Source organism: Comamonas sp. DB36 (assembly GCF_057914905.1).
Genome location: NZ_CP196631.1, coordinates 4,376,755 through 4,432,547 on the forward strand (window position 1 = coordinate 4,376,755; position 55,793 = coordinate 4,432,547).

General features: G+C 67.0%; 52 protein-coding genes (1 of these 52 running past the window's edge). 33 read left to right on the forward strand and 19 right to left on the reverse strand.

Annotated elements, in window-relative coordinates:
- Positions 1–164, forward strand: the final stretch of a protein-coding gene (locus tag ACSVDO_RS20470; RefSeq protein WP_332538357.1) for a response regulator transcription factor. 466 nt of this gene lie to the left of the window's left edge; only the last 164 of its 630 coding nucleotides appear in the window; its start codon lies off the left edge, out of view; its stop codon occupies positions 162–164.
- 61 nt (positions 165–225) lie between these two features.
- On the opposite strand, the gene ACSVDO_RS20475 is transcribed toward ACSVDO_RS20470, so the two are convergent.
- Both ACSVDO_RS20475 and ACSVDO_RS20480 read right to left on the reverse strand, forming a co-directional pair.
- Complete coding sequence (locus ACSVDO_RS20475) at positions 226–876, reverse strand: YiaD family glycine zipper/OmpA-like lipoprotein (RefSeq protein WP_213295191.1); 651 nt, start codon at positions 874–876, stop codon at positions 226–228.
- A 154-nt stretch (positions 877–1,030) separates the two neighbouring features.
- On the reverse strand, positions 1,031–1,180 hold the full coding sequence (locus ACSVDO_RS20480; RefSeq protein ID WP_332538358.1) for a hypothetical protein: 150 nt from the start codon (positions 1,178–1,180) through the stop codon (positions 1,031–1,033).
- On the opposite strand from ACSVDO_RS20480, the gene mltA reads away from it, so the two are divergent.
- From mltA to ACSVDO_RS20495, 3 genes are all read left to right on the forward strand, one after another.
- Positions 1,113–2,354 (forward strand): murein transglycosylase A, encoded by a 1,242-nt coding sequence (gene mltA / locus ACSVDO_RS20485; protein WP_489594329.1) that lies wholly within the window; start codon positions 1,113–1,115, stop codon positions 2,352–2,354. The two genes, ACSVDO_RS20480 and mltA, sit on opposite strands and share 68 nt — an antisense overlap.
- Before the next feature lie 182 nt (positions 2,355–2,536).
- Positions 2,537–3,526: a hypothetical protein gene (locus ACSVDO_RS20490; protein WP_332549628.1), complete on the forward strand. Its 990-nt coding sequence runs from the start codon at positions 2,537–2,539 to the stop codon at positions 3,524–3,526.
- A 192-nt stretch (positions 3,527–3,718) separates the two neighbouring features.
- Positions 3,719–4,327 (forward strand): hypothetical protein, encoded by a 609-nt coding sequence (locus tag ACSVDO_RS20495; protein ID WP_489594331.1) that lies wholly within the window; start codon positions 3,719–3,721, stop codon positions 4,325–4,327.
- A 4-nt stretch (positions 4,328–4,331) separates the two neighbouring features.
- On the opposite strand, the gene ACSVDO_RS20500 is transcribed toward ACSVDO_RS20495, so the two are convergent.
- Both ACSVDO_RS20500 and ACSVDO_RS20505 read right to left on the reverse strand, forming a co-directional pair.
- Complete coding sequence (locus ACSVDO_RS20500; RefSeq protein WP_489594333.1) at positions 4,332–6,092, reverse strand: MFS transporter; 1,761 nt, start codon at positions 6,090–6,092, stop codon at positions 4,332–4,334.
- 57 nt (positions 6,093–6,149) lie between these two features.
- Positions 6,150–6,653, reverse strand: coding sequence for an Lrp/AsnC family transcriptional regulator (locus tag ACSVDO_RS20505; protein ID WP_332538363.1), 504 nt, complete (start codon positions 6,651–6,653; stop codon positions 6,150–6,152).
- A 178-nt stretch (positions 6,654–6,831) separates the two neighbouring features.
- Between ACSVDO_RS20505 and ACSVDO_RS20510 the strand changes: the two genes are divergently transcribed.
- The 5 genes from ACSVDO_RS20510 to ACSVDO_RS20530 all read left to right on the forward strand — a co-directional run bounded on the left by ACSVDO_RS20510 (position 6,832) and on the right by ACSVDO_RS20530 (position 16,388).
- Positions 6,832–10,476, forward strand: coding sequence for an indolepyruvate ferredoxin oxidoreductase family protein (locus ACSVDO_RS20510; protein WP_489594335.1), 3,645 nt, complete (start codon positions 6,832–6,834; stop codon positions 10,474–10,476).
- 351 nt (positions 10,477–10,827) lie between these two features.
- Positions 10,828–11,160 carry a preprotein translocase subunit YajC gene (gene yajC / locus ACSVDO_RS20515; protein WP_213295176.1) on the forward strand — a complete coding sequence of 111 codons (333 nt, stop codon included), beginning with the start codon at positions 10,828–10,830 and terminating at the stop codon, positions 11,158–11,160.
- 96 nt (positions 11,161–11,256) lie between these two features.
- Positions 11,257–13,149 (forward strand): protein translocase subunit SecD, encoded by a 1,893-nt coding sequence (secD, locus tag ACSVDO_RS20520; RefSeq protein WP_332549589.1) that lies wholly within the window; start codon positions 11,257–11,259, stop codon positions 13,147–13,149.
- A gap of 11 nt (positions 13,150–13,160) precedes the next feature.
- Positions 13,161–14,111, forward strand: coding sequence for a protein translocase subunit SecF (gene secF / locus ACSVDO_RS20525; RefSeq protein ID WP_332536482.1), 951 nt, complete (start codon positions 13,161–13,163; stop codon positions 14,109–14,111).
- A gap of 12 nt (positions 14,112–14,123) precedes the next feature.
- Positions 14,124–16,388 carry a DUF1631 family protein gene (locus ACSVDO_RS20530; RefSeq protein ID WP_489594338.1) on the forward strand — a complete coding sequence of 755 codons (2,265 nt, stop codon included), beginning with the start codon at positions 14,124–14,126 and terminating at the stop codon, positions 16,386–16,388.
- Between the two features lie 140 nt (positions 16,389–16,528).
- On the opposite strand, the gene dprA is transcribed toward ACSVDO_RS20530, so the two are convergent.
- Genes dprA through ACSVDO_RS20545 form a run of 3 tightly spaced genes read right to left on the reverse strand, consistent with a single transcriptional unit; the run spans position 16,529 to position 19,132 of the window.
- Positions 16,529–17,692 (reverse strand): DNA-processing protein DprA, encoded by a 1,164-nt coding sequence (dprA, locus tag ACSVDO_RS20535; protein WP_489596454.1) that lies wholly within the window; start codon positions 17,690–17,692, stop codon positions 16,529–16,531.
- Between the two features lie 40 nt (positions 17,693–17,732).
- Positions 17,733–18,929: a LysM peptidoglycan-binding domain-containing protein gene (locus ACSVDO_RS20540; protein WP_332536478.1), complete on the reverse strand. Its 1,197-nt coding sequence runs from the start codon at positions 18,927–18,929 to the stop codon at positions 17,733–17,735.
- Positions 18,926–19,132 (reverse strand): hypothetical protein, encoded by a 207-nt coding sequence (locus tag ACSVDO_RS20545; RefSeq protein WP_332536476.1) that lies wholly within the window; start codon positions 19,130–19,132, stop codon positions 18,926–18,928. Before ACSVDO_RS20545 ends, ACSVDO_RS20540 begins: the two co-directional genes overlap by 4 nt.
- On the opposite strand from ACSVDO_RS20545, the gene def reads away from it, so the two are divergent.
- From def to ACSVDO_RS20595, 10 genes are all read left to right on the forward strand, one after another.
- Entirely contained in the window at positions 19,131–19,640 is a 510-nt protein-coding gene (gene def, locus ACSVDO_RS20550) for a peptide deformylase (RefSeq protein WP_332536474.1), read from the forward strand. The two genes, ACSVDO_RS20545 and def, sit on opposite strands and share 2 nt — an antisense overlap.
- Positions 19,637–20,146, forward strand: a complete 510-nt coding sequence (locus ACSVDO_RS20555; RefSeq protein WP_332536472.1) for a hypothetical protein — start codon at positions 19,637–19,639, stop codon at positions 20,144–20,146. Before def ends, ACSVDO_RS20555 begins: the two co-directional genes overlap by 4 nt.
- Before the next feature lie 30 nt (positions 20,147–20,176).
- A complete protein-coding gene (gene fmt / locus ACSVDO_RS20560; RefSeq protein ID WP_489594341.1) occupies positions 20,177–21,139 on the forward strand; it encodes a methionyl-tRNA formyltransferase in 963 nt (320 codons plus the stop codon).
- Complete coding sequence (locus tag ACSVDO_RS20565) at positions 21,136–21,981, forward strand: AzlC family ABC transporter permease (protein ID WP_442881469.1); 846 nt, start codon at positions 21,136–21,138, stop codon at positions 21,979–21,981. The genes fmt and ACSVDO_RS20565 overlap by 4 nt, the downstream gene beginning before the upstream one ends.
- A complete protein-coding gene (locus ACSVDO_RS20570) occupies positions 21,981–22,313 on the forward strand; it encodes an AzlD domain-containing protein (RefSeq protein WP_332536488.1) in 333 nt (110 codons plus the stop codon). The genes ACSVDO_RS20565 and ACSVDO_RS20570 overlap by 1 nt, the downstream gene beginning before the upstream one ends.
- Before the next feature lie 166 nt (positions 22,314–22,479).
- Positions 22,480–23,673, forward strand: coding sequence for a phosphoglycerate kinase (locus tag ACSVDO_RS20575; protein ID WP_332536469.1), 1,194 nt, complete (start codon positions 22,480–22,482; stop codon positions 23,671–23,673).
- Between the two features lie 74 nt (positions 23,674–23,747).
- Positions 23,748–24,584 carry an orotidine-5'-phosphate decarboxylase gene (pyrF, locus tag ACSVDO_RS20580; RefSeq protein WP_332536468.1) on the forward strand — a complete coding sequence of 279 codons (837 nt, stop codon included), beginning with the start codon at positions 23,748–23,750 and terminating at the stop codon, positions 24,582–24,584.
- Between the two features lie 14 nt (positions 24,585–24,598).
- Entirely contained in the window at positions 24,599–25,492 is an 894-nt protein-coding gene (locus tag ACSVDO_RS20585) for a LysR family transcriptional regulator (RefSeq protein WP_489594344.1), read from the forward strand.
- 104 nt (positions 25,493–25,596) lie between these two features.
- Entirely contained in the window at positions 25,597–26,574 is a 978-nt protein-coding gene (locus ACSVDO_RS20590) for a Bug family tripartite tricarboxylate transporter substrate binding protein (protein ID WP_489594346.1), read from the forward strand.
- A 3-nt stretch (positions 26,575–26,577) separates the two neighbouring features.
- Positions 26,578–27,546, forward strand: coding sequence for a M14 family metallopeptidase (locus ACSVDO_RS20595; RefSeq protein ID WP_489594348.1), 969 nt, complete (start codon positions 26,578–26,580; stop codon positions 27,544–27,546).
- 140 nt (positions 27,547–27,686) lie between these two features.
- Here ACSVDO_RS20595 and ACSVDO_RS20600 read toward each other — a convergent pair whose 3' ends face one another.
- The 3 genes from ACSVDO_RS20600 to uvrA all read right to left on the reverse strand — a co-directional run bounded on the left by ACSVDO_RS20600 (position 27,687) and on the right by uvrA (position 34,525).
- Positions 27,687–30,080 (reverse strand): glycerophosphodiester phosphodiesterase family protein, encoded by a 2,394-nt coding sequence (locus ACSVDO_RS20600; RefSeq protein ID WP_489594350.1) that lies wholly within the window; start codon positions 30,078–30,080, stop codon positions 27,687–27,689.
- A gap of 140 nt (positions 30,081–30,220) precedes the next feature.
- Entirely contained in the window at positions 30,221–31,366 is a 1,146-nt protein-coding gene (locus ACSVDO_RS20605; protein ID WP_489594352.1) for an NAD(P)/FAD-dependent oxidoreductase, read from the reverse strand.
- A 105-nt stretch (positions 31,367–31,471) separates the two neighbouring features.
- Positions 31,472–34,525, reverse strand: coding sequence for an excinuclease ABC subunit UvrA (gene uvrA, locus ACSVDO_RS20610; RefSeq protein ID WP_489594353.1), 3,054 nt, complete (start codon positions 34,523–34,525; stop codon positions 31,472–31,474).
- A gap of 232 nt (positions 34,526–34,757) precedes the next feature.
- Here uvrA and ACSVDO_RS20615 point away from each other — a divergent pair, with 232 nt between their 5' ends.
- Both ACSVDO_RS20615 and ssb read left to right on the forward strand, forming a co-directional pair.
- Positions 34,758–35,945 carry an MFS transporter gene (locus ACSVDO_RS20615; protein WP_489594355.1) on the forward strand — a complete coding sequence of 396 codons (1,188 nt, stop codon included), beginning with the start codon at positions 34,758–34,760 and terminating at the stop codon, positions 35,943–35,945.
- Between the two features lie 157 nt (positions 35,946–36,102).
- Complete coding sequence (ssb, locus tag ACSVDO_RS20620; protein ID WP_332536458.1) at positions 36,103–36,684, forward strand: single-stranded DNA-binding protein; 582 nt, start codon at positions 36,103–36,105, stop codon at positions 36,682–36,684.
- Between the two features lie 238 nt (positions 36,685–36,922).
- Here the strand turns inward: ssb and gcvA are convergent, their stop codons facing one another.
- A complete protein-coding gene (gene gcvA / locus ACSVDO_RS20625) occupies positions 36,923–37,837 on the reverse strand; it encodes a transcriptional regulator GcvA (protein ID WP_489594357.1) in 915 nt (304 codons plus the stop codon).
- A 148-nt stretch (positions 37,838–37,985) separates the two neighbouring features.
- Here gcvA and ACSVDO_RS20630 point away from each other — a divergent pair, with 148 nt between their 5' ends.
- The 6 genes from ACSVDO_RS20630 (at position 37,986) to ACSVDO_RS20655 (ending at position 40,944) form a co-directional block, all read left to right on the forward strand.
- Positions 37,986–38,759: an SDR family NAD(P)-dependent oxidoreductase gene (locus tag ACSVDO_RS20630; protein ID WP_489594359.1), complete on the forward strand. Its 774-nt coding sequence runs from the start codon at positions 37,986–37,988 to the stop codon at positions 38,757–38,759.
- A gap of 60 nt (positions 38,760–38,819) precedes the next feature.
- Positions 38,820–39,164, forward strand: a complete 345-nt coding sequence (locus tag ACSVDO_RS20635) for a carboxymuconolactone decarboxylase family protein (RefSeq protein WP_332547536.1) — start codon at positions 38,820–38,822, stop codon at positions 39,162–39,164.
- A 7-nt stretch (positions 39,165–39,171) separates the two neighbouring features.
- On the forward strand, positions 39,172–39,909 hold the full coding sequence (locus ACSVDO_RS20640) for a cupin domain-containing protein (RefSeq protein WP_489594361.1): 738 nt from the start codon (positions 39,172–39,174) through the stop codon (positions 39,907–39,909).
- On the forward strand, positions 39,818–40,102 hold the full coding sequence (locus ACSVDO_RS20645; RefSeq protein WP_489594362.1) for an NAD(P)-binding protein: 285 nt from the start codon (positions 39,818–39,820) through the stop codon (positions 40,100–40,102). Before ACSVDO_RS20640 ends, ACSVDO_RS20645 begins: the two co-directional genes overlap by 92 nt.
- A 111-nt stretch (positions 40,103–40,213) precedes the next feature.
- Positions 40,214–40,684, forward strand: coding sequence for a type III secretion system chaperone (locus ACSVDO_RS20650; RefSeq protein WP_332536447.1), 471 nt, complete (start codon positions 40,214–40,216; stop codon positions 40,682–40,684).
- A 17-nt stretch (positions 40,685–40,701) separates the two neighbouring features.
- Positions 40,702–40,944 carry a hypothetical protein gene (locus ACSVDO_RS20655; protein ID WP_489594363.1) on the forward strand — a complete coding sequence of 81 codons (243 nt, stop codon included), beginning with the start codon at positions 40,702–40,704 and terminating at the stop codon, positions 40,942–40,944.
- A gap of 71 nt (positions 40,945–41,015) precedes the next feature.
- Here ACSVDO_RS20655 and ACSVDO_RS20660 read toward each other — a convergent pair whose 3' ends face one another.
- From ACSVDO_RS20660 to hppD, 4 genes are all read right to left on the reverse strand, one after another.
- The gene (locus ACSVDO_RS20660; RefSeq protein WP_332536445.1) at positions 41,016–41,726 is read right to left on the reverse strand and encodes an SDR family NAD(P)-dependent oxidoreductase; all 711 of its coding nucleotides are present in this window, start codon (positions 41,724–41,726) and stop codon (positions 41,016–41,018) included.
- The gene (gene phhA / locus ACSVDO_RS20665) at positions 41,716–42,618 is read right to left on the reverse strand and encodes a phenylalanine 4-monooxygenase (protein WP_332536444.1); all 903 of its coding nucleotides are present in this window, start codon (positions 42,616–42,618) and stop codon (positions 41,716–41,718) included. The genes ACSVDO_RS20660 and phhA overlap by 11 nt, the downstream gene beginning before the upstream one ends.
- Before the next feature lies 1 nt (position 42,619).
- Positions 42,620–42,934, reverse strand: a complete 315-nt coding sequence (locus tag ACSVDO_RS20670) for a 4a-hydroxytetrahydrobiopterin dehydratase (RefSeq protein ID WP_332536442.1) — start codon at positions 42,932–42,934, stop codon at positions 42,620–42,622.
- Between the two features lie 72 nt (positions 42,935–43,006).
- Positions 43,007–44,089, reverse strand: a complete 1,083-nt coding sequence (gene hppD / locus ACSVDO_RS20675) for a 4-hydroxyphenylpyruvate dioxygenase (protein ID WP_489594365.1) — start codon at positions 44,087–44,089, stop codon at positions 43,007–43,009.
- 533 nt (positions 44,090–44,622) lie between these two features.
- Here hppD and ACSVDO_RS20680 point away from each other — a divergent pair.
- Complete coding sequence (locus ACSVDO_RS20680) at positions 44,623–44,976, forward strand: DUF1428 domain-containing protein (protein ID WP_332536439.1); 354 nt, start codon at positions 44,623–44,625, stop codon at positions 44,974–44,976.
- A gap of 24 nt (positions 44,977–45,000) precedes the next feature.
- On the opposite strand, the gene ACSVDO_RS20685 is transcribed toward ACSVDO_RS20680, so the two are convergent.
- The 4 genes from ACSVDO_RS20685 to ACSVDO_RS20700 form a co-directional block, all read right to left on the reverse strand.
- Entirely contained in the window at positions 45,001–46,704 is a 1,704-nt protein-coding gene (locus tag ACSVDO_RS20685) for an alpha/beta fold hydrolase (protein ID WP_489594367.1), read from the reverse strand.
- A gap of 33 nt (positions 46,705–46,737) precedes the next feature.
- A complete protein-coding gene (locus ACSVDO_RS20690; protein WP_489594368.1) occupies positions 46,738–47,727 on the reverse strand; it encodes a Bug family tripartite tricarboxylate transporter substrate binding protein in 990 nt (329 codons plus the stop codon).
- A gap of 39 nt (positions 47,728–47,766) precedes the next feature.
- Positions 47,767–48,195 carry a RidA family protein gene (locus tag ACSVDO_RS20695; protein WP_489594369.1) on the reverse strand — a complete coding sequence of 143 codons (429 nt, stop codon included), beginning with the start codon at positions 48,193–48,195 and terminating at the stop codon, positions 47,767–47,769.
- A gap of 107 nt (positions 48,196–48,302) precedes the next feature.
- Positions 48,303–49,286: a LysR family transcriptional regulator gene (locus tag ACSVDO_RS20700; RefSeq protein ID WP_489594371.1), complete on the reverse strand. Its 984-nt coding sequence runs from the start codon at positions 49,284–49,286 to the stop codon at positions 48,303–48,305.
- Between the two features lie 227 nt (positions 49,287–49,513).
- Here ACSVDO_RS20700 and ACSVDO_RS20705 point away from each other — a divergent pair, with 227 nt between their 5' ends.
- The 5 genes from ACSVDO_RS20705 (at position 49,514) to ACSVDO_RS20725 (ending at position 55,667) form a co-directional block, all read left to right on the forward strand.
- Positions 49,514–50,503 carry an ABC transporter permease gene (locus tag ACSVDO_RS20705; RefSeq protein WP_489594373.1) on the forward strand — a complete coding sequence of 330 codons (990 nt, stop codon included), beginning with the start codon at positions 49,514–49,516 and terminating at the stop codon, positions 50,501–50,503.
- Positions 50,504–50,506: 3 nt separating this feature from the next.
- Positions 50,507–51,331 carry an ABC transporter permease gene (locus tag ACSVDO_RS20710; RefSeq protein WP_489594375.1) on the forward strand — a complete coding sequence of 275 codons (825 nt, stop codon included), beginning with the start codon at positions 50,507–50,509 and terminating at the stop codon, positions 51,329–51,331.
- Between the two features lie 4 nt (positions 51,332–51,335).
- Complete coding sequence (locus ACSVDO_RS20715) at positions 51,336–52,811, forward strand: amidase (RefSeq protein ID WP_489594377.1); 1,476 nt, start codon at positions 51,336–51,338, stop codon at positions 52,809–52,811.
- Between the two features lie 32 nt (positions 52,812–52,843).
- Positions 52,844–54,439, forward strand: coding sequence for an ABC transporter substrate-binding protein (locus ACSVDO_RS20720; protein WP_489594379.1), 1,596 nt, complete (start codon positions 52,844–52,846; stop codon positions 54,437–54,439).
- Positions 54,440–54,584: 145 nt separating this feature from the next.
- The gene (locus ACSVDO_RS20725) at positions 54,585–55,667 is read left to right on the forward strand and encodes a porin (RefSeq protein ID WP_489594381.1); all 1,083 of its coding nucleotides are present in this window, start codon (positions 54,585–54,587) and stop codon (positions 55,665–55,667) included.
- The last annotated feature ends 126 nt before the right edge of the window (positions 55,668–55,793 follow it).

The following is a 55,793-nucleotide window of genomic DNA, read 5'->3' on the forward strand; positions in this document are numbered from 1 at the left end:
GCGATGTGATGCGTCTGGTCGTCGAAGGCATTCCCAACAAGCTGATTGCCGACCAGCTCGACATCAGCGTGCGCACGGTCGAAGTGCACCGCTCGCGCGTGTTCGACAAGATGCAGGTCAAGTCGGCGGTGGAGCTCGCCAATCTGCTGAGAACCGACGTCTAGCGCCTGTCCAGGAACGACAAAGGCCCCTTTCGGGGCCTTGGGGCATGGCTGCAATCAGCGCTTAGCGCGGGCGTTCGCCCACATAGATCTCCACGCGGCGATTGCGCGCGCGGCCTTCGTTGGTGCTGTTCGACGCGATGGGCTCATAGGAGCCACGGCCTTCGGTCTGGATGCGCGTGCCGCCCACGCCGCGGCTGGTCAGGTAATTGCGCGTGCTGTTGGCGCGCTGCAGCGACAGCGGATTGTTGATGGCGTCCGAGCCCGTGCTGTCCGTGTGGCCCACGATGCGCACGTCGGTGTTGACGTTGTTGCGCAGACCATCGGCGAAACGGTCGAGCACCGGAGCAAAGTTGCTCTTGATGTCCGCGCGGCCGGTGTCAAACGAGATGTCGCTGGGAATGTCGAGCTTGAGCTGGTTGTCCTGCGTCTGCGTCACGGCGATGCCCGTGCCCTGCGTCGCGGCTTCCATCTCGCGCTTTTGCTTTTCCATATTCTGCGACCAGATGTAGGTGCCCAGCGCACCCACGCCCGCGCCCACCAGCGCGCCCGTTCCGGCCTTGCCGCCGGTCGCCGAGCCCAGCACCGCACCCGCGAGGGCGCCCACGCCCGCACCCGTGGCCGTGCGGCGCTGGGTGTCGGACATGCCGGTGTTGGCACAGCCGGAAATCAGCAGAACTGCAGCCGTTGCGGCCACGAGAATATTTTTGCGCATATGAACTCCTTCACGTAAATGATCCGGGCGCTAACTGCACGTAAAACGCCTGCCGGGGGCAGGTGCCCTCGTGTTAAACCAATTGTCCCCCAGCGTATCAGCCCCGGATGTCGACGCCCGTAGGACAGACACGACAACCGCCAGGCCTGGCGCATCAGGGCCGCGGCCCCGGCGGCTGCGGCGGGTCTTCCTCCGAATCCGGCGGCGCGAGTTCCCCGCGTTTTCGTCCGGAAAACATGGTCCACCAGACAATTGCGATCAAAACGATCAATGCCAGCAACGCTTCAAGCAAAATCAGCCCCATGAATCTCAACCTCCTGCGCCTTGCGTCAATGGCGTTGATTGTAGGAACGCTCGCCGCGTGTTCCACCACATCCCTTCCGACCGTCGATCCTTCGCCCATTCCAGAGCTGCGTCCTCAGGGCTCCCAAAGCACTCCGGCCCCCATCACGGCCGCGGCGGTGTCGTTTCCCAAGAGCCGCTGGCTGCCCGTGGCCTGGAGCGAGCTGCCGGGCTTTGAAAGCGACGCACTGCACGAAGCCTGGAATGCCTGGGTGAAGAACTGCGAGCGCCCGACGCCGGCATTCGCGGGACTGTGCAGCGAAGTGCGCCGGCTGAGCATCGCCAACGGCGACGAGCAGCGCGCCTGGATGCTGGCCAAGTTCCAGCCCTACCGCGTGGAAGCGAGCAACGGCAGCCCCGAAGGCCTGCTGACGGCCTACTACGAACCCCAGCTCGACGCCGCGCGCCTGCCCGGCAATGGCTACAACGTGCCGCTGTACCAGCTGCCCACGGGCTTTGGCACGCGCAAGCCCTGGTATTCGCGCCAGCAGATCGATACCCTGCCCGAAGCCCAGGCCGCGCTCGCCGGCCGCGCGATCGCCTGGCTGCGCGATCCCATCGACGCGCTGGTGCTGCATATCCAGGGCTCGGGCCGGCTGCGCCTGACCGAGCCCAACGGCCAGGTGCGCCTGGTGCGCGTCGCCTATGCCGGCACCAACGACCAGCCTTACAAGAGCGTGGGCCGCTGGCTGCTCGACCAGAACCTGGTGCGCGACGCGACCTGGCCCGGAATCAGCGCCTGGATCGCGGCCAACCCCGGCCGCGTCAACGAAATGCTGTGGAGCAATCCGCGCTATGTGTTCTTCCGTGAGGAAGCGCTCGAGGGCCTGGACGCGGAGTTCGGCCCCAAGGGCGCTTTAGGCGTGCCGCTGACCCCGGGCCGCTCCATCGCCGTCGACCGCCAGAGCATTCCCTACGGCACGCCGGTCTGGCTGTCGACACCCGGCCCGACGGTGGCGCTCAACCGCATGGTGTTTGCCCAGGACACGGGCAGCGCCATCCTGGGTGCGGTGCGCGCCGACTACTTCACGGGCTGGGGTGCCGAAGCGGGCGAGATTGCGGGGCGACTCAAGCAGAACCTGCGGCTGTGGACGTTCTGGCCGCGGCATCTGACGCCCGGCAGCGCCAGCCGATAATGCCGCCGCTCAATTAATAGCAAAACACTATTAATTTGTTAAATAAATAGTCAAAAGCTTACACGCGTGCATCCTGCGCGCCGACCCGTGGACACGGGTGCTGCCGACCACAGCGGCATGGAATGGGACCGGAAAATGGAAATGGCTTTGCCCGCTTCCATTCCTCTTCACTCCCATTCCATATGCCGCCGAAACTCCGCACCAATTCATTGACGCAGGCCACGCCTTCCGGTACCCCACCCGAATTCGATCCCGTGCTCACGCGGAACCCGGGTCGCGCGAGCGAAATGCCGGTGCAGGACGATGACAGCCATTGCCCCCCACCGCCCCTGATTCACGACAATCCTCTGCAGCATTTGCAGCATCCGTTCACCGTCAGGCCCGTGGAGCCGCAGCGCACACACTTTGAAATCACATGGCAGGAGTGCCCGGCGAACCTGGTGACGCCCTCGTCATCGAAATATCGGCTGAGCGGTGAGACGCTGTCTCCCATACATCTGCAGCGCATGGCCGACCACAGCATGCCCATGCGCCTGTCGGCAGCGCATTTTCCCCAGCTCGAGGATATCGCCGGCTCGCCTGTTTCAAGCACCGCCCAACCTCGTTTCGATTGCGCGACCGGCAAGTTTGTCGATGGGGAGGATCTGCATGAACTCCACCAATTGAGTCCCATCAGCAGCTACCACTCCTTCGGCCCGCTGCCCACGCCGGAGTTCGACAGCACGGGTCACGTGATGCGGCTTGCGCAGCCCGGCGATACGCAGCTGCCGCTGCTTTCAGCGCAGCGGGCGTGCGTCACCCCGCCGTTCAGCACAGTGGCCCAGCGTTCAGAAGACGACGATGCGCTCCAATCCCCGCAGGGGGTGGCGCATTCCAGCGCGGCCGTTGCATTGCCGCTGCGCGGGGAAAATCTCGAAGAATTCGATGAAAACCAGGCAGACTGCGCGCCTCCTACGCTGTCAGGGACCTTGCTCGATGCCTGGCAGACGCAGATGCAGACGCCGCCCAACTGCCAGTCTGCCCCCGGCAGCGCGCCTGCGGTTCTCAGCCGGACGACGGCCGGGCAACGTGAACTTGAAGCCCATGACGCGTTGGACAGCAACGATGCGGCCGCTGTCGCGGACGACTTTTCTGCCGTGCAGCTGGTGGCCAGCCAGGACGCCATGCCATGAGAGTCCCTTGAACTCTGCGCCAGCCATGCACAATCGGCACAGTTTTTTCAAAAACTATTGAGTTTTTTTACTGATAACCAAATCCTACAACTCTGTCGCCATTCGGCTGTCGCCCCCCTGCGCACCCGGCTGACCGAGGCGCGGAAAAGGCAATCCGAGAATAAAGAACCATTTCGCGGCAGGATCTTTCATATGTCTTTCTATCCCCCGCCCTTCACAGGCAACGCCCCCGTCCCTTCGAGCCAGAATGCGCGCGACCTGCAGATCCCGGGCTGCGATCCTGTCGAGCCACTGGACGTCTTCCCCCGGTACTCGGACGCGTTGCAGCAGGTAATCACCCGGCCGCTGCCCGCTTTTCTGTTGGAGCAGGAAGCGCCGCCGCCGGTGCCGGAACCCCCTGTCCAGCACGGCCCCGACACCTGGTCGCATCTGCGGCACAGCATCTACAACAAACCGCGGCCGCATGCGGTGCAGCAGGCGCAGGCGCGCGAAGTGGAAGACGCATTCGACATCAATCGCTTCCTCGACCGGGTCCAGACTCTCAATCCAGAGAATCCGTACCGCGCGGCGGCAGAACCGCCGGGCTCCAGGAACGGTGTTCAGGAGGCGCAGGAATTCGACGACCTGCAGATCATCACCTATACCCCGGTGCCGGCGGCTTACCCGGCACCGCCCCGCTGCCTCCTGTGGCTGGATGGGGGCGCTGCGCCTGCGGCGATGGAAACCGGCAGTGAAAACCAGGTCGTGCTCTGCGCCTCCAACGCCGAGGATGCGCAGCCGCCCGCATGGGCGCTGGGCTGAAGCGTCAGAGCGATTCGGCGAAATAGCGCGTCACGCGCGGCGGGCCCTCGCCCACATGGAAGGCCAGCTTGCGGTCGCGCAGCGAGACGTCATAGGCCGTGACGCGGTCGAAGCGACGCAGATGCTCGGTCCACGACTCGTCGATGATCTGTTCGACGAAGCGCTCGGGCTGGCTCATGCTGTGCAGCAGCGTCCAGCCCAGGGCGCCCTGGCGCATGCGGCTGCGCCGGCTTTCCTGCATCAGCTGGCGGAATTCCTCGGTCTGCGCGGGCTGGATGATGTACTCGATGGTCACGACCACGCGCCCGGCTTCGGGCGCCATGGTCGCCTCGGGCGCCTTGAACGCCTTGGACGGGCTCAGGTCTTCCTCAATCTGACGGTCGGATGACAGGCGCTGCACCAGCAGCATGGCCACCACGCCGCTCAAGGCCGCGATGATCAGGCTGGTCGATACGGTGGTGATAGACGCCACCTGGCCCCACAGCGCCGCGCCCAGCGCCGTGCCGCCCATGATGGACATCTGGTAGATCGACATGCCGCGCGCGCGCACCCAGTTGGGCAGCGACATCTGCGCCGCGACGCCCAGCGTATTGGCGGTCGAGATCAGCGCGATGCCGGCCAGCAGCATCGCCACCACGGCCACGGCCAGGTGCGGCGCCAGCGCCACGGTGATGGTCGCCAGCGCCTGCGCGCTGACGCCGGTCAGAATGAGCTTCTCGCGCGGCAGCGCCTGGCGCAGCCGCGGCAGCAGCGTGGCGCCGATGATCGCGCCCGCGCCCATGGAAGCCAGCAGCAGCGTGAACGTGCTCGCGCCGCCTTCATCGCCGACATGCAGACGCTGGGCGACCAGCGGCATCAGCGCCATGATGGCAGTGGTCTGGAAGAAGAAGCAGACGGTGCGCAGCAGCACGGCGCGCATGCGCGGCGACTCGCGCACGAACTGCAGGCCCACGCGCATCGCGCTGGGCAGGCGCTCGCGGCCCAGCGGGCTGTCGGTGTGCTGGCGCTTCCAGCGGATCAGCACGAACGCCGAAATCACCGACAGCGTCGCGTTGAGCACGAACACCCAGGCGCTGCCCAGGCTGGCGATGATCGCGCCCGCGACCAGCGGGCCGATGATGCGCGAGGCATTCATCGCCACCGCGTTGAGCGCCATCGCCGAAGGCAGCTGCGGCTTGGACACCAGTTCGGGGATCAGCGCCGAGAATACGGGCCAGCGCATTGCCAGGCCTATGCCGTTGGCAAAAGTCAGCGCCAGCAGCAGATAAGGCGTCATGTAGCCCGACAGCACGGCCAGGCACAGCACCACGGCGACGGCCGCGACCCAGAACTGGGTGACGATGAAATAGCGCCGGCGGTCGAGAATGTCGGCCAGCGCGCCGCTGGGCAGGCCCAGCAGGAACACCGGCAGCGTGGACGCCGACTGCACCAGCGCCACCAGCACGGGCGAGGTGGTCAGCGAAGTCATCAGCCAGGCGGCGGCGACGTCGTTCATCCACATGCAGGTATTGGCCGCGACCCAGACCATCCACAGCATGCGGAAGGTGGGCTGGCTCAGCGGCGCCCAGACGGCCTGGGAGGCCTTGTGCTGCGCCGCGTGGCTGGCCGCGGCCTGGGCGCTGGCGCGGTCCGCGTCGGCCATGCCCGAAGGATCTTCGAGCAAGCCCCCGCCGGGCGGGCGCACTGCCGAGGAAGATGGGGAAGCGCCATCGCCTGATGGCGATACACGGGCGGAGGGCTGTGGGGGCGTTATCTCGTCTGGCATGTGGTCGTGATTTTGCGACCAAAGCGGGCTTCCTGCATGAAAGTCCGCGGCTTTCCGTTACCGGACGTAGCCGTTGCCTGCCCCCTGCCGCAGCAGATGCTCCAGCGGCAAGGCCGCGCTGGCCTTGATTTCGCCCAGTGAAAAGCTGGTGTGCACGTCCTTGACGTTGGGCAGGTTGAGCAGCACGTTGCGCGCGAACTGCGCGAAGCTGTCGAGGTCGCGCGTCACGACCTGCAGCTCGAACGTGCCCGAGCCGCTGATGTAGTGGCAGGACACCACTTCGGGAATCTTGCGTATCGCCTCCTCGGTCTCGAGCGTCAGCGGCCCCGAAGTGCGCACCGCGTCCAGCCGCACGAAGGCCAGCACGCCCAGTCCTATCTTGTGGCGGTCGATCTCGGCGTGGTAGCCCTTGATGAAGCCCGCCTCCTCGAGCGCACGCACGCGCCGCCAGCAGGGCGCGGCCGACAGGCCCACGCGCTGCGCAAGCTCGGCGTTGGTCAAACGCGCATCCGCCTGGAGTTGCGCAAGGATGGCAACGTCAAATTTGTCCAATGTGTTCAAAATAACTCCATATAGAGCAAGAATCTTTCCGAGAATAGCGAAAACAGCGCATACAACGCAATCACTTATCGCTGACTCAGGAATACACTGAGCGGGAGATCAAGCAAAAACAAAGTGCCTGCGCCCGGAATATTTCCGGCGCAAGAAATGCACCTTTCCACCTCGATGGAGACAAGTTATGAATGCCCCCCTGCCCGAGCACCTAAGGCGTGCACTGGAGACCGTCACTCTCGATGACAAATACGCGCTGGCCCAGGGCCGCGCATTCATGAGCGGGGTGCAGGCGCTGGTTCGCCTGCCCATGCTGCAGCAGCAGCGCGACGCCGCCGCCGGCCTGCACACCGCGGGTTTCATCAGCGGCTACCGCGGCTCGCCGCTGGGTGTCTATGACCAGTCGCTGTGGGCCGCCAAGAAGCACCTGGCGCAGCACGACATCGTGTTCCAGCCCGGCGTCAATGAGGAACTTGCCGCGACCGCCGTCTGGGGCACGCAGCAGCTCGACATCTACCCCGACACCAAGAAGTTCGACGGCGTGTTCGGCATCTGGTACGGCAAGGGCCCGGGCGTGGACCGCTGCTCCGACGTGTTCAAGCACGCCAACATGGCGGGCACGGCCAAGTACGGCGGCGTGCTGGCAATTGCCGGCGACGACCACATCAGCAAGAGCAGCACGGCCGCGCACCAGAGCGACCACATCTTCAAGGCCTGCAGCACGCCGGTGTTCTTCCCGAGCAGCGTGCAGGACATCCTCGACATGGGCCTGCATGGCATTGCCATGAGCCGCTTCTCGGGACTGTGGTCCGGAGTGAAGACCATCCAGGAAGTCGTCGAGTCCTCGGCCAGCGTCTCCATCGATCCCGACCGCGTGAAGATCGTGCTGCCCGAAGACTTCGTGATGCCGCCCGGCGGCCTGCATATCCGCTGGCCCGACGCGCCGCTGGAGCAGGAAGCGCGGATGATGGATTACAAGTGGTACGCGGCCCTGGCCTATGTGCGCGCCAACCGCCTCAACTACAACGTGATCGAAGGCCCGAATGACCGCTTCGGCCTGATTGCCAGCGGCAAGGCCTACAACGACACGCGCCAGGCGCTGGTCGACCTGGGCCTGGACGACGATGTCTGCCGCCATCTGGGAATCCGCGTGCACAAGGTCAATGTGGTCTGGCCGCTGGAAGCCACGATCACGCGCGAGTTCGCGCGCGGCCTGCAGGAAATCCTGGTGGTCGAGGAAAAGCGCCAGGTCATCGAATACCAGATCAAGGAAGAGCTCTACAACTGGCGCTCCGACGTGCGCCCCAACGTGCTGGGCAAGTTCGACGAAGGCGAAGGCGATACCTCGGGCGGCGAATGGAGCCAGCCCAACCCCAGCCAGAACTGGCTGCTGCGCGCCAAGGCCGACCTCACGCCGGCCATCATTGCCAAGGCGATCGCCAAGCGCCTGAAGAAGCTGGGTGTGCCCGACGACATCGTCGCGCGCATGGAGCAGCGCCTGGCCGTGATCGAAGCGCGCGAGCGCGCGCTGGCCGCGCCGCTGGTCGAGACCGGCGACCGCCAGCCCTGGTTCTGCAGCGGCTGCCCGCACAACACCAGCACGCGCGTTCCGGATGGCTCGCGCGCCGTGGCCGGCATCGGCTGCCACTACATGGCCAACTGGATGCCCGACCGCAACACCTCGACGTTCACCCAGATGGGCGGCGAAGGCGTGACCTGGGTAGGCCAGCAGCCGTTCACCACCGAACCGCATGTGTTCGCCAACCTGGGCGACGGCACCTATTTCCACAGCGGCCTGCTGGCGATTCGCCAGAGCATTGCCGCAGGCGTCAACATCACCTACAAGATCCTGTACAACGACGCGGTGGCGATGACCGGCGGCCAGCAGGTGGGCGAACGCCCCGAAGGGCATTCGGTCGCGCAGATCGCCCACAGCCTGCGCGCCGAAGGCGTGGTCAAGCTGGTCGTGGTCACCGATGACCCGGCCAAGTACGAAGGCCGCACCCACCATGTGAAAGGCAGCGCGGCGCGTTCGGGCCACCCCGAGCTGCTCGACGACCTGCCCGCGGGCATTGAAGTCTTCCACCGCGACGAGTTGGACCGCATCCAGCGCGAGCTGCGCGAGACCAAGGGCTGCACGGCGCTGATCTACGACCAGACCTGCGCCACCGAAAAGCGCCGCCGCCGCAAGCGCGGCACGCTGGCCACGCCCGACAAGGTCGTGGTGATCAACGAGCTGGTCTGCGAAGGCTGCGGCGACTGCTCGGTGCAGTCCAACTGCCTGTCGGTGGAGCCGGTGGAGACCGAGTTCGGCCGCAAGCGCCGCATCAATCAGAACAGCTGCAACAAGGACTACTCCTGCCTCAAGGGCTTTTGCCCGAGTTTCGTCACCGTTGAAGGCGGAACGCTCAAGAAGCCGAAGAAAGAGAAGAAAGGCCAGCTCAATACGCTGCCGCCGCTGCCCGAACCGGTGCTGCCGCTGGCGGAAAGCGCCTGGGGCATCGTTGTCGGCGGCGTAGGCGGCACGGGCGTGATCACCATCGGCTCGCTGCTGGGCATGGCCGCCCACCTCGACGGCAAGGGCGTGGTCACGCAGGACGCCGGCGGCCTGGCCCAGAAGGGCGGCGCCACCTGGAGCCATATCCAGATCGCGCTGCGGCCCGAGGCCATCTACACCACCAAGGTCGACACCGCCAAGGCCGATCTGGTGATAGGCTGCGACCCGATTGTCGCGGCGCACAAGTCGACGCTGGCTGTCATGCAGCCGGGCCGCACCTATGTCGCGCTCAACAACCACGCAACGCCCACGGCGGCGTTCGTGCACGACCCCGACTGGCAGTTCCCCGGCGGCAGCTGCGCCAGCGCGATTGAAAACGCGGTCGGCCCCGGCCTGGTCGGCAGCTTCGACGCCGAGCAGGCGGCGGTGCAGCTGATCGGCGACAGCATCTACGCCAACCCGCTGCTGCTGGGCTATGCCTGGCAGAAGGGCCGCGTGCCGCTGTCGCATGCCGCGTTGATGCGCTCCATGGAGCTCAACGGCGTGCAGATCGAGAACAACAAGGCCGCGTTTGAATGGGGCCGGCGCTGCGCCCACGACCTGGCCGAAGTCCAGGCGCTGTACCAGGCGACCCAGGTCATCCACTTCGCGAAGAAGCCCGGCCTGGAGGAAATCGTCGCCAAGCGCGTGGAATTCCTCACCGGCTACCAGAACACGGCCTATGCCGACAGCTACAAGACGCTGGTCGACCAGGTGCACTCCGCCGAACTGGCGCTGGGCAAGGGCACGCGCCTGTCCGAAGCCGTGGCGCGCTACCTGTTCAAGCTCATGGCCTATAAGGATGAGTACGAAGTCGCGCGCCTGCACACCGACGCCGCGTTCACGGCCAAGCTCGAACAGATGTTCGAAGGCGACTACAAGCTGGTGCATCACCTCGCGCCGCCGCTGCTGGCGAAAAAGGACGACCAGGGCCATCTGCGCAAGAAGACCTTCGGCCCCTGGGTGCGCAGCGCCTTTGGCGTGCTGACCCGCCTGCGCGGACTGCGCGGCACGGCTTTCGATGTCTTTGGCTACACCGAGGAACGCCGCACCGAGCGCGCGCTGATCGCCGAGTACCGCCAGGACATCACCGCGCTGCTCGCCGGCCTGACCCCGGAGCGCCTGGCGCTGGCCGTGGAAATCGCCAGCGTTCCCGAAGGCATTCGCGGCTACGGCCATGTGAAGGAACGCCATCTGGAGGCCGCACAGGCAAAGCGTGCGGCGCTGCTGGCGCAGTGGAGCGCGCCGGTCGCGGCGGCTGCAGACGTGGCGCAGCGCGGCACGGTGGCGCACTGAACGGTTTGTGAGACAGGCCGCCCATCCTTCGACCGGGCCGCGCAGGCAAGCTCAGGACGAACGGAATAAGCGTTTGTCGTGGGCTTGCCGCGACGGCCCTGGCGAAGGGTCAACGGCCTTCCCGCCAGTAACTTCCAAGCGCACTCAAGGGAACTTGTCACGCCCGCCCGGCCCAAAGCCTGGGCGGGCGTGTTGTTTCCTGCGGCGCCACCAAATACCCAAATGCCTGCGGGTCGGCCCTGGGGCCGATGAGAAACACCCGCATACAATGTTCCGTTACCCATCCGGCGCGCAGCCCGCGGCCGGCATGAGAATTCCTTTTTGCCCCATCCATCTGTTGGAGTCTTCGCCGTGTTTATTTCTTCCGCTTTTGCCCAGACCGCTCCTGCCGCCGCTGCCGAGGGCGGCATGATGGGTTCGCTCACAGGCATGCTGCCGCTGGTGCTGATGTTCGTGGTGCTCTACTTCGTGATGATTCGTCCCCAGATGAAGCGTCAGAAGGAACACCGCGCCATGATCGACGCGCTGGCCAAGGGTGACGAAGTCGCCACCGCCGGCGGCCTGATCGGCAAGGTCACGGGCCTGTCCGACGGTTTCGTCCAGGTCGAGATCTCGTCCGGCGTCGAAGTGCAGCTGCAGCGCAGCGCCGTGACGCAAGTGCTGCCCAAGGGCTCGGTCAAGTAATTTTTTCGCTGTCGAAGACGCTGTCTTCACCCCGGCCCGGCGCCTGACCGCAGGCTGCCGAGCCCATTGTGCTTTCTGAGAGATACGAGCGCGATCATGAACCGATATCCGGTCTGGAAATACGCGATCATCGTGATCGCGCTGCTGGTAGGTGTGCTTTACACCCTGCCCAATTTTTTCGGTGAAGCGCCTGCAGTGCAGGTGTCTTCGTCCAAAGCCACCGTCAAGGTGGACGCGGCTGTCATGCAGCGCGTCGAAGAGGCGCTCAAGGCCGCGAACGTCACGCCCGACACGCTGACGCTCGAAGGCACATCGATACGCGCACGCTTCAACACGCCCGACGAGCAGCTGCAGGCCAAGGACGCGATCCAGCGGGCCCTGGTGCCCGACGCCAACGATCCCGCCTACATCGTCGCGCTGAATCTGGTCTCGCGCTCGCCCAACTGGCTTACGGCCATTGGCGCCAAGCCCATGTACCTGGGTCTGGATCTGCGCGGCGGCGTGCATTTCATGCTGCAGGTCGACATGCAGGCCGCGCTGACCAAGAAGGCCGAGTCCTTCACGGGCGATCTGCGCTCGGGCCTGCGCGACAAGAACATCCGCCACGGCGGCATTTCGCGCGAAGGCCAGAACATCGAGATCCGTCTGCGCGACGAAGCCTCGCTGACGGCTGCGCGCAACCTGATTGCCGACCAGTATCCCGATCTGCAGACCACGAGCCAGCCTGACGGCAGCGAGTTCCGCCTGCGCGCCTCGATCAAGCCCGAAGCCCTGCGCAAGGTGCAGGAACAGGCGCTCAAGCAGAACATCGTGACCCTGCACAACCGGATCAACGAACTCGGCGTCGCCGAGCCCGTGATCCAGCAGCAGGGCCTGGACCGCATCGTGGTCCAGCTGCCAGGCGTGCAGGACACCGCCAAGGCCAAGGACATCCTGGGCCGCACCGCGACCCTCGAAGTGCGCATGGTCGACGAATCCAGCGAAGCCCGCGCGGCCGAAATGGGCTCGGGCCCGGTGCCGTTCGGCGCCGAGAAGTATCTTGACCGCAGCGGCCAGGCCGTGATCGTCAAGAAGCAGGTCGTGCTCACGGGCGAGAACCTGACCGACGCCCAGCCCGGCTTCGACGGCCAGACGCAGGAACCCACGGTGAACCTGACGCTGGACGCCAAGGGCGCGCGCATCTTCAAGGACATCACGCGCGAGAACGTCGGCAAGCGCATGGCCATCGTGCTGTTTGAAAAGGGCAAGGGCGAAGTCGTGACGGCGCCCGTGATCCGCGCCGAGATCAGCGGCGGCCGCGTGCAGATTTCCGGCCGCATGACGACCATGGAAGCCAACGACACCTCGCTGCTGCTGCGCGCCGGTTCGCTGGCCGCGCCCATGGAAATCATCGAGGAATACACCATCGGCCCCAGCCTGGGTGCCGACAACATCGACCGCGGCATCCACTCCGTGGTCTGGGGCATGGTGGCGATCGCCGTGTTCATGTGCGTCTATTACATGATGTTCGGCATCTTCTCGACGGTCGCGCTGTCGATCAACGTGCTGCTGCTGCTGGCCATCCTGTCGATGCTGCAGGCCACGCTGACCCTGCCCGGCATTGCCGCCATGGCGCTGGCGCTGGGCGTGGCCATCGACTCGAACGTGCTGATCAACGAGCGCATCCGCGAGGAACTGCGCGCCGGCGCCTCGCCGCAGGCCGCGATCAGCGCGGGCTACCAGCACGCCTGGTCGACCATTCTCGATTCGAACGTCACCACCCTGATCGCGGGCCTGGCGCTGCTGGCCTTCGGCTCGGGCGTGGTGCGCGGCTTTGCCGTGGTGCATTGCATTGGTATCCTGACCAGCATGTTCTCGGCGGTGTTCGTTTCGCGCGGCCTGGTGAACCTCTGGTACGGCAACCGCAAGAAGCTCAAGCAAATCTCGATCGGCCAAATCTGGAAGCCCGAAGACGCATCTGAGCTGCGTTCGGTGGCAGCCAAGAAGTAAGGAGGAAGACCATGGAATTCTTCCGCATCAAAAAAGACATCCCGTTCATGAAATACGCGTTGTGGCTCAACGCGGTTTCCCTGCTGACCTTCGTGCTGGCGGTCTTCTTCCTGTTCACGCGCGGCCTGCACCTGTCGGTGGAGTTCACGGGCGGCACGGTGATGGAAGTCGCCTATGTGCAGAGCGCCGACGTGGGCAAGGTCCGGGAAACGGTCTCGGGACTGGGCTACGCCGACGTGATCGTGCAGAACTTCGGCACTTCGCGCGACGTCATGATCCGCCTGCCGGTGCAAAAGGGCGTGACCTCGGCGCAGCAAAGCGAGCAGGTGCTCACTGCGCTCAAGGCCGCCGACCCTGAAGTCACGCTGCGGCGCACCGAGTTTGTCGGCCCGCAGGTCGGCGAGGAGCTGATGCACAACGGCCTGATGGCGCTGGGCATGGTGATCCTGGGCATCGTGATCTACCTGGCCTTTCGCTTCGAGTGGAAGTTCGGTGTCGCGGCCATCATCGCCAACCTGCACGACATCGTGATCATCCTGGGCTTCTTCGCGTTCTTCCAGTGGGAGTTCTCGCTGGCCGTGCTCGCCGGTATCCTGGCGGTGCTGGGCTACTCGGTCAACGAATCGGTGGTGATTTTCGACCGGATCCGCGAAGCCTTCCGCAAGTTCCGCAAGCTCAGCACGCCCGAGGTCATCGATCACGCGATCACCTCGACCATGAGCCGGACCATCATCACCCATGCTTCGACCGAAGCCATGGTGCTGTCGATGTTCTTCTTCGGTGGTCCGAGCCTGCACTACTTCGCGCTGGCGCTGACCATCGGCATTCTGTTCGGCATCTACTCCTCGGTGTTCGTCGCCGCCGCCATCGCCATGTGGCTGGGCGTCAAGCGCGATGACCTGATCAAGTCGCCGAAGAAGGACCACGACGCCAACGACCCGAACGCAGGGGCGGCAGTGTAATCTCGGGGATCCATGGCTTCCCCGCCCCCTCCTCCCGCAGCGCCCGCCACGGCGCTCGTGCGCCAGGCGCGCGAGCAACTGGCGCAGGCCCTGACCCAGGCGCTGCCGGATCTTGCGGCGCGGATGGAGGCTTTCCTCGAACATCTCGCCGACCAGGTCGGCACCCAGCGCGAAATGCAGGCCCATCGCGCGGCGCTGGAACGCTACCGCGCGCACCAGGCAGCCTGGGTCCAGGCCTGCCACGACGCGCTGCAGACCGCGCGCGCGGCCTCAGGCCAGCCCACGCCCGCTGCGCGCAGCACCGCCGCCCTGCCCGGCACCTTCGAGCTGCTCAGCGACGAAACGATAGAAAACCAGATCCAGGCCGCCAGGCTCGCGCTCGCGACCGATGAACTGGCCGGCAGCAGCTTTGAAGCGCTGCGCCTGCGCAGCCAGTGGCTGCAGCAGCACGAACTCGTGGCCGACGACCTGCTGCGTCCCGAAACCTTTTGCGAACTGCTGGTCAACCAGTGGCGCGGCTCGGGTCTGCCGCGCGCCGACCTGCAAAGCCTCACGGCGCCGCTGCAGACCGCGCTGGGCGAATTGCTGCAGGGCGCGGCCCAGGCGCTGCACCAGCTGTACGATGACGAAGGCGTGCCCCAGTCCGAGGAACTCACGGTCGTGCGCCGCAACCCCGACACCGGGTTGACGCCGCTGCCCGCGTCCGCGGGCCAGGCGCAAAGCCCGGTCAGGCCCGCGGCGCCCATGCATCCCTTGCTGCGCGCACGCCAGCGCGCCCAGGAAGTGCTGCAGCAGCTGCGCGATATGCTTGCGCCGAACACGCGCATGCCCGGCGCCACCGCCGCTGCGCCATCAGTGCAGCACGCGACGGCGTCCCAAAGCCTGCTGCAGGTGCTGGCCGCACAGGCGCCGCAGGCAGCCGCGTTCCAGGCAGACTTGCCCGGCGCGCCGGCCTCGGGCCCGGGCGCCGCAAACATAGACCTGGACCAGCTCGCGCACACGCTGCGCCAGCGCTCCAACGTATGGAAGCAGCAGGCCACGGTGCCCAGCGACCGCGCCGCCATCGAAGTCGTGGCGCTGATGTTCCAGAGCATCCTCGCCCAGGACCGCATTCCGCCGTCGGTGCGCGTCTGGTTCGCGCGCCTGCAACTGCCCGTGCTGCGCGTGGCGCTGGCCGAACCCGAATTCTTCAGCAACCTGCAGCACCCTGCGCGGCTGCTGATCGACCGCATGGGCGCCTGCGTGCTGGGCTTCGACGCGACCAACATGGGCGGCAGCGTGCTCGAAGCCGAGATCGCGCGCCTGGTGCAGACCATAGAGCAGTTTCCCGAAACCGGCCAGCGCGTGTTCCAGCTCGCCCACCAGGAGTTCGAGAAATTCCTCGCCGGCTACCTCACGCAGGAGCAGTCCAAGGCGCGCATCATCTCGCTGGTGCAGCAGATGGAAGAGAAGGAAACGCTGACCATCCAGTACACGATAGAGCTGCGCCGACTGCTCCAGGGCATGCCGGTACGCGCCGAGCTGCGCAACTTCCTGTTTCGCGACTGGGCCGAAGTGCTCGCGCTGTCGGCCGTGCGCATGGGCGCGGTGCACGCGCAGACGCAGGCCTTCAAGCAGGCCGCGAGCGATCTCGTCTGGGCCGGCAGCGCCAAGCCCACGCGCGAGCAGCGCGCGCAGCTGATACGCAGCCTGCCCCAGCTGCTGCAATGCCTGCGCGAAGGGCTCACGCTGATCGGCATGCCCGCGAGCGTGCAGGCCGAACAGCTCAAGCGGCTCACCGATACGCTGGCCGAAGCCTTCATCGCCAAGACCGCGGCCATAGCGCCCCAGGACCTCGAAGCCATGGCGCAACGCCTGAGCCATCTCGAGGACTTCATGACCGGCGACGGCCTGCCAGACGATATGCCGCTGTCGACCGAGAACATTGAAATACTGCTGGGCGTGGACATCGCGGGCCTGCAGGTGCTCAGCAGCACCGCCCAGCCGGTCGAGCCGACGATGCTCGAATGGGCGCGCGCGCTGCAGCCCGGCAGCTGGTTCACGCTGGACCACAACGATTCCAGCGTTCAGGTGCAATATGCCTGGCACAGCAGCCAGCGCCAGTTGCACCTGTTCGCCACGCTCGACGGCCAATGCTATCTGATGCCACTGCAGCGCCTGGCCAGCTACCTGCAGTCGGGCCTGCTGCTGTGGCATGACGCCGAAGGCGTGACGCTGCGCGCCACGCGCGATGCACTGGAGAAGATCGAGGCCAATCCCGAGCGCCTGCAAGCCTAGAGTGTCTAACACAACCCTTGCTACGTCGTTGCGTCGCCTTGTCGTGCTACTCGCACTGCCTGCGGCTGCGCGCCTCGCCGGCCGCGCCTAGTAGCAACCGCAAATCTTCGATTTGCCGGGTCGTGTTAGCCACTCTTGGATCAGCCCCGCTCCAGCCGCTGGAACAGCCCCCCTGGCAGGCGCGCCACGCGCCCCGCGAGTTCGAGTTCGAGCAACGCCGCCTGCAGACGGGCCGCGTTCCAGCCGGTGCGCGCCACCAGGTCGTCCAGCCCCAGCGGATCGAAGCCCAGCGCCGCGAGCAGCTCAGATTCCAGGGCGGTCACGCGCGGGCTGGCGGGCGAGCTTGCGGCTGTAGTGGACGGTGCCAGGCCCTGAAGCTCTTCCAGCACGTCCTGCGCAGTCTCGACGAGTTTGGCGCCCTGGCGCAGCAATGCATGGCAGCCGTGCGACTGCGGCGCATGGATGGAGCCGGGAATGGCAAACACTTCACGCCCCTGCTCCCCGGCCAGGCGCGCGGTGATCAGCGAGCCCGACGCCAGCGCCGCCTCGACCACCAGCGTGCCCTGCGCCAGACCTGAAATGATGCGGTTGCGCTGCGGAAAATGCGCGCCCAGCGGCGGTGTGCCCAGCGGGTACTCGCTGACCAGCAGGCCGGCGCGCGCAATGCGCTGCGCCAGCGCCGCGTGGCGGCGGGGATAGGGCTGGTCCAGCCCCGTTCCCCAGACGGCGATGGTGGCCAGGCCGGCGTCGCCCGCGCCTGCGCTGTGCGCGGCCTGCAGCGCGCCTTCGTGCGCCGCGCCATCGATGCCCAGGGCCATGCCCGAGACGATGCACAGGCCGGCCAGGCACAGGTCATGCGCGAAACGCCGCGCGTCAATCAGGCCCTGGGCGCTGGGCTGGCGGCTGCCGACCATGGCCAGCGCGCGCTGCGCGGGAAACAGCGCGCCGGCGCGCGTGAACGCCTGTGCCGGGCCGGCGACATACAGCAGCAGCGGCGGATCTTCGGTCGCCAGCAGGTTTGCGGGGTAGCGCGCATCGCCCAGCGTGATCACCGCGTGCACCAGCCCCGGGGGCGGGTTCTGCAGCCATTGCCAGCAGGTCTGCAGCGCATCGCGTTGCGCGGGCGAAACGCTCAGCAGCGCCGCGCGCTGCGCGGGCGCGAGCAGCGGGCCCAAGGCCGTGGGCGACTGCGCGAACAGCGCATCGATCGAGCCCGCCTGCGCGAGCAGGCGCCGGGCCAGCGCCCGGCCTATGCCGGGCGTGTGCGCGAGCCTCAGCCAGGCCGAGAGTTCATCGCGGTCCAGGGCCTGGGGGTACACGCTGATCTCCGCGGCGCGCTGCCGTTCAGTTCGGCGCGATCAGGTGGTCGCCGGCCACCACGGGACGGCGCACATCGAGAATCAGCGCATACGACACGCGGTCGAACGTGCGAAACACCATCGCCAGGCCGTTGTGCTCGCGCGGCAGCTGCACGCGTTCGCGCTTGCCGCCGGTCTTGTCGACGATCACGTCGCCCTGGGTCACGAGTTGCAGCACCTGGCCTGCGGTCATCGCGTCGCGCGTGCCGCGGTTGATCGCCACCACCTGGTTCTGCGCGCCGAACTTGACCGCGGAGTCGCCGTAGATCGAGACCACGCGCGCCTTGACGTCGGCCGGTGCCGCATGCGGCACATAGTTCGAATAGCCGCGCTCGGGCGCGGGCAGCAGGCGGTCGCCCGCGCGGATCTCACCCTTGGCGTCGACGATGTCTATGGTCGCCGGAACGGTGGTTTCGCTGATCCTGCCCTTGGCGTCCTGCACGCTGACCAGCGTCTCGCCTTCGATCAGCTCGGCCTGGCCCAGGTACTGGGCTTCGTAGCCCAGGATCTCGCCGGTGTCCGGGTCCTTGAGCGCCACGGCGTCGCGGAAGACGCGCCAGGCGCGGGTTTTTGCCGAGTCCGGCTGCGGCACCAGTCCGCTGCTGCCGCGCACATAGGCGCGGTCGGCGCTGGCCATGATCACGCGCTCGTCGGTGGTCGCGACAATGCGCGGCGCCTGGGCCAGCACCTGCGCTTCGACCACCAGCGGCTGGACCAGGAAGGGCTCGATCAGGTGCGCGGGCAGCGTGGGCAGGGCCAGGTCGGCCAGGCTTTCGCTGCGCGTGCGCGGCGAAAGGCGCACGGTCGTCATGTCTTGCGCGCCCCGACCCATGCGCAGGCGCGCATAGCCATTGCTCTTGTCGAGGTACAGCACCTGGCCGGGGTAGATCAGGTGGGGATTGGAGATCGAGGACAGGTTCATGCCCCAGAGCTCGGGCCAGCGCCAGGGCTGGCGCAGGAACAGGCCCGAAATGCCCCAGAGCGTGTCGCCGCGCTTCACGGTGTACTCGTCGGGCGCGGTGGCCGAAAGGTCGCTCAGCGGCACCCCTTGCTGCGCGACCTGCTGTGCCGTGGCGCGCTGCGTGGCGGTTACCGGATAGCCGCCCTGGGCGTATACGGTGGACAGCGCGGCGAGCAGCACGGCCCCGATGCCGCAGGCCCGCGCATTGGAAAATGCCGTCATCTCAATCCCTCTTTTTGGTCAGGCCGCACGCCTGGCTTGTCGCTGCGGCTGCGCCAGCCCTGCAGGCCGCGCCGTGGTAATACGTAACAAAGCTCCAAGGATTCTCGACGCAAGGCCTTGATCAGGCAATGATTATTGGACCAGTGCCCAGCGAATAAGCGCAAAAGTGGCGAAAATAGCGACATCATTTTGTTGGCTGCCATGGCAATTCTTCCCATCCTCTGCTACCCCGATCCACGCCTGCACAAGGTGGCCAAGCCGGTCACCGTGGTGGATGAGCGCATCCAGGCCCTGGTGGCCGACATGCTCGCGACCATGTACGACGCCCAGGGCATAGGCCTGGCGGCGACGCAGGTCGACGCGCACGAGCGTGTCGTGGTCATCGATGTATCGGAAGAACGTGACCAGCCCATGACGCTGATCAACCCCGAGATCCTCTGGGCCAGCGACGAGAAGCAGGTTGGCGACGAAGGCTGCCTGTCCGTGCCCGGCATCTATGACGGCGTCGAGCGTTCGACGGCCGTCAAGGTGCGCGCGCTCGACGAAAAAGGCCAGTCGCGCGAAATCGACGCCGAAGGCATGCTGGCCATCTGCATCCAGCACGAGATGGACCACCTGATGGGCAAGGTCTTCGTCGAATACCTGTCGCCGCTCAAGCGCAACCGCATCAAGACCAAGCTGCTCAAGCAGCAAAAGCAGGACCGGCAATGAGTCACCGCCCAGTGCTGTTCCAAGGGGCGCGCTGGGTAGTCTGGGGGGCGGCCAGCCTCTGGCTCGCCGGGTGCGCGGTGCCCGAATGGCAGAAGATAGGCAGCGGCCGCGCCGAGGTGCTGGCCGACATGGGCAGACCCACGCTCACGCGCGCGCTGCCCGACGGCGGCGAACGTCTGGTCTACAGCCGCCAGCCCGCGGGCCAGCAGGTCTATCACCTTGATTTCGATGCCCGCCAGCGCCTCACGCGCGTGCAGCAGGTGCTGACCATGGAGCAGTTCTTCGCGCTGCGCACCGGCACCGACACGCGCGCCACGGTGCTGCAGCAGTTCGGCCCGCCAGCGCTGGTCGAGCATGTAGCCAGCTTCAAAGGCGACATCTGGACCTACCGTTTGCTGGACAATGGGGCTTCACGCCAGGCCCATGTACACATAGACCCCACGGACGTGGTGCGCCGCGTGATGTTCACCGACGAAGTATTCAACGACCGCGACCCGCTCGACTGAGATGGCCGCACCCTTCCCCCCTGTGATTGCATGAACGTCATCTTTGCCGGTACGCCGGAATTCGCCAGCGTGGCCTTGCAGCGCCTGCTCGACGCGGGCTTCAACGTGCCCCTGGTGCTGACCCAACCCGACCGTCCCGCGGGCCGCGGCATGAAACTGCAGGCTTCGCCCGTCAAGCAGTGCGCGCAGTCGCACGGCATTGCCGTGAGCCAGCCGCGCAGCCTGCGCCTGGACGGCAAGTACCCCGAAGACGCGGCCCAGGCGCGTGCCGCCATCGAAGCCGCGCGCGCCGATGTGATGGTCGTCGCCGCCTACGGCCTGATCCTGCCCCAGTGGGTGCTGGACACGCCGGCCAGGGGCTGCCTCAACATCCACGCGAGCCTGCTGCCGCGCTGGCGCGGCGCCGCGCCCATCCACCGCGCGATCGAGGCCGGCGACAGCGAGACCGGCGTGACCATCATGCAGATGGACGCGGGCCTCGACACCGGCGACATGTGCGTTATCGAACGCCTGCCGATTGCCGCGACCGACACCACGGCCAGCCTGCATGACAAGCTGGCCTTGCTGGGCGGGCGGCTGATCGTCGAGGCGCTGGAGATGAGCGCCTGCGGCGGCCTGCCACGCACTCCTCAGCCCGCCGAAGGCGTGACCTATGCGCACAAGATCGAGAAAGCCGAAAGCTGGATCGATTGGCGCCTGCCGGCCGAGACCATAGACCGGCGCGTGCGCGCGTTCACGCCGTTTCCCGGCGCCGCCGGCCTGTGGCAGGGCGAAACCATCAAGTTCTGGGAAGGCCGGCCCGAAGCGCGCGCCGCCGACGCCGCGCCCGGCACGGTGCTCGCCGCCGATGCCGCGGGCGTGGTCGTGGCCTGCGGCGCGGGCGCGATGCGCTTCACCCAGTTGCAGCGCGCGGGCGGCAAGCGCCTGGCCGCGGGCGACTTCCTGCATGGCTTTGTGCTGCCCGTGGGCGTGCAGCTCGACGCCACGCCATGAGCCAGTTGCCGGAATCCGACTCCAGGCTGGGCACCGTGACACGCCGCGCGCTGGGCATTGCGCGCGAGCCGGGCTTTCGCCAGGGCATGCAGGACATGAGCGGCGTCTCGCTGGGCATTGCTGCCTGGGCGCTGGTCACGGGCGTGGCCATGGTCAAGAGCGGCATGACCGTGTCCATGGCCTTGTTCATGTCGTTCGTGGTCTACGCGGGCAGCGCGCAGCTCGCCGTGCTGCCGCTGATGATCGCCGGCGCGCCGATGTGGGTGGTGTGGTTCACCGCGATCTGCGTGAACCTGCGCTTCGTGATCCTGAGCAGCATGTGGCGCGGCTATTTCGCCCACCTCGCGCGCCGCCACCGGCTGGCGCTGAGCTATTTCAGCGGCGACGTGATCTTTGTCGCGTTTCTCAAGCGCTACCCCGACGGCCAGCGCAGCCCCGAGCAGGTCGCGTATTTCTGGGGCGCGGCATCGACCAACTGGTTTGTCTGGCAAGCTTTCTCGGTGGCCGGCATCTTCTTTGCCGATCTGGTGCCGCTGTCGTGGGGCCTGGGCTTCGCGGGCGTGCTGGCGCTGATCGGTGTGCTGTATTCGATGCTCACGGACCGCACGACCTGGGCCGCGACCGGCGTCGCCGCAGCCGTGGCCGTGGCGGCTTTCGCACTGCCGCTCAAGCTCAACATCCTGGCGGCGATTGCCGCTTCCGTGGCCGTGGGCCTGATGCTGGAAAACACCGAACGCCGGCTGCGCGAATGGCGCGCCGGCCCGGCCACGCTGCGCGCGCCCGACCCGCAGCGCGGCGAGCGCCATCCGGTGCTGCCGCTTGATGAGGAGCAACGCCCATGATGGATTCCTGGTGGCTGTTTGCCTTGAATGTCCTGGGCCTGGGCGCGATCACGCTGTTCACGCGCGCGTTCTTCATGTTTCCCGAGCGCGAAGTGCCGATGCCGCACTGGCTCAAGCGCGGCCTCAAGTACGCTCCGCTGGCCGCGCTCGCGGCGGTGATCGCCCCCGAACTGGTCATCACCCAGGGCGCGCTGATCCAGACCTTTCTTGACGCGCGCCTGCCGGCCGTGCTCTGCGCCACCGGTTACTACTTCTGGCGGCGTGGAATTCTGGGCACCATCGTCGTGGGGATGGCGGTTTACTTGCCGCTGCATATTGGCTTGGGGTGGTAGCTCCCACCCACATTGCGCCCTGAAACGCCCTTCGATCCTTCGACAAGCTCAGTATCCGGGCGAACGGATTCCTCCCGTTCGTGCTGAGGCTGTCGAAGCACCTACAATGGCGGCGCTTTTCCATCAACGCCACTCCACTGCCTCCTGGCGAGGCTGAATCCCTGCCATGAACATTCTTCGCTTCTCCGACCTGTGCGCCCAGGGCAAAGCCCAGGGCCAACGCGTTTTCATCCGTGCCGACCTGAACGTTCCGCTGAGTGACGCCGGTGAAATCACCGAAGACACGCGCGTGCGCGCTTCGGTGCCGTGCATCGAGATGGCGCTCAAGGCCGGTGCGGCAGTGATGGTCACCAGCCACCTGGGCCGCCCGACCGAAGGCCAGTTCCAGCCCGCCGACTCGCTCGCTCCCGTGGCCAAGCGCCTGTCCGAGCTGCTGGGCCGCGAGGTGCCGCTGGTCGCCGACTGGGTCGACGGCGTGCAGGTGCAGCCCGGCCAGGTCGTGCTGCTGGAAAACTGCCGCGTCAATGTCGGCGAGAAGAAGAACCAGGAAGCGCTGGCGAAGAAGCTGGCCGCGCTGTGCGACATCTTTGTCAACGACGCGTTCGGCACCGCCCACCGCGCCGAAGGCACGACCTACGGCATTGCCCAGTTCGCGCCCATCGCCTGCGCCGGCCCGCTGCTGTCGGCGGAAATCGACGCGCTGCAAAAGGCGCTGGCCGCGCCCGCCCAGCCGCTGGTGGCCATCGTTGCCGGCTCCAAGGTCTCGACCAAGCTCACCATCCTCGAAGCGCTGGCCAGCAAGGTCGACCAGCTGATCGTCGGCGGCGGCATTGCCAACACGTTCATGCTGGCCGCGGGCCTGAAGATCGGCAAGTCGCTGGCCGAGCCCGACCTTGTCGACAAGGCCAAGGCGGTGATCGACGCCATGGCCGCGCGCGGCGCGCAGGTGCCGATTCCCACCGACGTGGTGGTCGCCAAGACGTTTGCCGCCGACGCGCCCGCAACCATCAAGGCCGCGACCGATGTCGCCGACGACGACCTGATCCTGGACATCGGCCCCGAGACCGCGGCGCGCCTGGCCGAGCAGCTCAAGGCCGCGGGCACCATCGTCTGGAACGGCCCCGTGGGCGTGTTCGAGTTCGCGGCGTTCGAGAACGGCACGCGCACCATCGCCCAGGCGATCGCGCAATCCAAGGCGTTCAGCATTGCGGGTGGCGGCGACACCCTGGCGGCGATCGCCAAGTACGGCATCGAAGACCAGGTCGGCTATATCTCGACCGGCGGCGGCGCCTTCCTCGAAGTGCTCGAAGGCAAGACATTGCCCGCATTTGAAATCCTGGAAAAACGCGCCAACGGCTGATTGCCATGTAGCGCCCTGCCCTAAGCCCCGGTCCGCCGGGGCTTTTTTCTTGCCGTGCCTTAAAATCCCGCCCCATGACTTTCCTCGACATGCTGCGCAACGCCGGCTCGCAAAACCAATCCATGCTGTGTGTGGGTCTCGATCCCGAACCCAACCGCTTTCCTGCAGCGATGCAGGGCGATGCCTCGAAAATCTTCGACTTCTGCGCCGCCATCGTCGATGCCACCGCCGATCTGGTGAACTCGTTCAAGCCGCAGATCGCCTACTTTGCCGCCCACCGCGCCGAAGACCAGCTCGAACGCCTGATGGCCCACATGCGCGCCGTCGCCCCCCATGTGCCGGTGATTCTCGACGCCAAGCGCGGCGACATCGGCTCCACGGCCGAGCAGTATGCGAAGGAAGCCTTCGAGCGCTATGGCGCCGATGCCGTGACCCTCTCGCCTTTCATGGGTTTCGACTCGGTCGCGCCCTATCTGAAGTACGAGGGCAAGGGCGCGTTCCTGCTGTGCCGCACGTCCAACCCCGGCGGCGACGACCTGCAGGCACGCACGCTGGCCGATGTGCCGGGCAACCCCAAGGTGTTCGAGCATGTGGCCGCGCTGGCCCAGGGCCCGTGGAACCTCAACGGCCAGCTGGGCCTGGTGGTCGGCGCGACGCGCCCGCATGAGATCGAGCGCGTGCGCGAAATCGCGCCCACGCTGCCGCTGCTGATTCCCGGTGTCGGCGCACAAGGTGGCGACGCCGTGGCCACCGTCAAGGCCGGGCTGCGCGAACACGGCAGCATCATCGTCAACTCGTCGCGCGCCATTCTTTACGCGTCCTCGGGCGCCGACTTCGCCCAGGCCGCACGCGCCCAGGCACAAGCCACGCGCGCAACCCTCCAGCAGGCGGCGCTAGAAGCGCGCGGCTGACCGGGGGACCGGCCATGCAGATCAAATGGCTGGAAGACTTCATCATGCTGGCGCAGGAGCGCAGCTTCACGCGCGCGGCCGAACTGCGCCATGTGACGCATCCGGCGTTCGGGCGGCGCATACGCGCGCTTGAAGCCTGGACCGGAACGCCGCTGGTCACGCCGGGCAGCAGCCCGGTGCGCCTCACGCCCGCGGGCGAGGCCTTTCTCGAAACCTGCGGGCTGATGACACGCACGCTCGCGCAGTCGCACGAGGAACTGCAGACCATTGCGGGCCTGCAGGCGCAGACCATCACGCTGGCCACGGGCCGCACGCTGGCGCGCACCATCGTCGCCGACTGGCTGCTGCGCCTGGGGCCGCTGCTGCAGACCAGCCCGCTCACGGTCTACACGCGCACGCTGCATGAGACGGTGACGATGCTGGAGCAGGACGAGATCCATTTCTCGCTGATCTACCACCACCCGGCGATTGCCGTGCGGCTCGATGCGCGCCAGTTCAGCCATGTGCACATCGCCAGCGACCGGCTGGTGCCGGTCTCGCGCGCGAATGCCGCAGGCCAGGCGCTGCACAGCTTTGCCGCGCCCGGCAGCGTTCCCTACCTTGCCTATCCGCACCGCATGGCGCTGGGCCGGCTGGTCGAGGACCATCTGTCGCAGAACCCCGATGCGCCGCGGCTGCAGCGCATTCTCGAGTGCGATTCGGCCGACGCGCAGTACGAATACGTGCACAAGGGCCTGGGCGTGGCCTGGCTGCCCTGGTCGATGGCGCATGCCGATTGCAAGGCCAGACGCCTGGCCCTGGCCGGCAGCCGCAACATGGAAGTGCGCTTCGACGTGCGCATGTACCGGCCCAAGCGGCGCCTGACCTTCGCCGCCGAGGAATTCTGGCGGCGCGTGACCCAGCGATAATTGTTACAAGGCGTGCCATAACGGCACGGCCTGGTGCCGTTATGGCACCAATTCAGGCACCGTGTCTTTTGACAATCGTGGTTATCCCAATAAGGAATCAGCTCATGCAAAATACTTCTATCCTGCGCCGCACCGCCCTGGCCTGCGGTATCGCCCTTCTGGCCGCCGGTTCCGCCTTCGCCGACGCGTCCTACCCCAGCAAGCCCATCACCATGGTCATCGGCTACCCGCCAGGCGGCAGCACCGATCTGATCGGTCGCATGGTCGGCACCGAACTCGCCACACGCCTGGGCCAGCCCGTCGTGATCGAGAACCTGGGTGGCGCCGGTGGCGCGATCGGCGCGCAAAAGGTCGCCAAGGCCGCTCCCGATGGCTACACCATCATGGTCGGCGCCAACAACGAACTGGCGATTGCGCGTTTGATCAACAAGAGCGTGAAGTACTCGATCCAGGACTTCACCCCCATTGGCCTGGTGGCTTCGCAGCCCATGGTGCTGGTCGCTTCGCAAAAGGCCGGCGTCAAGAACACCGCCGAATTCATTGCCGCCGTTTCCAAGAACCCCGGCAAGTTCAGCTACGGCAGTTCGGGCGTGGGCACGGCGCTGCACCTCGCAGGTGAAATGGTCCAGGAACAGGGCAACCTGAAGATCACGCACATCCCCTACCGCGGTGTCGCGCCTCTGACCACCGACCTGGTCGGCAACAACATCGAGTACGGCGTGTTCGTGCTGTCCAGCGGCCTGCCCCAGATCCAGTCGGGCAAGGTCATCGCCCTGGGCACGACCGAAGCCAAGCGCTCGGCCATCACGCCCGACATCCCGGCCCTGTCCGAAAACCCGGCTTTCAAGAACGTCGACATCGGTTCGTGGTTCGCGATGATGGCACCTGCCAACCTGCCCAAGCCCATCCAGGACAAGCTCAAGAAGGCCTTGAGCGACACGCTGGCCTCGGCCGAATTCCGCAAGAAGCTCGCAGCTTCGGGCTCGACGGTCATGGACCAGAAGGTTGATCCACGCAAGTTCATCGACGGTGAAATCGCCAAGTACGCCAAGATCGTCGAATTCGCCAAGATCGAAGAGTGAGCGATGAGCGCACTGCAATTTGAACTGCCGGCGCCCGACATCAGCGCCTGGCGCGCGGGCAACACCGGCACCGAAGGCGTCTGGCATTTCGACTCCGGTTTGCCGGGCCGCCAGGTGATGATCTCCGCGCTGGTGCATGGCAACGAGCTGTGCGGCGCCTGGGCGCTCAAGGGCCTGCTCGAGGCCGGCCTGCGCCCGCTGCAGGGCACGCTGACGCTGGTGTTCGCCAACCTCGACGCGTTCGATCGCTTCGATGCGAACGCACACGACGCCTCGCGCTTCACCGACGAAGACCTGAACCGCCAGTGGAGCGACGCGCGCATCGATGCCGGCGACACCAACGAACGCCGTCGCGCCGCGGCGCTGCGTCCGTTCGTGCGCCAGGTCGACTGGCTGCTCGACCTGCACTCGATGCACGAGCCTTCGGCGCCGCTGCTGCTCACGGGCGTGCAGCCGCGCAACCTGGTGCTGGCCAAGCAGATGGGCGCGCCCGCGCACATCGTCGTTGACGCCGGCCACAAGGATGGCACGCGCCTGCGCGACTACGGCCGCTTTGGCCTGCCCGACGAGGAAGCCGGCGACTCGCGCTCGCTGCTGGTCGAATGCGGCTTCCATGGCGACCCCGCCAGCCGCGCCGTGGCCCAGGACCAGTGCCTGCGCTTCCTGCTCGCGTCCGAAGTCATCGATGAGGCCGAAGCCCAGCGCCTGCTGCCCGACTGGCGCCTGCCGGCCGCGGCCGAACAGTTCGCGCTGACCGTGACCGGTCCCGTGGTCGCCAAGAGCCAGGGCTTTCGCTTCAACGCGCCGTTCACGGGCCTGGAGCGCTTCTCCCAGGCCGGCACCGTGATTGGCGACAACGACGGCGAAGCCGTGGTCACGCCCTACGACGACTGCGTGCTGGTCATGCCTTCGGTGCGCCAGGCGCGCGCCGGCGTGACCGTGGTGCGCTTTGCGCGCTCCGCGTTGCTGTGATCCACTTCCTGCGGGCACCGCCGCTCGCAGGAATCTGTGGACAGAATTGTGGATAACTTCGAAGGTTGTGCGCCGCCGGAGATGAAAAAGGCCCCCATGTCCCAAGGCATGGGGGCCTTTTTGCTGGCGCCTGGCGCGTCTTACTTCACCGTCACGGTCATGGGCCTGGCGAAGATCGTGTAGCTGTAGGTGCCGTCACCCATCTGGTAGGTGTAGCCGGGCAGCACGGTGGCCGTGCCCGGCGCGGTGAAGGTCACGCTGCCGTTGGCCGCGACGGTGTGCGCGGGCGCGCCGTCCAGCACCAGCAGCGGATTGCTCGTGCCGCTGCTCGCGGCGCCGATCTGCGAAGTCAGCGCCAGCGGCACGCTGAATTCCGCACCCACCGCCGCCGATGCCGACGTGGCCGCCGAGATCGCCACCGGGAAGTCCTTGGCCCAGTGCGCGTAATCAGTCGTGATGCCGTGCGTGCCGTAGCTGTAGAGCCGATAGAAGTCGCTCTGCTTGTTGACCGTCCAGGGCCAGAACGTGATGCCGCGGTGCTTGGCGGCTTCCATCGTCGCCTGCGTAGGGCCGCTGCCGTACGACGGGTTGTAGGTCGACGAGTAGAGCTGCGTGGCGTTGAGGATGTTGCGCAGGCTCACGCCCACGTCGCCGGTGTCGACATTGCTGTTGAGAAAGCCGGTGCTGATCTCGGGCAGCGTCGCGGCCATGCGGTTGAGCTGGTCGCCGCTGAACGAGATCGCGACCACCTGGTCCTTGACGCCGGCCTTCTCGAGTTCCTGCTTGAGCAGCGGCACGATGCCGGCCGTGGTGCTCTTGAGCTCAATGAAGTGGCTCACGTTGCGGCCCTTGAACGCCGTGAAGAACTCCTGCAGCGTGGGCACCGTATAGCCGCTGACCTTGGTCTTGAGCGCCTTGACTTCGGCCAGCGTCATGGTCTCTATGCGTCCCTTGCCGGTGGTGGTGCGGTCGACGGTGTCGTCATGCATGATGACCAGGTGGTTGTCCGTGGTCATGTAGATGTCGTTCTCGACCGCATCCGCGCCCGCGGCCACCGCCGCCTGCGCGCCCTCGAGCGTGTTCTCGTCCGTGGTCGACGGCATGCCGCGGTGGCCGGTGACCAGCGGCTTGCGCAGCAGCGTATGCGCCGGCAGCTTCCTGAGCACCGCCGTGTAGACGCCCGCGTCGGAAGCAATCACGCCGTTGACGCCGGTGACCAGCACCTCGGCGGCCGCGGCGGGCGTCGCCGCACTGGACACCGCCCAGGGCGTGAGCAGCAGGCGCTGCAGATGGGCGACGGTCGTGCGGTTGGTCATGGCCGCGGGCAGCACCGCGATCTTGGCCTGGGCGCGGTTGGTCGCGCCAACCACCTGCAGGATGTCCTTCGAGGTATTGCCCAGCGAGGACAACGCCGAGAAATCAACCGCCGTGCGCAGCGCCGGGATCGCCTTGCGCGCCTGGGCCAGCAGCTCGACGTTGTCCGACAGCAGCGTCACGTCGCCCAGATCGTTCTGCTGCGCAAATGCCGCGAGCGCGCTCACCGTGGCGGCATCGGCAATGCGCAGCACGGGAATCGTCAGGCGGTCGGTCTGCGCGAGGTAGTGGGCCAGCGAGGCCAGGCTTTCGCCGCTGTCGCTGCGCAGGTTCAGGCTGCTGTCGATGCGAAACAGCGCATTGCTAGCGCCGCTGCCGGCAAGCTGCGTGCGGGCCGTCATCGGCTGCACCAGCGTGGGCGCCATCGCCGCGCGCGTGCCGCTGTCCTGCACGGCGATCACCTTGCTGACGTCGGGCAGCGCCGTCAGCTGCTCGCTCACCTTGATGCTGTCGACGCGCATGACGGCGCCCGCGGTCTGCAGGCCTATGCCGCCCTTGGCCAGCGCCGCGTCCAGCGTCATGTCATGCAGCAGCGTGTTGTTCAGGTACTGGCGCACGCGGTTGCCGTGAACGATCACGGTGGCGGTATAGGTCTTGGCGGGATCGATGGCCTCGCTGAAGGCCTTGGTGCCGGCCACAGCCCAGCTGCCGCCCTTGCGCAGCGCGAATTCGGTGCCGTTGGCGGCCGTCGCGTTGGCGCGGATCGCGAACTGGTAGTACGGGTCGTAGGGAATGGTGGCGCTGGCGCTCGCGGTGCGGTACATCACGCTGCCCCAGCGCCCGGTGTTGTTGGGCGACTCGAGCGTGAACACCATGTCGATGCGGTAGTTGCTCAGCTCCTGCAGCGACGCCGGCAGCGCCACCGAGGTCATTGCGGTGTCGTTGGCGCGGCCGTCAATGTAGAGGCTGCCGTTGCGCACCGCCACCGTGCCGCGGTTGGCGGCCAGCGCCGACCAGCCCGCGGGCAGCGCCGTCAGGCCCTCGAAGCTCTCGTCGAGGTAGACCTTGGCCACGGGAGCGGGCTGCTCCGGTTCGGGGGTCTCGGGCGTGGGCAGCGAGGGCGTGGCCGGGTCGGCAGGACTGCTGCCCTCGTTGTCACCCCCGCATGCAGCCAGACTGATTGCCAGAAAAGCCGCTACCACTGTCTTCGACGTGTTCATCTCATCCCCGTTTTGCAAAAAGAGATGACTCTAGGTGCGCGGGATGACAGGCGTATGGCGTGTATGTGACAGCGGCCGGCACGCTACTGCCCTCGGTCGCTCCAACCTGTGGATAAAAATGTGGATAAGTCCAATGGTCGTCAGCGCAGCCGGGCCGGCGACAGTCTTTCGGGCAGCACGCCTTCGGTTTGCAGGCGCGCATCGAGGGCCGCATCGAGCAGCAGATCGCGCGCCAGCAGGCCGGCCGCATAGGCGGTCTGTATGCCGTAGCCGCCCTGCGCGGCGAGCCAGAAGAAGCCGGGCTGACCGGCTTCGGGCGGCGCGTCCCAGCCTATGACCAGCTCGCCATCGGCGACAAACGAGCGCAGGCCGGCCCAGGTATGCGAGGGCCGGCGGATCTGCAGCGTGGTGTTTTCCTCGATGTGGAAAATTCCCGTCGCGACATCGATTTCCTCGGGCACCACGTCGTGCGGCGTGGTCGGGTCGGCGTTGGCCGGCGAACCCAGCAGCTGGCCGGCATCGGGCTTGAAATAGAAGCTGTCATCGACGCCCATCACGGCCGGCCAGTGGCGCGTCTCCATGCCCGCGGGCGGCGCAAAGGTGAACGCGCTGCGGCGCTTGGGCACCAGGCCCAGCGGCGCGACGCCAGCCAGCGCCGCCAGCGCGTCGGCCCAGGCACCCGCGGCATTGACCACCTGCCGGGCGGCAATGCGGCTGCCGTCGGCCAGATCGATCTGCCAGCAGGCGTTAGCGGCATCGCGCGTCAGCGAGACCACTTCGGCGGCGCAGCGCAGCTGGCCGCCGCGCAGTCGCATGCCGCGCAGGAACGCCTGGTGCAGGCCATGCACGTCGATGTCGCGCGCATTCTCGTCGAGAAAGCCCGCAACGATGACATCGGCGCGCAGACAGGGCACCAGCGCCAGCATTTCGGGCTGGTCCAGCCAGCGCACGGCGGGCGAATGCAGCCGCGCTTCGGCAAACGCCGCCCCAAGCTGATCGAGCTGGTCGGCGCGCGCCACATAGAGTGCGCCGCGCGGGCTCAGCACCGGCTCGGGCATGAAGTCCGCGGGCGGCGCGGTGTAGAAAGCGCGGCTGGCGCGCGTCAGCGCCTGGACCTGGGGCGGGCCGTAATGCTCGAGGTACAGCGCCGCCGAGCGGCCCGTCGAGTGATAGCCCGGCTGGGTCTCGCGCTCTAGCACCAGCACCGAAGCGTGTTCGGCCAGCTGCCAGGCCACGGATGCGCCCGCAATGCCGGCGCCGACCACCACAAAATCAACGGGAGACATAGTCACCTCCTCACACGAAAAATACCGGGGGCGCCGCTATGGTTGCCTGCGGCGCGGAACTCGATTGTCGGCGCAGATGCGCATGGCAAGCCAGCGGCCAGCGGGTCAGCCCGGCGCGCCCAGATAACGCCGCAGATAATGCCCCGTATGGCTGCCTTCGTGCGCGGCGAGCTGCTCGGGCGTGCCCGTGGCGACCACGTTGCCGCCGCCGGCACCGCCTTCGGGGCCCATGTCGATCAGCCAGTCGGCTGTCTTGATCACGTCGAGATTGTGTTCGATGACGACAATCGTGTTGCCCGCGTCGCGCAGCTGGTGCAGCACCTTGAGCAGCAGGTCGATGTCGGCGAAATGCAGGCCCGTGGTCGGCTCGTCGAGGATGTAGAGCGTGCGGCCGGTGTCGCGCTTGCTCAGCTCCTGGGCCAGCTTGACGCGCTGCGCCTCGCCGCCCGACAGCGTGGTCGCGCTCTGGCCCAGGCGGATGTACGACAGGCCCACGGCCAGCAGCGTCTGCAGCTTGCGCGCAATGCTGGGCACGTCCTGGAAGAACGCATGCGCGTCCTCGACCGTCATCTGCAGGATCTGCGCGACGTTCTTGCCCTTCCACAGCACTTCGAGCGTCTCGCGGTTGTAGCGCTCGCCGTGGCAGATGTCGCAAGGCACGTAGACGTCGGGCAGAAAGTGCATTTCGACCTTGACCACGCCGTCGCCCTGGCAGGCTTCGCAGCGCCCGCCGGCGACGTTGAAGCTGAAGCGCCCCGGACCGTAGCCGCGCTCCTTGGCGGTCGCGGTCTCGGCCATCAGGTCGCGTATCGGCGTGAACAGTCCGGTGTAGGTCGCGGGATTGCTGCGCGGCGTGCGGCCGATCGGCGACTGGTCGACGTTGATGACCTTGTCGAAATATTCCATGCCCACAACTTCGTCGTGCGGCGCGGGCTCTTCGCTGGCGCGGTAGAGCTGGCGCGCGACTTCGGCGTACAGCGTGTCGTTGACCAGCGTGCTCTTGCCCGAGCCCGAGACGCCGGTGACGCAGGTGAACAGGCCCACGGGGAACTCCACCGTGACGTTCTTCAGGTTGTGGCCGCGCGCGCCGACCACGCTGATCGCCTGCAGCGCGCCCTGGCGAGCGACATGCTCGGCCTGGCGCTCGGCGCGGCGCAGCGCCGCGGCCGAGACCGGAAAGCGCGACTTCGCGGGCGCGGATGCGGGTTCCGCGGACTTGACCACGGGCAGCCAGGGCGTGCGCCGCGCGGGCACGGCGATCGACTGCGTTCCCGCGAGATAGCGGCCCGTGGGTGAGTCGGGGTTGGCGCGCACCTGGTCGAACGTGCCTTGCGCCATCACGCGCCCGCCATGCAGGCCCGCGCCCGGGCCCATGTCGATGATCTGGTCGGCGGCGCGCATCATGTCTTCATCGTGCTCGACGACGATCACGCTGTTGCCGATGTTGCGCAGGTGCTGCAGCGTCGCGATCAGCCGGTCGTTGTCGCGCTGGTGCAGGCCTATGCTGGGCTCGTCGAGCACATACATCACGCCCGTGAGGCCGCTGCCTATCTGGCTGGCCAGGCGTATGCGCTGGGCTTCGCCGCCCGACAGCGTCTCGGCGCTGCGGTCCAAGCTCAGGTAACTCAGGCCCACGTCGTTGAGGAACATCAGCCGCGAGGTGATCTCGCGCACCACCTTGTCGGCGATGTCGGCCTTGGCGCCCTGCAGCTTGAGCTGGGCAAACCAGGCGTGGGCTTCGGCCAGCGTTGCGCGGCTGACTTCATAGATGGCGCGCTGCTGCTCGCCGTCGCCAATGCGCACCCAGCGCGCCTCGCGCCGCAGCCGCGTGCCTTCGCAGTCGGGGCAGCAGCGCGTGCTGCGCATGCGCGCGAGGTCGTCGCGCACCACGCTCGAATCGGTCTCGCGGTAGCGCCGCGTGATGTTGGGAATGATGCCTTCGAACGGATGGTGCTTGATCAGCGGCTGGGCCTTGTTCTTGCCGCTGTCGGTGAAGTAGGCAAAGGCAATGGCTTCCTCGCCCGAGCCCCACAGCACGGCCTGGCGCACCTGCTCGGGCAGCTCTTCGAACGGCGCCTCGATGTCCGCGCCGTAGTGCGCGGCCACGCTTTCGAGCATGGTGAAGTAATAGGCATTGCGCCGGTCCCAGCCCTTCACGGCGCCGCTGGCCAGGCTCAGCGTGGGAAACGCGACCACGCGCTCGGGATCGAAGGTCTCGCTCTGGCCCAGGCCGTCGCAGGTGGGGCAGGCGCCCTGGGGCGAATTGAACGAGAACAGCCGCGGCTCGAGCTCGGGCAGCGAATAGCTGCAGATGGGGCAGGCGAACTTGGCGCTGAACCAGTGCTCGACGCCGGTGTCCATTTCAAGCGCGACCACGCGGCCGCCGGCCTCGCCGCCGCCGGCGCGCAGCGCGGCTTCGAAGCTTTCGGCCAGGCGCTGCATCGCGTCCGGGCGCACCTTGAGGCGGTCGATGACGACGTCGATCGAGTGCTTCTCGTTCTTCTGCAGCTGCGGCAGCGACTCGACTTCGTAGATCTTGCCGTCGATGCGAAAGCGCACGTAGCCCTGGGCCTGCAGCTGGGCGAACAGCTCGGTGAACTCGCCTTTCTTGTCGCGCGCCAGCGGGCCCAGCACCATCAGCTTGGTGTCCTCGGGCAGCGCCAGCGCGGCGTCGACCATCTGGCTGATGGTCTGCGACTGCAGCGGCAGCTGGTGGTCGGGGCAGTAAGGCGTGCCGGCGCGCGCGTAAAGCAGGCGCAGGTAGTCGTTGATCTCGGTGACCGTGCCCACGGTGGAGCGCGGGTTGTGGCTGGTGGCCTTCTGCTCGATGCTGATCGCGGGCGACAGGCCTTCGATCAGGTCGACATCGGGCTTGTCGAGCCGGCCCAGGAACTGGCGCGCATAGGCCGACAGGCTTTCGACATAGCGCCGCTGGCCTTCGGCGTAAAGCGTGTCGAACGCCAGGCTGGATTTGCCCGAGCCCGACAGGCCCGTGATCACCACCAACTGGTTGCGCGGAATATCGAGGTCGATATTCTTCAGGTTGTGCGTGCGCGCTCCGCGGATGCTGATGCGCGACTGTGCCAGGGCATGGCCCAGATAGCGACCGGAATCTGCAGCGCTTGCCTGCTCGGAAGAGGGATGAGTGGGGTCGTTCACGGGCGCGGGCGCTCCATGCGGGGAAACCTAGCATGATAGTGAGCCTGGCCCCGGAAATGCGACGAACTTGCAGATCACGGACAATCGGGGTTGTTATTGCGCCGCACGCAAGGGGAATCTCCTCTGCGCGCCAAGGCCGCCTTCTTCCAATCACTTGCATTTCTTGCGCGTGCCACAAACGACCACCCCCCTTTCGGCTGCCCCGCCCGCCCCTGCCCCGGACGCCTCCACCATGACGCCGCTGGAGCGCCGTGCGAGCGGCGGCCTGGCGCTGATCTTCGCCTTGCGCATGCTGGGGCTGTTCCTGGTGCTGCCGGTGTTCGCGCTCGAAGCGCGCAAGTACCCGGGCGGCGACGATCCGGCGATGGTCGGCCTGGCGATGGGCCTGTACGGCCTGACCCAGGCGCTGTTCCAGCTGCCGCTGGGCCTGGCCTCGGCCCGCTTCGGCCGCAAACGCGTGATCGTGTTCGGCCTGCTGGTGTTTGCCGCCGGCAGTCTGCTCGCGGCGCTGGCCGATTCGCTCACCGGCCTGATGGTCGGCCGCGGTCTGCAGGGCGCGGGCGCGGTCTCTGCGGCCGTGACCGCGCTGCTTGCCGACCAGACGCGCGACGCCGTGCGCACCAAGGCCATGGCCATCATCGGCGGCTCTATCGGCCTGATGTTCGCGCTGGCGCTGGTCGCCGGCCCCATGCTGGCCGCCTGGGCGGGTCTGTCGGGCGTGTTTGCGCTGACGTTCGCGCTGGCGCTGGCCGGCATCGCCGTGGTCATCTGGGTGGTTCCGCCCGAGCCGCTCAAGCACCAGGACGCGCCGCGCGGCCGCCTGGTCGAGCTGCTGCACCAGCCCGACCTGCTGCGCCTGAACCTGGGCGTGTTCGTGCTGCACACCGTGCAGATGGCGATGTGGGTGGCCGTGCCCGCGCTGCTGCTGCAGGCCGGCTTGCCCAAGGGCGCGCACTGGCAGATCTACCTGCCGGCCGTGCTGCTGTCGTTCATCGCCATGGGCGGCATGTTCTCGCTGGAGCGCAAGGGCAAGCTGCGCATGGCGCTGCTGGGCGCGATCGCGCTGGTGCTGGTCGTGCAACTGGGCCTGGGCGCGGTCGCCGCCAGCGGCGCCACGCCTTCGCTGTGGCCCATGGGCCTGCTGATGCTGGTGTTCTTCTGCGGCTTCAACATTCTCGAAGCCAGCCAGCCCAGCCTGGTCTCGCGCATGGCGCCCACGCCGCTGCGCGGCGCTGCGCTGGGCACCTACAACACGCTGCAGTCGCTGGGCCTGTTTGCCGGCGGAGCGCTCGGCGGCGCGATCGCTAAATGGGCCGGCATGCCGGGCCTGTTTGCCGTCACGGCCGTGCTCACGGCGATCTGGCTGCTGGTGACCTGGCCGCTGCGCCCGGTCGGCAAGACCGGCGCCGGCGGCCACTGAGATCTCCGGCCCCTATCGATATCACGGGTTTGCCCGCAGTCTTGGGCAAACGGATATGCTCCCGTCTGCGGCGTCTCCGAGGGGGATGCTGCAATCCAAGCATCTGGCACGGGCCCCCTCATTACTGGCCCGCGCTATCCATTTTTCGAGGTTATTCATGGCATCCGTCAACAAAGTCATCATCGTCGGCAATCTGGGCCGCGATCCAGAAATGCGCGCCTTTCCCAGCGGTGACCAGGTGGCCAACGTGACCATCGCCACCACCGACCGCTGGCGCGACAAGAACACCGGTGAAAACAAGGAAGCGACCGAATGGCACCGCGTGGTGTTCAACGGTCGCCTGGCCGAAATCGTCGGCCAGTACCTGCGCAAGGGTTCGCAGGTCTATGTCGAAGGTTCGCTGCGCACGCGCAAGTGGACCGACCAGGCCACGGGCCAGGAACGCTACGCGACCGAAATCCGCGCCGACACCATGCAGATGCTGGGCAGCCGCCAGGGCATGGGCGGCGGCCAGCAAGGCGGCGGCTACGGCGACGACAGCGGCTACGGTGACAGCAACGGCGGCAATGCCGGCAACAACGGCGGCGGCTACGAAGCCGCGCCGCGCCGCCCCGCGCCCGCTCCGCGCGCTCCCGCCCCCGTGCAGCGCATGGCCCCTCCCGCCCAGGCCCCGATGGCCCCCGCACCCCAGCGCGCGGCTTCGGGCTTCGACGACATGGATGACGACATCCCGTTCTGACCGGCGATTTTTAGATCTGTAAACAAAGAGCCCTAAGTGATTGTCACTTGGGGCTTTTTTCATTGCTTACACTAAAAGATGTATCTGCCCCAGGATCCGATTGACTCGCTCACTCCCGCGTCCTCCTCCGATCGCGAAATCTTCAAAGTCATATCGATCAAACGTCCTTCCACATGGGCCGAGCTCCCTTCAAATGAAATTGAAGATTGAATCGACAACAGCTGTCTGATCCGGACGCTCAGTTCGCAAGAGCTTCGGCGCACAACCAGTCGCGAAAGGTGACGAGCCGCGGAAGATTTGCACTCTCCGCTCGGTAAACCACGTAGTAGGCTAGTGGCGACGCGAAGTCCACCTCCGGGAACAACCTGACAAGGCGGCCGGCAACCACGTCGTCGTGCGCCATGACGCTGCGCGCCATGGCAATGCCATGCCCTTCAATCGCAGCCTGAAGGACGGCCGCTGAGTTGTTGATCTTCATGCCGCGCGCCGTGTTCACGTCGATCATGCCTGCCCGAGACAGCCATTCGTCCCAAGATGGAAAGCCCGTCTGGGCGTCCATCGAAAGGTCATGGATCAGCGTCTCGCGTGCCAGATCGCATGGCCGCTCGAAGCAACCGCGATCGGTCAGCAACTGCGGCGAGCACACCGGATAGACCTGCTCATCCATCAGCTTGTCTGCCACCAGCCCGGGCCAGAAGCCGGCACCGTACCGCACGCCTATGTCGATCTGCTGCGCCGCGAAATCGACTGGCTTCAGGCTCGTGTCGAGCCGCACATCGGTGTCCGGGCAAACCGCCTGAAATCGGTCGATGCGCGGCAACAGCCATTTGGCCGCGAACGCCGGGCTCACCGTGACAGTCAATACGCCGCGAGCAGCGGCCTCCTTCATTCGTTCAAGTCCGTGAGCCAGGCTAGCCAAGCCGGCTCGGATGTCCGGAAGGGCACGCTCGCCGGCGTCCGTTAAAGCCAGTCTGGCTTTCCCGCTGCTACCTCTGACAAAGAGGAGCGTGCCGACCCAGTCTTCCAACGTTCGCACCAGTTGCCCCACGGCAGCGGGCGTCACGTTCAACTCTCCAGCGGCGGCTGAAAAGCTCTGGTGCCGCGCGCTCGCCTCGAACGCACGCAACGCGTTGAGATGCACGGGTGTTTTCATTAAAGATTTTCTTTATGGTTGAGACACTTTATCTCGTTTGTCTGCAACCGCCAAACCGCGAAGAATTGAGTCCATGCCGAGGCGGAACTCACTTGTTGAGAAAAACTGTCCAAGGCAAGTTTGATACTTTTTCTTCAGGAGTTTAATTATGCAAGGTCAATTCCAAGGCAAGAAGCTGCTAGTGGTCGGTGGGACCAGCGGCATGGGTCTGCAAACCGCTCGCATCGTCCTCGCCGGCGGCGGCAGCGTCGTCGTCGTCGGCCACCGCGCCGACAAGGCGCAAGAGGCTCGCAAGGAGCTGTCAGCCCTCGGCCAGGTCAACGTGTTGGTGGCCGACCTGGGCAGTGACGAGGGCCTGGCCGCGCTGCTCAAGAGCATCGATGAGCAGCATCCCGATATCGAGCTGCTGGTCAACGCCGCTGGTGTGTTCTTCCCGAAGCCCTTCCTGGAGCACCAGGACGCGGACTACGACCAGTACATGAAGCTGAACAAGGCGTTCTTCTTTGTCACGCAGAAGGTCGCCGCCAACCTGGTGGCCGAGGGTCGCCCGGGTGCGATCGTCAACATCGGCTCGATGTGGGCGAAGCAAGCCATCGCCGCCACGCCTTCGTCGGCCTACTCGATGGCCAAGGCCGGCCTGCATTCGCTGACGCAGCATCTGGCGATGGAGCTGGCCTCCAAGCAGATCCGCGTCAACGCCGTGTCGCCTGCCGTCGTGCAAACGCCCATCTACGAGGGCTTCATTCCGAAGGCGGAAGTGCACGCTGCTCTGCAGGGCTTCAACAGCTTCCACCCCATCGGCCGGGTCGGCACCCCGACGGACGTTGCCGAGGTCGTGGCGTTCCTGCTGTCCGAGAAGGCTGGCTGGGTCACCGGCGCGATCTGGGATGTCGACGGCGGCGTGATGGCTGGCCGCAACTGAAGCGATTTCAACCGTGAGCTCGCGCCAACCGGCGCGGGCTGACTCACTGGACCACAAACCATGATGCAAGACTGGAATGCCTACCGCGGCGCCCTGCTGGAGCGGGTCGGCGACCTGGCCAAGAAGAGCCCGGACGTCGTCCGCGGCCTGACCGTGATCGACAACGCAGCCGCCAAGACCGGCCACCTCGCGCCCAAGGTACACGAGCTGATCGCACTCGCGGTGGCGGTCACCACGCGCTGCGACGGATGCATCTCTGTGCACACCAAGAAGGCTGTCGAGCACGGTGCTACGGCCGGGGAAATCTCTGAAGCCCTGGGTGTCGCGATTGCCCTGAATGCCGGCGCGGCGCTGACCTACTCGGCCCGCGTCCTCGAAGCCCACGCGCAACTGCAAACCGCTTGAGGCTGACATGCTCGTCAACGCCGACTTCTCACGCCCCGCCCTCGTCACTCCTGATGCCTACCAATGGATCCCCTCGCCGCAGGCTGGGGTGGAACGGGTGATGCTGGACCGGGTGGGTGGAGAAGTCGCGCGGGCCACGAGCATCGTGCGCTACGCGCCTCAGTCGGACTTCCCCCGCCACCAACATCCCGGTGGCGAGGAGATTCTTGTCCTGTCGGGCACGTTCTCCGACGAAGCCAACGACTACCGGGCCGGGTGGTATCTGCGCAATCCGCCAGGTTCAAACCACAGTCCGTCGAGCGTCGACGGGGCGGTCATCTTTGTGAAGCTCTGGCAGATGCAGCCCGCCGAGTCGTCCGCACTGCGGATCGACACCAACGATTCGGCCAACTGGTCTGACGCCCAAGGCTACGTCGTTTGCAAGCTGTACGCCGACGACCTGGAGTCTGTCAGCCTTGTCCGTCTGCAGCCAGGTCAGGCGATGCCGGCCCAGCCGGCGACCCCGGCGGAGCTGCTGGTGCTGAGAGGGGCGCTGCAGGAAGACCACCGGCAGTACCCCCATGGCAGCTGGCTTCGCTTCCCTGCCGGGCATCGCGTTGGGCTGGTTTCTGGCAACGACGGCGCCACTGTGTACGTGAAGACAGCCCAGCGGCATGACGGTCTCAACCGTACGCATCGCCATCGTGGGAGGTGGGCGGGCTGGCCTCTACGCGGCCTACCTGCTGGAACAGCGCGACATCCATGACTACTTGCTGCTCGAAGCCCGACCCACCTGGAGAGGCCGGATCGCATCGCACAGCCCTCATGGTTTGGCTGCGTCGAGCGCGGCGCTTGATCGCTTCGACCTGGGACCCAGCCTTGCCGGCGACGCTGGCCCAGCAGTGGCGACACACCGCGACATGGATGGCGCCGCACGCCAAATATGTGGCCGTCTTTGACGTCGCGGCACGCCTGCCGCCGCCGCGACCCGGGGGGCCGGGTGCGATGGAACCGGCGCGCGCCCAGGGTTACGAACCCTGCAGCAACTTCACTTTCTAAAGAGTGTTTTCATGGACTTCCTGGGATTCCTGCAAGCCATTGGTGCAGCGACACGACTGGATATCAGCGCCGCCGTCCAGGACGGCGGCTGCTCCATTGTTTTCAGCGACTCCCTGGAAGTCACTTTCGAGCATGATGAGCAGAACCAGAAAGTCGTGCTCTTTGCGCCGGTCATGTCCATAGGCGAATGGCCGGCCGAGTCGCGCGAGCGCATGCTTTCACGCGTTCTGGAAGTGCATCTGTTCGGCATGGCGACCGACGGCAACTACTTCGGTTTCGATCCTTTGCTCGAACGCATCCTGTTCTTTCGCAGCATGGCACTGCGCCAGCTGGAGGCGGCGGCGGCCATACAGTCCGTCGAATCGTTCGTCGACCAGCTCGAGCATTGGCAAGCCCAGTTGCTGCAGTCGTCCCTGCATGCAGAAGCGGCACCGCAGGCGCCTGCGCCCCATGCCAGCGCCTTGCCCATTCAACCTGTCTAACCGGGGCACCGTGACTTATGTCGATCATCACCAATCTGCTGAAAGTCGGCGCCGGGCTGCTTTCCATGCCGTTCCAGCCGCTGCTGGCGCTCAATCCCGTGAACTCGCTGCTCGACCGCATGACCGGCGGCAGAGTCAACCGGGATGTCCTCGCCCAGCAATTCTTCAGCGGTCTCTGGGGTCTGACCATGGCCCATTTCAGCACCGCATTGGCTGAACGCAATGGACAGCAGGTGGCCTACCGGCCGCGCAATTTCTGAGAGCGGTCGGCAAGGCCGGCTGAAACTCGGCACACCGTCACCCGATTTCCGCTGGCGGCCTGCCAAGCGCTTCAGCTCAAGCCAGTTACCGGCAGCGATGCGCCATGAATCGCGCGCGCCTGTTCCGAAGCCAGGAACAGGATGGCGGCCGCGAGGTCGTCGGGCGCGACCCAGCGCCTGGGATCGGCGTCGGGCATGGCAGCGCGGTTCTCGGGCGTGTCGATGATGGTCGGCAGCACGCAGTTGACGTTGATGCCCTGCTCGCGCAGCTCGCCCGACATGGCTTCGGTGATGCGCGCGAGCGCGCTTTTCGACGCGGTGTAGGCGCCCATTGCGGCCACGCCGCGCGCGGCCGCGAACGCACCCACGTTGACGATCTTGCCGCTGCCTTGCGCGAGCATGCCCGGCACGATGGCCTGGGCGGTGTGCAGCGCGCTGCGCACGTTGAGCGCGAACAGGAAGTCCCAGTCTTCGGCGGGCGTCGCATGCACGGGCGGGCCCATGCGAAAGCCGCCCGCGAGATTGCACAGCACATCAATGCGGCCGAAGCGCGCGACGGCCTGCGCGGCCATGTCGGCGGCACCCGCCGGCTGCGTCAGGTCGGCGGCGACCAGCAACTGCTGGGTGTTCGCATGCGCTTCACCGAACGCTTCGGCGAGCTTGGCCTGATGCAGGCCGACCAGCACCAGGCTGGCCCCCGCGCGCGCAAAGGCCGCGGCGACCGCGCGTCCCAGGTTGCCGTCGGCGCCCGTGATGACGACGACCTTGTTCTCAAATGGCATGGCGCAGCTCCTGGCGTTTTGCATGGTGATAGGTGCCGATACCGCGCGTGATCACGCGGTCGCCGGCCTGGATGTCGCCGGGCTCGAAGTCCGGCTGGCCGGCGATGGCCTGGTAAACAGGTTCGAAGTCGATGCGCGCCAGATCGAGCAGTTGCTCGAGGCTGTCGACGACGAAATACGACTCCTGGAAGTCGTCGATGCGGTACTTGGTCTGCATCACGCGCGCAAGATCGAAAGCGATGCGATTCGGCGACGCGGAATCGAGCGCGAACACGCTTTCGGTAAAGGAGCTCGCAATGCCCGCGCCGTAGATGCGCAGCCCGTCGGCCTGCTGCACCAGGCCGAACTCGACCGTGTACCAATAGACGCGCGCGAGCTTGTCGAGCACGCCCATCTTCTGCGCGCGCAAGCCCCCCTGGCCATAGGCCTGGATGTAGTCCGCGATTGCCGGGTTCATGAGCATGGGCACATGGCCGAACACGTCATGGAACACATCGGGTTCTTCGAGGTAGTCGAGTTCATGCGGCTTGCGGATGAACTGGCCCGAAGGAAAGCGGCGATTCGCCAGATGGTCGAAGAACACGTCGTCGGGCACGAGGCCGGGAACGGCCACGACTTCCCAGCCGGTCTGTTGATGCAGGATCTCGTTGAGACGGCGGAAATCGGGGATTTCGTCCGGACCCATGGGCAGGCGCTGCATGCCGTCGACAAACGCATCGCAGGCGCGGCCGACGAGCATTTTGGTCTGTCGCTCGAACAGCGTCTTCCAGGTCGCGTGGTCCTGGGCCGTGTAGTTCTCCCAGCCCTGGTCTATGGTCCAGTCGGCGCGCTCGGGCCGGAACGCATCGCCCGCAGCAAGACCATGCTTGGCGGCTTCGGTGGTGGTGTCCATGTCAGTGCTCCTGCGCCGCGAGCGCCGTGAACAACGCATCGGCCGCGGCCGCGAACGCGAAGTCCTTTGGCGACAGGCCGTTGACGTCGTGCGTGGTCAGCGTGATGTCGACGCGGTTGTAGACGTTGAACCATTCGGGATGGTGGTCGGCTTTTTCGGCGACCAGCGCGAGCTGGGCCATGAAGCCGAACGCCTGGGCAAAGTCCAGGAAGCGAAAGCTGCGCTGCATCAGCCCGCCACGCTGGGCCGTGAAGGCCCAGTCCTTGAACCGGAGCTTGCCATCCTCGATCTGCTGCGAGCTCAATGGGGTCGTCATGTTGTCTCGATTTCTTCTGTGGCAATGACGGCCGGGCGGAGCCACCCCCTGCCCGGCGGGGGTGCGCCGGCCTCAGGCCGTCTGCAGCACGCCGCGCGCGATCTGGTCGCGCTCCAGCGACTCGAACAAGGCCTTGAAATTGCCTTCGCCAAAGCCTTCGCGGTAGTCGCCCTTGCGCTGGATGAACTCGAAGAACACCGGGCCGAACACCGTGCCCGAGAAAATCTGCAGCAGCAGCCGCGGCTGGCCGCCTTCGGTCGTGCCATCGAGCAGAATGCCGCGCGAGCGCAGCTCGCCGGCATTTTCGCCATGGCCCGGCAGGCGGCCGTCGAGCATTTCGTAATAGGTGTCCGGCGGTGCCTTCATCAGCGGCACGCCGGCCGTGCGCAGCCTGTCGACACTGGCCAACAGGTCATCGGTCAGCAGCGCGATGTGCTGTATGCCTTCGCCGTTGAAGGCCATCAGGTATTCCTCGATCTGGCCCGAGCCCTTGACCGACTCTTCGTTGAGCGGAATGCGGATCATGCCGTCGGGCGCGGTCATGGCCTTGGACGTGAGGCCCGTGTACTCGCCCTTGATGTCGAAGTAGCGGATTTCGCGGAAGTTGAAGAACTTCTCGTAGAACGCAGCCCAGTAGGCCATGCGGCCACGGTAGACGTTGTGCGTGAGGTGGTCGACGATCTGGAAGCCATGGCCGCGCGGATGGCGGTCCACGCCTTCGATGAACTTGAAGTCGATGTCGTAGATCGATTTGCCTTCTTCGAAGCGGTCGATCAGATACAGCGGGGCGCCGCCTATGCCCTTGATCGCGGGCAGGCGCAGCTCCATCGGGCCCGTGGGCACGTCGACGGGCTGGGCACCGAGTTCGAGTGCGCGGTTATAGGCCGCATGTGCATCGCGCACGCGAAACGCCATGCCGCAGGCCGAAGGGCCGTGCTCGGCGGCAAAGTACGCGGCCGGGCTCTTGGCTTCGCGGTTGACGATGAAGTTGATGCCGCCCTGGCGGTACAGGCTCACGTCCTTGGAGCGGTGGTTTGCGACCAGCGTAAAGCCCATCTGCTCAAGAATGGGTTCGAGCACGCCGGGCGTGGGCGAAGCAAACTCGACGAACTCAAAGCCCATCAGGCCCATGGGATTTTCAAAAAGATCGGCCATAACGTTGTCTCCGCATTGTTGGGTGGGTGCCTCAATGCTAGTGAGATGACCGAGCGCGAATCATGCAGAATGCGGCCATTTCACGCGACAAACGCAACATTCCTGCACAAACCAAAACAACAGCGCTTTTTTGCGTGAAGATGCAATGGATTCGCGCATTTGCGCGCCAATAACGCACCCAATCGCGCCATGCCTGCGCCATGTCAATGCCTGCAGCGCGCCTGCCGCCAAGGTCTTTTCTACCACCGCAGGCGGCGCGCGCTGCCGATGACACCTCTGGCGCCAAGGGCTAGTCCGCCGCGCACCGCAGGCAAGGTGCGCTGGCATGGCCTAGAACCGGTACTTGGCCGACAACATGAAGTTGCGCGTCATCAGCCGCACGGCGCAGAGCCAGGCGCGCTGGGCCGCGCGGCCCGGCAGACGCACGAACGCACACCCTGCCGCCAATAGCGCGGCGCGCGTGATGCGGTTTATTACAGTCTGGGGCGCGCGACTCTGCGAGCATGGTCCTCTCTTTGCGAAGGAGGCAAGCCATGAAATACGTCGATGGATTCGTGGTGGCGGTACCGGCCGCCAACAAGCAGCAGTACCTCGAGATGGCGACACGCGCCGCCCAGGTCTTCAAGGACTATGGCGCGACGCGCGTCGTCGAATGCTGGGGCGACGATGTGCCCGACGGCAAACTGACCGACTTTCGCGGCGCGGTCAAGGCGGTCGACGGCGAGATCGTGGTCTTCTCCTGGATCGAATACCCGTCGCGCGAAGTGCGTGACCGGGTCAACCAGGAAGCGATGAAGGACCCGCGCCTGGCGGGCATGGAAAAGCAGATGCCGTTCGACGGCAAGCGCATGATCTTCGGCGGCTTCGTGCCCTTGCTGGACACCTGAGCCGCACGCGGGCCGGGGCGCCGCTCAGGGCGTCTGCAGGAAAGCGCGCGCCTGGCGCGCCAGCGCCACCGGCTGGTCGCCCCAGATGGTGTGGCCGCAGTCGCCGAACTCGACCAGCTCGGCGCGCGGGAAGTGGTCGAGCAGGTACAGCGCATTGGCGCGCGACAGCACATGCGAATGCGTGCCGCGCAGTATCAGCACCGGCGCCTGCACCGCGGCGACCGCGTCGTCCTGGCCTATGGTCAGGCCGGCGAAGGTCTGCAGTATGGGGTCCAGCGCATAGCGCCAGGCCAGGCCGCCGTCGGCCGTGGGCTCGAGGTCGCCGGCCAGCGTGAAGCGGTGCGTGGCTTCGCAAAAGCGCTGGCGCTGCGGCATGCTGCGCGAGAAGGCCAGCGCCGCGTCGAAGTCGGCAAAGCGGCGCGGGCGCGAACGGTGCAGCGCCGTGTAGCCGTCAATGGCCGCCTGCTCGATCAGGCAGCTCGGGTCCGACAGCAGCAGTTTGTCCACGCGCCCCGGCCGGCGCGCCGCGAAGTCAATTGCCACCTGCGTGCCCAGCGAACTGCCGATCAGGTGCGCGCGCGGGATGTCGAGCGCGTCGAGAAAGGCCGCGACGTCGTCGGCGTAGTCGCTCAGCGCATAGCCCTGCGTCGGCTTGTCCGAGCCGCCATGGCCGCGCATATCAAGCGCGATCACGCGCCAGCGGTCCTGCAGCGCCGTGCCCAGCGCGGTCCAGGCGCTGGCCTGCATCGAGGTGCCGTGCAGGCACAGCAGCACGGGCGCGTCGGCTTCGCCCCATTGGAGGTAATGGAAGTTCAGCGTGCGCGTGGCCACGGCATGCGACGCGCCCGCGACGGCCGCGGGCAGCCCGGCCTCGGCCGTGCTGTGCTGGTTCAGCGCATCGACCACGGTGCTGGCGGTGAAAGCCGGGTTGTCGCCCCAGATCGAATGACCGGCGTTGGGCACGTCGACGATGCGCACGCCCTGGAACTCCTTCTTGAGTCGTTCTACGGTCGAGGCAATCAGCACGTCGCTGTCGGCGCCGCGCAGGATCACGGTGGGCGCGCGCACGGCGCGCACTTCATTCCACATGTCGCGCGCCGCGCAGCGCAGCGTCTCGATCGCCGCATCGCGCTCGTAGCGCCATTCGAGCCGGCCCGAGGGCGTGGCGCGCAGGTCGCCCGCAATGGTGCGGCGGTGCACCTCGTCGGTGAAGCGCAGGCGCTGGGGCAGCGTCTTGGAGAAGGCCACGGCCTCCTCGACATCGGCGAACTCGCGCGGCCGCGTGATGTGGGCATGCACCATGTGCTCGGAAGCCGCGGTCGGCATCTCGAAGCTCAGGTCGAGCAGCGCCATCGTGTCGACACGCTCGGGATGGCGCGCCGCATACAGCAGCGCCACGCGCGAGCCCAGCGACGAGCCGACCAGGCTCACGCGTGCGTAGCCCATGCGATCAATGAAGGCCGCGAGATCGTCGCAGTAGTGCTCGACGCCGTACTGGCCGCTGCCCACGCGCTGCGAGTCGCCATGCGAGCGCTGGTCCAGGCCGATCAGCCGGTATTCGGGGCCCAGCGCTTCGGCCAGCCAGTACCAGACCTTGCCGTGCAGCGAGGTGCCGTGCAGCGCGATGACGACGCGCGGGCCGTCGCCCCATTGTTCGTAGTGCAGGCGCAGGCCATTGGCCTGCACGAAGCCGTCTCCATGGTGGGCGAGTATCGATGCTTGGGTCATTGTTCTTCGGTGCTAGGGGAGGGGTGGAAAGTCTCAGTCGAGCTGGATCCTGGCGCGCCGGGCATCGGCCTTCCAGGCCTCGATCTCCTGCGCCAGCAGCTTCGCGACGTCCTGCGAAGGCATGAAGACCGGCGTGAAGCCGAGCTTGGCGATGTCGGCGCGAAACACCGGGTCGGCGGCCTGGGCCTGCACCGCGGCGCTCAGCTGGGCAACGATGGCCGGCGGCGTGGCGCCGGGCGCAAACAGCCCTATCCAGGTGCCGCGCTCGAAGGGAATGCCCGATTCGCCCAGCGTGGGCACATCGGGAAAGGTCACATGCCGCGTGGGGCCGGCGGTGGCGAGAATGCGCAGCTTGCCCGACTGCACATGCGGCGCGGCCGAGAACGCATCGACGACGGCGAAGTCCAGCAGGCCGCCTGCGAGATCGGCAACCGCGGGCGCCGCGCCGCGGTAGGGAATGTGGCGCAGCGGCATGGCCAGCGCCGCGCCCACGACTTCGCCCGTGAGATGACCGAACGTCGCCTGGCCGCCGCTGCCGAAGCTCAAGTCGCCCTTGCTCGCGGCCAATGCACGCAGGTCCTTGACGCTGCGCACCGGGCTGTCGGCGGGCACGGCAATCACCAGGCCGCCCTGCGCGAAGACCGCCACCGGCACCAGATCGCGCGACGCGTTGTAGGGCAGGTTGGCGCGCACCGCGGGCTGCACCGACAGCGTGGCCGCGATGCCCAGCACCAGCGTATAGCCGTCGGCCGGGCTCTTGACCACGGCGTCTATGCCGATGGCGCCGCCCGCACCGGCCTTGTTGTCGACCACGATGCTCGTGCCCAGCGGCTTGGCCAGCGCGTCGGCCAGGCGCCGGCCGGCCGAATCGACCGAGCCGCCGGGCGCCGTTGGCACCACCAGCTTGATGCTGCGCGACGGGTAAGGTGCGAGCGCGCGCGCCGGTGGCGCGAGCGCAAACGGTGCGACGCCCAGCGCGGCAAGGCGGACAAGGGTCGCGCGCCGGTTCACTGCGTGTGCCATCTGATTTCCTTTGAAGATTGTTCTGTGTGCGCGCCGGGCTCAAGCCGCGGGTGGCCGCGCGGCCGTGACTTCGACTTCAAGCCGGTAGGCGGGCTGAAAAAGCGCCCGCACCACCAGGCCGGTCGATGCCGGGCGCGCCGCGCCGAGATAGCGGGCGCGCACCCGGGCATGGGCAGGCGCGTCGGCGGGGTCCACAAGGTAGGTGACGACGCGGCAGATGTGGCGGCAGTCCAGGCCCACGGCGGCCAGCGCCATCGCAATGCGCTGCCAGACGCGTTCGGCCTGGGCCTCGAAATCCCCGGGCACGCTGCCGTCCTCGAGAATCGGCGTCTGGCCCGAGAGAAAGACCAGCGCGGCGCCCGCGGGAATCTCCAGCACCTGCGCATACGCGCCCAGCGGCGCGCCCAGCGCGGGCGGGTTGTGCAGGGCGAAGGGAAGGTCAGCGGTGATGGAGGCGATGGCGGTCATGGTTCCGAAGCAAGTGGGTGCTTGTCTTCAGAATAGGCACAAACCGCGCAGCGGGCCAATCGAAAGAGGGATTCAGGTGCTCCGCTTTTTGCATCACCCGCGCGCCATCACCCGAGAGCGAGTTCCTCTTTGGCAGGCAGGCCCAGGCGTTCGGCGACCTCGCGCAGCGCGCGCAGCACGATGGCCGTCGCGGGCGGCAGCGCACCGTCGTCGCGCACCGCGATCACATGCGGCCCCAGCGGGTTGCTCAGCGCAATCGGCAGCACGCACAGCTGGCCGCGCGCCGCGTAATCCTGGGCAATGGTCTTCTGCATAAAGTTCAGGAAACCGTGGCGCTCGACCAGCATCAGGTTGGCGACCAGCGGCGTCGATGATTCGATGGTGTTGGCCGGCAGCCGGCCCGCGTGGATCAGGAACAGCGCATGCACATGCGCGTGCAGCAGGCCGCTGGCATGCGGCATCACCCAGGGCTCGTCGAGCAGATCGCCCAGCTTGAGCGTGCGCGCGCCGGCAAGCCGGTGGTCAGGGCCGGCAACCAGCACATAGTCCTCGTCAAACAGCACGGTCTGGTCCAGGCCGCTGGCCTCGGCCGCGGGCGTGATCTGCCGGCACAGCGCGATGTCCAGGCTGCCCTCGCGCACGCGCTCGACCAGCGGCTTTTGCGGCAGCTGTTCAAGCGCAATGCGCAGCAGCGGAAACTGGCGCTTGACTTCGGCAATCGCCAGCGGCAGCAGGCCGGCCGCGGGCGGCAGCAGCGAGCCTATGCGCACCTGGCCCTGCGCGCCCGAGCGCAGCGCCTGGATGTCGGCATGGGCCTGCTGCACGTCAAACAGCACGCGGCGCGCGTGCTTGATGAGCGCCTGGCCGTACACGGTGGGCGTCATGCCCGCATGCGAGCGCTCGAACAGCTGCACGCCAAACGCCGACTCGAGTTCGGCCATGGCGCGCGTGGCCGCGGGCTGCGTGAGGTGGGTCTGGGCCGCGGCCTTGCGCAGCGACTGCGATTCGCCCAGCGCGTCAAGCAGCACCAGCTGGCGGAACTTGAGCCGGAACGGCAGCGTGGCAATGGAGGGGGGAGAAAGAGAAGCCAACGGAGACCTTCGATGCGCGGGCCCTTGACTCTAGGGCGGGCGCGCGCGGCTGCCAAGAAAGCAATGCGCATTTGCTCATGCGGCGCGCAAATATGGCGGGGCGATCACAAAGCCGCATCGCGTGATCCCTTCCTTCGATCACGGCGTTTCAGCCCCCCGCTCCTAGAATGAATTCGACCCTTTTCCTCCTTCGATGCGGCCCCTGTCGCCATCGTTTCAAAGCGCCCATGCCCCAAGCTTACGCCAGAGCTTCGTCCCGACTTCGCCGCATCGCGGCCCAGGCATTGCCCACCGCCATCGGCATCGTCATCCTCAATTTCTGCCTGCTGCAGCTGGTTCCCGGCGACGCCGTAGACGTGCTTGCCGCCGAGGCCGGCAGCGCCACGGCCGAGACCATGGCGCTGCTGCGCGCGAGCCTGGGGCTGGACCAGTCGTTCTTCGCGCAGCTGGGCCAATACCTCTGGCGGCTCGCGCATTTCGATCTGGGCCAGTCGTCGCGCTACCACGCGCCCGTGGCCGAGCTGATCCTCTCGCGCCTGCCCGGCACGCTGCTGCTGATGGTGGTGGCGCTGGCCATCGCCGTGGTGGTTGGCGTGGCTTGCGGCGTGCTGATGTCCATCTGGGCCGGGCGCTGGCCCGATCAGCTGCTGTCGGTGGCCGCGATGCTGCTGCATGCCATGCCGGGCTTCTGGGTGGCGCTGATGATCGTCGTGATCTTCTCGGTGCAGCTGGGCTGGTTCCCCAGCGGCGGCCACGCCACGCTGGGCGCCGATCTGCAGGGCCTGGCCTGGTGGCGCGACCGCGCGCTGCATCTCACGCTGCCCGCGCTGTCGCTGTCGACCTTCTTTGTCTCGATCTACGCGCGGCTCACGCGCGCCGCAATGCTCGAGGTCAATCGCCAGGACTTCGTGCGCACCGCCACGGCCAAGGGGCTGCCACCGCTGGCGATACAGCTGCGCCATGTGCTGCGCAACGCGCTGATTCCGGTCACCACCGTCATGGGCCTGCACCTGGGCAATCTGCTTGGCGGCTCGGTGGTGATAGAGACCGTTTTCGGCTGGCCGGGCATGGGCAGCCTGGCGCTCGAGGCCATGCTGGCGCGCGACTACCCGGTGCTGCTGGGCGTGCTGCTGCTCGGCTCCTTCGTGGTGATCGCGGCCAATGCCCTCATCGACCTGCTGCACGCGTGGCTCGATCCGCGCATCCAGGGAGACTGAGCGATGCCCTTGCTGCGCAACTTCCTGGCGCTGACCGGCGCCGCCCTGCTGGCGCTGTTCGCCGCCGTCGCGCTGGCCGCGGGCTGGCTCTATCCCGGCGATCCGCTCGACATGGTGGCCGCGCCGCTGCTGTGGCCCGGCGAGGACCTGGCGTTTGCGCTGGGCACCGACGCCATGGGGCGCGACCTCGCGGCCGGACTGGCCCATGGCGCGCGTGCCTCGCTAGCGGTGGGCTTTTACGCGGCCTTTGTGGGCGTGGCGATCGGCACGGTCGTCGGCGCCGTGGGCGGCTACTTCGGCGGCTGGCTTGACGAAGTGCTGACACGGCTCACCGAACTGTTCCAGACCATTCCCACCATGCTGCTGGCCATCGTGATCATTGCCATTGCCAGCCCCTCGACGGAGACCGTCGCGCTGGCCATCGGCCTGGCCTCGTGGCCGACGATCGCCCGGCTGGTGCGCGCCCAGTTCCGCGCGCTGCGCCAGGCCGACTTCGTGAGCGCGGCGCGCAGCGTGGGCTATGGCGACCTGCGCATCATCCTTGGCGAGATCCTGCCCAACGCGCTGCCGCCCATTGTCGTCACCACCTCCGTGATGGTGGCCAGCGCCATCCTGCTCGAGTCGGCGCTGTCGTTCCTGGGAATGAGCGACCCCGACAAGCTGAGCTGGGGAACCATGATAGGCAACGGCCGCGAGCTGCTGCGCAGCGCCTGGTATCTCAGCGCCCTGCCCGGCGCCGCGATCTCGCTGGTGGTGCTGGCGCTCAACCTGCTGGGCGACGGCCTCAACGACCACTTCAACCCGCGCCTGCGCCAGCGCCAGCGCTGACACCATGCTCCCTCGCCAACACCCGCCGTGCGGCGACGACATCACGCTCTGGTCCGCAGAGGCCTTGTTGGCCGCCTATGCCGCGCGCACGCTGTCGCCGGTCGAAGTCGTCCAGCAGACTTTCGCGCGCATCGAGGCGCTGGACGGCGGGCTGCGCATGTTCACCTGGACCGACCGCGCCGCGGCGCTGGCCCAGGCGCGCACGGCCGAAGCCGCGTGGCGCAGCGGCACGGCGGGCGCGCTTGGCGGCGTGACCTTCTCGGTCAAGGACACGCTGGCCGTGGGTGGCGTGCCCCAGACCTTTGGCTCGGCGCTGTTCCGCGACCATGTGCCGGCCGCCGACCACCCCGTGGTCGCGCGCCTGCGTCGGGCCGGCGCGGTGTTCCTGGGCATGACCAACATGCCCGAGTTCGGCCACCGCCCGACCAACGAGAACGCGCTGTATGGCACGGGCCGCAACCCCTGGAGTCCCGCGCACACGCCCGGCGGCTCGAGCGGCGGCAGCGCCGCGGCCGTGGCCGTGGGCGCAGGCGCGATCTCCCTGGGTACCGACGCCGGCGGCTCGGTGCGCGCGCCTGCGGCCTGCTGCGGCGTCGTGGGCTTCAAGGCCACGCACGGCCTGGTGCCGCATACCGGACTGGCCGACGGCTTCGCCTCGCTGGTGCAGATAGGCCCGCTGGCGCGCACCGTGGGCGACATTGCCGCGACGCTGGACGTGATCGCGGGCGCGCATGCCGACGACCCCTGGTCGGGCGCCGTCCCGCCCCAGCAGTTGCGCGCCGGCCTGGACGACGGTGCGGGCCTTCAGGGACTGCGGCTGGGCTGGCTGCCCTTCATCGGCGCGGGTGAAGGCGCGGAAGGCCTTGACGCCGAAGTGCGCGCGCTGTGCGAGCAGGCGCTGCAGCGGCTCGCGGGCGCAGGCGCCGAAGTGCAAGCGCGCCACGCCGATCTCAGTGCTTCCAGCCCCATCCTCGCGGCGATTGCCGGGCCCGGCAACCACCACCGTTTTGCCGAACTCCTGGAACGCGCGCCCGACGGCTTTCCGCCCAGCTTTCGCGCGCGGCTGGAGGCTGCGGGCCGCATGACGCGCGAGCAGCTGCAGCAGGGCCTGATCGACCGCACGCAGTACTTTCGAAAGGTGCAGGCGCTGTTCGAGGCATCCGACGTGCTGGTCACGCCCACGCTGTCGGCGCCCGCGGTGCTGGCCCAGGCCGATCCCGCGGCGCCGCTGGTCATTGACGGCCAGGCCTGGGGACCGCTGCGCAGCGCCTGGATACACCACTGCCACCCGTTCAACGTCAGCGGCCATCCGGCAATCACCGTGCCCGCGGGCTGGACGCGCGCCGGCCTGCCCGTGGGCATCCAGTTCATAGGCCGCTGGTATGGCGAAGCGCTGATCCTGCGCGTCGCCGCCGCGCTCGAGACGCTGCAGCCCTGGGCCCAGCGCCGCCCGCCGCTGCTGGACGCCCGCCCCGCCTGATTCCTTTCTTTCACCCACCCGATGGAGCACGCATGCCGACTGGCGCCACCTTTCGCTTTCTTTCCCGGCAACTTGCCGCCGTAGCCGCCGCGGCTGTTTTGGCCGGAACGGCCGCCGCGGCCATGCCGCAGCGCGGCGGCACGCTGACGCTGATAGGCGCCGAGCCGCCGGCCCTGCTCTCGCTGGTCAACATCACGGTGGGCGCGCGCGACATCAGCGCCAAGGTCACCGAAGGCCTGCTGCGCTTTGACGACGACTTCGTTGCCCGGCCGCTGCTGGCCACGCGCTGGACGGTATCGCCCGACGGCAGGCGCTATACCTTCACGCTGCGCCAGGGCGTCAAATGGCACGACGGCCAGCCGTTCAGTGCGGCCGACGTCGCCTATTCCATACAAGAACTCAAGCGCGTGAATCCGCGCGCGCGTTCGACTTTCGCCAATGTCGAGCGCGTCGAGACGCCCGACGCGCACACCGCGGTGATCGTGCTCTCGGCGCCCGCGCCTTACCTGCTGCGCACGCTGTCCGCGGCCGAGTCGCCCATCGTTCCCAGGCATGTCTATGCGCGCGGCGAGGCGGCCGGCGCGCAGAATGCCAGCGCGCCTATAGGCACGGGCCCGTTTCGCTTCAAGCAATGGGCGCGCGGCGCCTATGCCGAGTTCGAACGCAATCCCGACTACTGGGACGCGGGCAAGCCTTATCTCGACCGCATCATCTACCGTTTCTCGGCCGACCCGGCGGCGGTTGCCGCGGCGCTGGAAACCGGCGCTGCCGATTTCAGCACCGCAGTCTCGCTGGCCGACATCGCCCGCCTCAAGAAGAACCCCAGGCTGCAGGCCCAGGCCCTGCCCAGCCACTATCTCAACAACATCGCCGCGGTCGAGTTCAACCTGAAAAACGAGTTCTTCGCCCAGGCGCCGGTGCGCCGCGCGGTGGCGCACGCGCTCAACCTCGAGCTGCTCAACAAGATTGCCTACCACCAGTACGCCCAGCCCCTGGCCTCGCCGATACCGGCCACGCTCGCGCCTTTCCATGACCCGGCGCTCAAGGGTTATGCGCACGACATCGCGGCCGCCAACGCGCTGCTCGACCAGGCCGGGTTCAGGCGCGCCAGCGACGGCAAGCGCTTTGCGGTCACGCTCGACTACTTTCCCACGCCCATGCTCAAGCAGGTGGCCGAATACGTGAAGGCCGCGCTGGCGCGCGTGGGCATACACGTGACGGTGCGCAGCCAGGACCTGGGCGGCTTCGTGCAGCGCGTCTATGCGCGGCGCGACTTCGATTTCGAGATCAATGGCGTGGGTGCGCTGTTCGACCCCACGGTGGGCGTGCAGCGCCTCTACGCTTCGCGCGATGCCGGCAAGGGCATTCCCTTTGTCAACGCCGCGGGCTACCGCAACGCCGAAGTCGACGCGCTGCTTGCCCAGGCAGCCGTCGAGCCCGACGAGAGCCGGCGCGTCGTGCAGTTCCAACAGTTCCAGAAGATCGTGATGGACGAACTGCCGCTGCTGCCGCTGGTTGCGGTGCCGCGCGGCAACGCCTGGAACCAGCGTGTGCAAGGCCTGCTGCAAGGCGTCGAAGGCTCGGCGGGCAGCTTTGCCTATGCCTGGCTGGCCCCGGGCGCGCGGTGATCCGAAAGCCGCATCGCGTGATGGCGAGTTTCGATTATTCGAGATCGCCGCGCGTCCCTAGACTGGGTTTCAACGGCGTTTCAGGGCGGCATCCACCCCTTGAGCCTTTGCATCACACCAATCAACAGACGAGGGAACGCAAACGATGAACAGCAAGCATGCAGGCAGCGCACTGGCGCTGATCGCGGGCATGGCCACCCTGGCCGGCGCAACGCAGGCCGCAGCCCAGGAAGGCAAGCCGGGATCGCAGGTCACGGTATACGGCGCGGTCGACATGGGCCTGGAGTTCGCGAAGAACGGCGACAGCCGCGTGAACCGCCTCAGCTCCGGCATGAACACCGTCTCGCGCCTGGGCTTTCGCGGCAGCGAAGACCTGGGCGGCGGCCTGCGCGCCAACTTCCGGCTCGAGGCCGGCCTCAACGCCGACGACGGCACGCAGAACAATGCGACCAAGTTCTTCGGCCGCTGGAACCAGGTCGGGCTCTCGGGCGCCTGGGGCGCGATCGACCTGGGCCGCATGTGGTCGCCGACCTTCGTCATCGGCCTGACCTCCGATCCGCTGGCGCGCAACCGCACCTCGCTGGGCTGGAACATGTTTCTTGCCCAGACCAGCCGCACGAGCACCGCCTTCACGCCCGGCTTCACCGACAACTCGCTGCGCTACACCTCGCCGCGCATAGGCGGGGTCTGGGGCGAGCTGATGTACTCGGCGGGCGAGGCCGGCGGCAGCGCGGCATCGGGCCGCGGACTGGGCTTGAACCTGCAGTACGCCAGCGGCCCGCTGTACCTGGGCTACGGCTTGCAGCGCAGCAACAGCGGCACGGCCGCGGCGCCCGTGGCCCATCCCGAGGCCAGCGTCTCGCACTTCGTGGGCGCGACCTACAAGCTGGGAGATGTCACGCTGTACGGCACCTTCAACCGCAACACGGCCGATGCCGCCGCCATTCCCGACAGCACCAATGCCATGGCCTCGGTGCGCTGGAACCTGGGCGGCCCGCATGTGCTGCTGGCGCAGGTGGCGCAGCGCAAGGTGCGCGGCGTCGACGCCGATGCGCGCGGCGTGCAGCTGGGCTACGACTACGTGCTGTCCAAGCGCACGCGCCTGTATGCACGCTATGCGCGCGTCAACAACCAAGGCATTTCGCGCATCACGCTCAATGGCGTGGCCTCGCAGGCACCGGGTGCCGATGCATCGTTCACCGGGGTGGGGGTTTCGCACGTCTTCTGACGGGCGGAGTCCGCACTTGGTCCAGCGCCAGGCCGAGCGCCGCAGTCGATGGATGAGCGGGCGGGCCGCAGCGCCCTGAAACGCCCTGCGACAGGCTCAGGCGCACGGCCCGCCCTCAAGTCATGG

Excerpts from the sequence above, each read along its gene's own strand:
- ACSVDO_RS20705 (WP_489594373.1), top strand. The coding sequence starts at position 49,514 with ATGCCCCAAGCTTACGCCAGAGCTTCGTCCCGACTTCGCCGCATCGCG.
- ACSVDO_RS20475 (WP_213295191.1), bottom strand. The coding sequence starts at position 876 with ATGCGCAAAAATATTCTCGTGGCCGCAACGGCTGCAGTTCTGCTGATT.
- ACSVDO_RS20600 (WP_489594350.1), bottom strand. The coding sequence starts at position 30,080 with ATGAACACGTCGAAGACAGTGGTAGCGGCTTTTCTGGCAATCAGTCTG.
- ACSVDO_RS20720 (WP_489594379.1), top strand. The coding sequence starts at position 52,844 with ATGCCGACTGGCGCCACCTTTCGCTTTCTTTCCCGGCAACTTGCCGCC.
- ACSVDO_RS20510 (WP_489594335.1), top strand. The coding sequence starts at position 6,832 with ATGAATGCCCCCCTGCCCGAGCACCTAAGGCGTGCACTGGAGACCGTC.
- ssb (WP_332536458.1), top strand. The coding sequence starts at position 36,103 with ATGGCATCCGTCAACAAAGTCATCATCGTCGGCAATCTGGGCCGCGAT.
- ACSVDO_RS20490 (WP_332549628.1), top strand. The coding sequence starts at position 2,537 with ATGCCGCCGAAACTCCGCACCAATTCATTGACGCAGGCCACGCCTTCC.
- ACSVDO_RS20680 (WP_332536439.1), top strand. The coding sequence starts at position 44,623 with ATGAAATACGTCGATGGATTCGTGGTGGCGGTACCGGCCGCCAACAAG.
- ACSVDO_RS20715 (WP_489594377.1), top strand. The coding sequence starts at position 51,336 with ATGCTCCCTCGCCAACACCCGCCGTGCGGCGACGACATCACGCTCTGG.
- ACSVDO_RS20615 (WP_489594355.1), top strand. The coding sequence starts at position 34,758 with ATGACGCCGCTGGAGCGCCGTGCGAGCGGCGGCCTGGCGCTGATCTTC.
- ACSVDO_RS20480 (WP_332538358.1), bottom strand. The coding sequence starts at position 1,180 with ATGGGGCTGATTTTGCTTGAAGCGTTGCTGGCATTGATCGTTTTGATC.
- fmt (WP_489594341.1), top strand. The coding sequence starts at position 20,177 with ATGAACGTCATCTTTGCCGGTACGCCGGAATTCGCCAGCGTGGCCTTG.
- ACSVDO_RS20530 (WP_489594338.1), top strand. The coding sequence starts at position 14,124 with ATGGCTTCCCCGCCCCCTCCTCCCGCAGCGCCCGCCACGGCGCTCGTG.
- ACSVDO_RS20630 (WP_489594359.1), top strand. The coding sequence starts at position 37,986 with ATGCAAGGTCAATTCCAAGGCAAGAAGCTGCTAGTGGTCGGTGGGACC.
- ACSVDO_RS20725 (WP_489594381.1), top strand. The coding sequence starts at position 54,585 with ATGAACAGCAAGCATGCAGGCAGCGCACTGGCGCTGATCGCGGGCATG.
- ACSVDO_RS20545 (WP_332536476.1), bottom strand. The coding sequence starts at position 19,132 with ATGGCAGCCAACAAAATGATGTCGCTATTTTCGCCACTTTTGCGCTTA.
- ACSVDO_RS20555 (WP_332536472.1), top strand. The coding sequence starts at position 19,637 with ATGAGTCACCGCCCAGTGCTGTTCCAAGGGGCGCGCTGGGTAGTCTGG.
- ACSVDO_RS20640 (WP_489594361.1), top strand. The coding sequence starts at position 39,172 with ATGCTCGTCAACGCCGACTTCTCACGCCCCGCCCTCGTCACTCCTGAT.
- ACSVDO_RS20590 (WP_489594346.1), top strand. The coding sequence starts at position 25,597 with ATGCAAAATACTTCTATCCTGCGCCGCACCGCCCTGGCCTGCGGTATC.
- secD (WP_332549589.1), top strand. The coding sequence starts at position 11,257 with ATGAACCGATATCCGGTCTGGAAATACGCGATCATCGTGATCGCGCTG.
- ACSVDO_RS20595 (WP_489594348.1), top strand. The coding sequence starts at position 26,578 with ATGAGCGCACTGCAATTTGAACTGCCGGCGCCCGACATCAGCGCCTGG.
- ACSVDO_RS20585 (WP_489594344.1), top strand. The coding sequence starts at position 24,599 with ATGCAGATCAAATGGCTGGAAGACTTCATCATGCTGGCGCAGGAGCGC.
- def (WP_332536474.1), top strand. The coding sequence starts at position 19,131 with ATGGCAATTCTTCCCATCCTCTGCTACCCCGATCCACGCCTGCACAAG.
- gcvA (WP_489594357.1), bottom strand. The coding sequence starts at position 37,837 with ATGAAAACACCCGTGCATCTCAACGCGTTGCGTGCGTTCGAGGCGAGC.
- ACSVDO_RS20690 (WP_489594368.1), bottom strand. The coding sequence starts at position 47,727 with ATGGCACACGCAGTGAACCGGCGCGCGACCCTTGTCCGCCTTGCCGCG.
- ACSVDO_RS20635 (WP_332547536.1), top strand. The coding sequence starts at position 38,820 with ATGATGCAAGACTGGAATGCCTACCGCGGCGCCCTGCTGGAGCGGGTC.
- ACSVDO_RS20540 (WP_332536478.1), bottom strand. The coding sequence starts at position 18,929 with ATGACGGCATTTTCCAATGCGCGGGCCTGCGGCATCGGGGCCGTGCTG.
- hppD (WP_489594365.1), bottom strand. The coding sequence starts at position 44,089 with ATGGCCGATCTTTTTGAAAATCCCATGGGCCTGATGGGCTTTGAGTTC.
- ACSVDO_RS20655 (WP_489594363.1), top strand. The coding sequence starts at position 40,702 with ATGTCGATCATCACCAATCTGCTGAAAGTCGGCGCCGGGCTGCTTTCC.
- ACSVDO_RS20570 (WP_332536488.1), top strand. The coding sequence starts at position 21,981 with ATGGATTCCTGGTGGCTGTTTGCCTTGAATGTCCTGGGCCTGGGCGCG.
- ACSVDO_RS20650 (WP_332536447.1), top strand. The coding sequence starts at position 40,214 with ATGGACTTCCTGGGATTCCTGCAAGCCATTGGTGCAGCGACACGACTG.
- ACSVDO_RS20500 (WP_489594333.1), bottom strand. The coding sequence starts at position 6,092 with ATGCCAGACGAGATAACGCCCCCACAGCCCTCCGCCCGTGTATCGCCA.
- ACSVDO_RS20565 (WP_442881469.1), top strand. The coding sequence starts at position 21,136 with ATGAGCCAGTTGCCGGAATCCGACTCCAGGCTGGGCACCGTGACACGC.
- ACSVDO_RS20660 (WP_332536445.1), bottom strand. The coding sequence starts at position 41,726 with ATGCCATTTGAGAACAAGGTCGTCGTCATCACGGGCGCCGACGGCAAC.
- ACSVDO_RS20695 (WP_489594369.1), bottom strand. The coding sequence starts at position 48,195 with ATGACCGCCATCGCCTCCATCACCGCTGACCTTCCCTTCGCCCTGCAC.
- secF (WP_332536482.1), top strand. The coding sequence starts at position 13,161 with ATGGAATTCTTCCGCATCAAAAAAGACATCCCGTTCATGAAATACGCG.
- ACSVDO_RS20710 (WP_489594375.1), top strand. The coding sequence starts at position 50,507 with ATGCCCTTGCTGCGCAACTTCCTGGCGCTGACCGGCGCCGCCCTGCTG.
- mltA (WP_489594329.1), top strand. The coding sequence starts at position 1,113 with ATGGTCCACCAGACAATTGCGATCAAAACGATCAATGCCAGCAACGCT.
- ACSVDO_RS20605 (WP_489594352.1), bottom strand. The coding sequence starts at position 31,366 with ATGTCTCCCGTTGATTTTGTGGTGGTCGGCGCCGGCATTGCGGGCGCA.
- phhA (WP_332536444.1), bottom strand. The coding sequence starts at position 42,618 with ATGGACACCACCACCGAAGCCGCCAAGCATGGTCTTGCTGCGGGCGAT.
- ACSVDO_RS20685 (WP_489594367.1), bottom strand. The coding sequence starts at position 46,704 with ATGACCCAAGCATCGATACTCGCCCACCATGGAGACGGCTTCGTGCAG.
- ACSVDO_RS20495 (WP_489594331.1), top strand. The coding sequence starts at position 3,719 with ATGTCTTTCTATCCCCCGCCCTTCACAGGCAACGCCCCCGTCCCTTCG.
- ACSVDO_RS20670 (WP_332536442.1), bottom strand. The coding sequence starts at position 42,934 with ATGACGACCCCATTGAGCTCGCAGCAGATCGAGGATGGCAAGCTCCGG.
- ACSVDO_RS20575 (WP_332536469.1), top strand. The coding sequence starts at position 22,480 with ATGAACATTCTTCGCTTCTCCGACCTGTGCGCCCAGGGCAAAGCCCAG.
- pyrF (WP_332536468.1), top strand. The coding sequence starts at position 23,748 with ATGACTTTCCTCGACATGCTGCGCAACGCCGGCTCGCAAAACCAATCC.
- ACSVDO_RS20645 (WP_489594362.1), top strand. The coding sequence starts at position 39,818 with ATGACGGTCTCAACCGTACGCATCGCCATCGTGGGAGGTGGGCGGGCT.